48 protein-coding genes (1 of these 48 running past the window's edge) are annotated in these 57671 nt (G+C 62.0%); 33 read left to right on the forward strand and 15 right to left on the reverse strand.

The window, feature by feature from the left end:
* Positions 1 to 381: 381 nt before the first annotated feature.
* Positions 382 to 1281 (reverse strand): AraC family transcriptional regulator, encoded by a 900-nt coding sequence (locus LKX83_RS23580; RefSeq protein ID WP_227885287.1) that lies wholly within the window; start codon positions 1279 to 1281, stop codon positions 382 to 384.
* A 184-nt stretch (positions 1282 to 1465) separates the two neighbouring features.
* On the opposite strand from LKX83_RS23580, the gene LKX83_RS23585 reads away from it, so the two are divergent.
* The 4 genes from LKX83_RS23585 to LKX83_RS23600 all read left to right on the forward strand — a co-directional run bounded on the left by LKX83_RS23585 (position 1466) and on the right by LKX83_RS23600 (position 7481).
* Positions 1466 to 3202 (forward strand): class I mannose-6-phosphate isomerase, encoded by a 1737-nt coding sequence (locus LKX83_RS23585; protein WP_227885288.1) that lies wholly within the window; start codon positions 1466 to 1468, stop codon positions 3200 to 3202.
* A 99-nt stretch (positions 3203 to 3301) separates the two neighbouring features.
* Positions 3302 to 4240 carry an ROK family protein gene (locus LKX83_RS23590; RefSeq protein ID WP_227885289.1) on the forward strand — a complete coding sequence of 313 codons (939 nt, stop codon included), beginning with the start codon at positions 3302 to 3304 and terminating at the stop codon, positions 4238 to 4240.
* Between the two features lie 19 nt (positions 4241 to 4259).
* The gene (locus tag LKX83_RS23595) at positions 4260 to 5672 is read left to right on the forward strand and encodes a sialate O-acetylesterase (protein WP_227885290.1); all 1413 of its coding nucleotides are present in this window, start codon (positions 4260 to 4262) and stop codon (positions 5670 to 5672) included.
* 693 nt (positions 5673 to 6365) lie between these two features.
* The gene (locus LKX83_RS23600) at positions 6366 to 7481 is read left to right on the forward strand and encodes an MBL fold metallo-hydrolase (protein ID WP_227885353.1); all 1116 of its coding nucleotides are present in this window, start codon (positions 6366 to 6368) and stop codon (positions 7479 to 7481) included.
* A gap of 204 nt (positions 7482 to 7685) precedes the next feature.
* Here LKX83_RS23600 and LKX83_RS23605 read toward each other — a convergent pair whose 3' ends face one another.
* From LKX83_RS23605 to LKX83_RS23625, 5 genes are all read right to left on the reverse strand, one after another.
* Positions 7686 to 8591: an RNA polymerase sigma-70 factor gene (locus tag LKX83_RS23605; protein ID WP_227885291.1), complete on the reverse strand. Its 906-nt coding sequence runs from the start codon at positions 8589 to 8591 to the stop codon at positions 7686 to 7688.
* A 10-nt stretch (positions 8592 to 8601) separates the two neighbouring features.
* Complete coding sequence (locus LKX83_RS23610) at positions 8602 to 9927, reverse strand: phytoene desaturase family protein (protein ID WP_227885292.1); 1326 nt, start codon at positions 9925 to 9927, stop codon at positions 8602 to 8604.
* A gap of 110 nt (positions 9928 to 10037) precedes the next feature.
* Positions 10038 to 10616 carry a hypothetical protein gene (locus LKX83_RS23615; RefSeq protein ID WP_227885293.1) on the reverse strand — a complete coding sequence of 193 codons (579 nt, stop codon included), beginning with the start codon at positions 10614 to 10616 and terminating at the stop codon, positions 10038 to 10040.
* An 877-nt stretch (positions 10617 to 11493) separates the two neighbouring features.
* A complete protein-coding gene (locus tag LKX83_RS23620; protein WP_227885294.1) occupies positions 11494 to 12324 on the reverse strand; it encodes a carbohydrate ABC transporter permease in 831 nt (276 codons plus the stop codon).
* Positions 12324 to 13211, reverse strand: coding sequence for a carbohydrate ABC transporter permease (locus tag LKX83_RS23625; RefSeq protein ID WP_227885295.1), 888 nt, complete (start codon positions 13209 to 13211; stop codon positions 12324 to 12326). The genes LKX83_RS23620 and LKX83_RS23625 overlap by 1 nt, the downstream gene beginning before the upstream one ends.
* Positions 13212 to 13385: 174 nt before the next feature.
* Between LKX83_RS23625 and LKX83_RS23630 the strand changes: the two genes are divergently transcribed.
* The 5 genes from LKX83_RS23630 (at position 13386) to LKX83_RS23650 (ending at position 21306) form a co-directional block, all read left to right on the forward strand.
* Complete coding sequence (locus LKX83_RS23630) at positions 13386 to 15221, forward strand: cache domain-containing sensor histidine kinase (RefSeq protein ID WP_227885296.1); 1836 nt, start codon at positions 13386 to 13388, stop codon at positions 15219 to 15221.
* Complete coding sequence (locus LKX83_RS23635; RefSeq protein ID WP_227885297.1) at positions 15214 to 16854, forward strand: response regulator transcription factor; 1641 nt, start codon at positions 15214 to 15216, stop codon at positions 16852 to 16854. The genes LKX83_RS23630 and LKX83_RS23635 overlap by 8 nt, the downstream gene beginning before the upstream one ends.
* A gap of 122 nt (positions 16855 to 16976) precedes the next feature.
* The gene (locus tag LKX83_RS23640) at positions 16977 to 18296 is read left to right on the forward strand and encodes an ABC transporter substrate-binding protein (protein WP_227885298.1); all 1320 of its coding nucleotides are present in this window, start codon (positions 16977 to 16979) and stop codon (positions 18294 to 18296) included.
* A 113-nt stretch (positions 18297 to 18409) separates the two neighbouring features.
* On the forward strand, positions 18410 to 20515 hold the full coding sequence (locus tag LKX83_RS23645; protein ID WP_227885354.1) for a glycoside hydrolase family 36 protein: 2106 nt from the start codon (positions 18410 to 18412) through the stop codon (positions 20513 to 20515).
* Between the two features lie 128 nt (positions 20516 to 20643).
* Positions 20644 to 21306: a hypothetical protein gene (locus tag LKX83_RS23650; RefSeq protein WP_227885299.1), complete on the forward strand. Its 663-nt coding sequence runs from the start codon at positions 20644 to 20646 to the stop codon at positions 21304 to 21306.
* Between the two features lie 113 nt (positions 21307 to 21419).
* Here LKX83_RS23650 and LKX83_RS23655 read toward each other — a convergent pair whose 3' ends face one another.
* Positions 21420 to 22295, reverse strand: coding sequence for an alpha/beta fold hydrolase (locus LKX83_RS23655; RefSeq protein WP_227885300.1), 876 nt, complete (start codon positions 22293 to 22295; stop codon positions 21420 to 21422).
* Positions 22296 to 22504: 209 nt separating this feature from the next.
* Between LKX83_RS23655 and LKX83_RS23660 the strand changes: the two genes are divergently transcribed.
* The gene (locus LKX83_RS23660; RefSeq protein WP_227885301.1) at positions 22505 to 23008 is read left to right on the forward strand and encodes a hypothetical protein; all 504 of its coding nucleotides are present in this window, start codon (positions 22505 to 22507) and stop codon (positions 23006 to 23008) included.
* Between the two features lie 90 nt (positions 23009 to 23098).
* Here the strand turns inward: LKX83_RS23660 and LKX83_RS23665 are convergent, their stop codons facing one another.
* Positions 23099 to 24562 carry a catalase gene (locus tag LKX83_RS23665; protein WP_227885302.1) on the reverse strand — a complete coding sequence of 488 codons (1464 nt, stop codon included), beginning with the start codon at positions 24560 to 24562 and terminating at the stop codon, positions 23099 to 23101.
* A gap of 179 nt (positions 24563 to 24741) precedes the next feature.
* Here LKX83_RS23665 and LKX83_RS23670 point away from each other — a divergent pair, with 179 nt between their 5' ends.
* The 12 genes from LKX83_RS23670 (at position 24742) to abc-f (ending at position 36003) form a co-directional block, all read left to right on the forward strand.
* Positions 24742 to 25185 carry a MarR family winged helix-turn-helix transcriptional regulator gene (locus LKX83_RS23670; RefSeq protein ID WP_227885303.1) on the forward strand — a complete coding sequence of 148 codons (444 nt, stop codon included), beginning with the start codon at positions 24742 to 24744 and terminating at the stop codon, positions 25183 to 25185.
* Positions 25186 to 25278: 93 nt separating this feature from the next.
* Complete coding sequence (locus tag LKX83_RS23675) at positions 25279 to 25680, forward strand: DoxX family protein (RefSeq protein ID WP_227885304.1); 402 nt, start codon at positions 25279 to 25281, stop codon at positions 25678 to 25680.
* 70 nt (positions 25681 to 25750) lie between these two features.
* Entirely contained in the window at positions 25751 to 26701 is a 951-nt protein-coding gene (locus LKX83_RS23680; RefSeq protein WP_227885305.1) for a ring-cleaving dioxygenase, read from the forward strand.
* A complete protein-coding gene (locus LKX83_RS23685) occupies positions 26698 to 27315 on the forward strand; it encodes an alpha/beta hydrolase (protein ID WP_227885306.1) in 618 nt (205 codons plus the stop codon). Before LKX83_RS23680 ends, LKX83_RS23685 begins: the two co-directional genes overlap by 4 nt.
* A 147-nt stretch (positions 27316 to 27462) precedes the next feature.
* Positions 27463 to 28770, forward strand: coding sequence for a hypothetical protein (locus LKX83_RS23690; RefSeq protein WP_227885307.1), 1308 nt, complete (start codon positions 27463 to 27465; stop codon positions 28768 to 28770).
* Positions 28771 to 28848: 78 nt separating this feature from the next.
* Positions 28849 to 29325: a DinB family protein gene (locus tag LKX83_RS23695; protein ID WP_227885308.1), complete on the forward strand. Its 477-nt coding sequence runs from the start codon at positions 28849 to 28851 to the stop codon at positions 29323 to 29325.
* A gap of 481 nt (positions 29326 to 29806) precedes the next feature.
* Positions 29807 to 30619 carry an alpha/beta fold hydrolase gene (locus LKX83_RS23700; protein ID WP_227885309.1) on the forward strand — a complete coding sequence of 271 codons (813 nt, stop codon included), beginning with the start codon at positions 29807 to 29809 and terminating at the stop codon, positions 30617 to 30619.
* 342 nt (positions 30620 to 30961) lie between these two features.
* Positions 30962 to 31435 carry a MarR family winged helix-turn-helix transcriptional regulator gene (locus LKX83_RS23705; RefSeq protein WP_227885310.1) on the forward strand — a complete coding sequence of 158 codons (474 nt, stop codon included), beginning with the start codon at positions 30962 to 30964 and terminating at the stop codon, positions 31433 to 31435.
* Entirely contained in the window at positions 31416 to 32168 is a 753-nt protein-coding gene (locus LKX83_RS23710) for an SDR family NAD(P)-dependent oxidoreductase (protein ID WP_227885311.1), read from the forward strand. Before LKX83_RS23705 ends, LKX83_RS23710 begins: the two co-directional genes overlap by 20 nt.
* Before the next feature lie 225 nt (positions 32169 to 32393).
* Positions 32394 to 33686, forward strand: coding sequence for a TolB-like translocation protein (locus tag LKX83_RS23715; protein WP_227885312.1), 1293 nt, complete (start codon positions 32394 to 32396; stop codon positions 33684 to 33686).
* A gap of 57 nt (positions 33687 to 33743) precedes the next feature.
* Complete coding sequence (locus tag LKX83_RS34015) at positions 33744 to 33875, forward strand: hypothetical protein (protein WP_255654830.1); 132 nt, start codon at positions 33744 to 33746, stop codon at positions 33873 to 33875.
* 121 nt (positions 33876 to 33996) lie between these two features.
* Positions 33997 to 36003 carry a ribosomal protection-like ABC-F family protein gene (gene abc-f / locus LKX83_RS23720; RefSeq protein WP_227885313.1) on the forward strand — a complete coding sequence of 669 codons (2007 nt, stop codon included), beginning with the start codon at positions 33997 to 33999 and terminating at the stop codon, positions 36001 to 36003.
* A gap of 133 nt (positions 36004 to 36136) precedes the next feature.
* Here abc-f and LKX83_RS23725 read toward each other — a convergent pair whose 3' ends face one another.
* From LKX83_RS23725 to LKX83_RS23735, 3 genes are all read right to left on the reverse strand, one after another.
* Positions 36137 to 37480 (reverse strand): FtsW/RodA/SpoVE family cell cycle protein, encoded by a 1344-nt coding sequence (locus LKX83_RS23725; protein WP_227885314.1) that lies wholly within the window; start codon positions 37478 to 37480, stop codon positions 36137 to 36139.
* The gene (locus LKX83_RS23730) at positions 37477 to 37809 is read right to left on the reverse strand and encodes a PadR family transcriptional regulator (RefSeq protein ID WP_227885315.1); all 333 of its coding nucleotides are present in this window, start codon (positions 37807 to 37809) and stop codon (positions 37477 to 37479) included. Before LKX83_RS23730 ends, LKX83_RS23725 begins: the two co-directional genes overlap by 4 nt.
* 207 nt (positions 37810 to 38016) lie before the next feature.
* Positions 38017 to 39219, reverse strand: a complete 1203-nt coding sequence (locus LKX83_RS23735) for a phosphotransferase (RefSeq protein ID WP_227885316.1) — start codon at positions 39217 to 39219, stop codon at positions 38017 to 38019.
* Positions 39220 to 39464: 245 nt separating this feature from the next.
* Between LKX83_RS23735 and LKX83_RS23740 the strand changes: the two genes are divergently transcribed.
* The 4 genes from LKX83_RS23740 to LKX83_RS23755 all read left to right on the forward strand — a co-directional run bounded on the left by LKX83_RS23740 (position 39465) and on the right by LKX83_RS23755 (position 45437).
* A complete protein-coding gene (locus LKX83_RS23740; protein WP_227885317.1) occupies positions 39465 to 39827 on the forward strand; it encodes an MGMT family protein in 363 nt (120 codons plus the stop codon).
* Between the two features lie 16 nt (positions 39828 to 39843).
* Positions 39844 to 41796, forward strand: coding sequence for a GTP-binding protein (locus LKX83_RS23745; RefSeq protein ID WP_227885318.1), 1953 nt, complete (start codon positions 39844 to 39846; stop codon positions 41794 to 41796).
* 34 nt (positions 41797 to 41830) lie between these two features.
* A complete protein-coding gene (locus LKX83_RS23750) occupies positions 41831 to 42298 on the forward strand; it encodes a 2-thiouracil desulfurase family protein (RefSeq protein WP_227885319.1) in 468 nt (155 codons plus the stop codon).
* 223 nt (positions 42299 to 42521) lie between these two features.
* Complete coding sequence (locus LKX83_RS23755; RefSeq protein ID WP_227885320.1) at positions 42522 to 45437, forward strand: 5'-nucleotidase C-terminal domain-containing protein; 2916 nt, start codon at positions 42522 to 42524, stop codon at positions 45435 to 45437.
* 221 nt (positions 45438 to 45658) lie between these two features.
* Here the strand turns inward: LKX83_RS23755 and LKX83_RS23760 are convergent, their stop codons facing one another.
* Complete coding sequence (locus LKX83_RS23760) at positions 45659 to 46600, reverse strand: amidoligase family protein (protein ID WP_227885321.1); 942 nt, start codon at positions 46598 to 46600, stop codon at positions 45659 to 45661.
* Positions 46601 to 46966: 366 nt separating this feature from the next.
* A complete protein-coding gene (locus LKX83_RS23765) occupies positions 46967 to 47647 on the reverse strand; it encodes a class I SAM-dependent methyltransferase (RefSeq protein ID WP_227885322.1) in 681 nt (226 codons plus the stop codon).
* A gap of 321 nt (positions 47648 to 47968) precedes the next feature.
* Here LKX83_RS23765 and LKX83_RS23770 point away from each other — a divergent pair, with 321 nt between their 5' ends.
* Complete coding sequence (locus LKX83_RS23770) at positions 47969 to 49009, forward strand: phosphotransferase family protein (protein WP_227885323.1); 1041 nt, start codon at positions 47969 to 47971, stop codon at positions 49007 to 49009.
* 70 nt (positions 49010 to 49079) lie between these two features.
* Entirely contained in the window at positions 49080 to 49610 is a 531-nt protein-coding gene (locus LKX83_RS23775; RefSeq protein ID WP_227885324.1) for a YfiT family bacillithiol transferase, read from the forward strand.
* 554 nt (positions 49611 to 50164) lie between these two features.
* Here LKX83_RS23775 and LKX83_RS23780 read toward each other — a convergent pair.
* Both LKX83_RS23780 and pepT read right to left on the reverse strand, forming a co-directional pair.
* Complete coding sequence (locus LKX83_RS23780; RefSeq protein WP_227885325.1) at positions 50165 to 51019, reverse strand: lipoyl protein ligase domain-containing protein; 855 nt, start codon at positions 51017 to 51019, stop codon at positions 50165 to 50167.
* 31 nt (positions 51020 to 51050) lie between these two features.
* Positions 51051 to 52301 carry a peptidase T gene (gene pepT / locus LKX83_RS23785; protein ID WP_227885326.1) on the reverse strand — a complete coding sequence of 417 codons (1251 nt, stop codon included), beginning with the start codon at positions 52299 to 52301 and terminating at the stop codon, positions 51051 to 51053.
* 780 nt (positions 52302 to 53081) lie between these two features.
* On the opposite strand from pepT, the gene LKX83_RS23790 reads away from it, so the two are divergent.
* The 5 genes from LKX83_RS23790 to LKX83_RS23810 all read left to right on the forward strand — a co-directional run.
* Complete coding sequence (locus LKX83_RS23790) at positions 53082 to 54794, forward strand: methyl-accepting chemotaxis protein (protein ID WP_227885327.1); 1713 nt, start codon at positions 53082 to 53084, stop codon at positions 54792 to 54794.
* Positions 54795 to 54975: 181 nt separating this feature from the next.
* Positions 54976 to 55347 (forward strand): GntR family transcriptional regulator, encoded by a 372-nt coding sequence (locus LKX83_RS23795; RefSeq protein WP_227885328.1) that lies wholly within the window; start codon positions 54976 to 54978, stop codon positions 55345 to 55347.
* Positions 55344 to 56240: an ABC transporter ATP-binding protein gene (locus tag LKX83_RS23800; protein ID WP_227885329.1), complete on the forward strand. Its 897-nt coding sequence runs from the start codon at positions 55344 to 55346 to the stop codon at positions 56238 to 56240. The genes LKX83_RS23795 and LKX83_RS23800 overlap by 4 nt, the downstream gene beginning before the upstream one ends.
* Positions 56237 to 56926 (forward strand): hypothetical protein, encoded by a 690-nt coding sequence (locus LKX83_RS23805; protein WP_227885330.1) that lies wholly within the window; start codon positions 56237 to 56239, stop codon positions 56924 to 56926. The genes LKX83_RS23800 and LKX83_RS23805 overlap by 4 nt, the downstream gene beginning before the upstream one ends.
* A gap of 337 nt (positions 56927 to 57263) precedes the next feature.
* On the forward strand, positions 57264 to 57671 hold the 5' portion of the coding sequence (locus LKX83_RS23810) for a hypothetical protein (RefSeq protein WP_227885331.1). It continues 138 nt past the right edge of the window; the window shows 408 of its 546 coding nt (coding positions 1–408); its start codon is at positions 57264 to 57266; the stop codon falls past the right edge of the window.

The raw sequence follows: 57671 nt of genomic DNA on the forward strand, positions 1-57671 counted from the left end.
GCTCGTGGAAGCGGGGCTCGGTTAGGCATGAGTGGTACGATCTGCCGCACATGTGAGAAGATGCGAGGCTTTCGGCGCCGTGAGTGGTGTTTCTTACCACATTTGCCCGTGGAAGCGGGGCTCAGGTAGGTATGAGTAGTAAAATGTACCGTACAACATCAGAGGTGTGAGCCTATGTGCAAAAGAGCGGCATTTTTTCCGTACTTAAGCGTACCCGCGAACTTTGTCCAAGTTTCCGCCTCCGCCTCCGTCTTCATCCAGCCGCTCTCCGATCGCCTTTCGCCCCGCCGCGCTCCGTACTACGCCAAGAACCTCCAGCCCCGCTTGGACCCAAGCGGGGCTGGAGGTTCTCTTCATGCGGCGCCGCGCGACACCCGGACGCTAGAACATGTCGGTATGCTCGCGCAGCTTTTTGAGGAATTGGCCGGGCGGCTCGCCCATCTCGGATTTGAATACGGTCGTGAAGTAGTGGACCGTATCGAATCCGGTCTCCTCGGCGATCTGCTTGATCGACCACTCCGTCGTCGTCAGCAGGGAGACGGCTTGGCGGATGCGCTCCCGGCGCACGTAGGTCGTGTAGGACTGACCGAGCTCCTCCCCGAACAAGCGGGACAGGTGGCGAGGCGAGACGTGCAGGTAATCGGCTACGGAAGACAGCTTAAGCTCCTGGGACAGATTGTCCCGGATGTACAGCTTGGCCCGGTGCACCAGCGTCGATGCGGAGGGCTGAACGGCCGTCGCGCGGGCCGGTCCGCGCTGGTCGGCGAACGCGGTCTCGAACGAGGCGAGCAGCGCGCAAGCGAGCCCCAGGATGCTGTCGTCGAAAAAACGCGGCGAAGCCGACGTTTGCCTCAGCAGCGCCAGCCACATGAGAACGGCGGGAAGCGTTTCCGCATTCGGGAGGTGGAAGGCTCGGGACTTTTCCAAACTTTGAAACCGGCGCACCCCTTCCTCGGACGATTCCGTGGGGATGAGCTCGAAGGCGACGAACACGATGTACAGCCCGTCTTCGCTGATGATCTGGTGCTTTAGGTGAGGACGCGACATGAACAGCGTGCCCGGCCCGATCGGCAGCCGGTGCGGGCCTTCCTCGTAGCGGCCTTCCCCGCCGATGACGTAACAAATTTCGAAAAAGGAGTGCTTGTGCACGTGGTTTGTGTACAGCTTCCGCTCTCCGCCCCAATAGTGGACGTAGAAGGAGAGGTCGGAGCCGGTCAGGCTGGCCGCGTAGTCGTTCAGTATGGCGTTGTTGCGGTTCAGTTCCTGCTGCGTAAATTCCATGGGCGAACACCATCCGTACTACACATCTTACCGATTCGCTCCTCCGAATTCAACGCCTTGGCGGCGACGCGGCCGGTTTCTGTCCACTTTTTATAAATCGTCGTCTTTAACCTGAAAAGAATTCGCAAGGACGTTCCTCTATCATGAAGATCAGGTTGGATATCAAAAGAGGGGGTTGGTTGGTTTGGCATTCTACGAACAAAAACCGGTCATCGCAATCGAAGGCTGGCGACAGGAAGCATGGGCAGGATACGGCGCGATCGCCGATCGGCTGGCCTCGCATGCCGGGCAGCGGACGAAGACGATCGTCGTCGTCGAATGTTACCCGGCCGTCCGAATCGAAGAGATCGTGAGCGGGCTTTCCGGGCTTCGGCCCGCGCTGGTGGTGCGCGCCGAGGAGGCCGCCTTGGACGCGGACCGGCTGCAGAAGCTGCTCGGCCGTTATTTGACGGAAGACCGCGTTTTCGGATTCAAGGCACCTTTTACGATAGATGAATTCTACGACGCGGAGCGTCTCGCGGCCGCCAGAAGGCAAGTCGAGGAGGTCCCGGAAGGGGTCGTGCTCGTCGTCGGCTTCGGCGCTTCGCTTGTGGCCGAGGGGGACGTGCTGGTCTATGCCGATCTGGCGCGTTGGGAAATCCAGCAGCGCTACCGCAGCAAAGAATTCGGCAATTGGCGGGCGGACAATGAGGACGAGGATATTTTGCGCAAGTACAAGCGGGGCTTCTTCGTCGAATGGCGCACGGCCGACCGGCTGAAGCGCGCGCTGCTGGAGCGGGCGGACTATTACCTCGACACGAACCGCCAGGACGACCCGCGCATGGTGACGGGCGCCGCGCTGTTCGCGGGCATTCGGGAGACCGTGCGGCGGCCGTTCCGCCTTGTGCCGTATTTCGATCCGGGCGTGTGGGGCGGAACATGGCTGGAGGAGAACATCGGACTCGAGCCGAAAGGCAATCCGTACGCTTGGGGTTTCGACGGCGTCCCGGAGGAAAACAGCTTGATCTATCGGTACGGTGGCGTACAGATCGAAATGCCTTCGTTGAACGTCGTGTTTTTCGAGCCGAAGGCGCTGCTGGGCGAGCGCGTGTACGCACGGTTCGGCGCCGAATTCCCGATCCGCTTCGACTTCCTCGACACGATCGGCGGGCAAAACCTGAGCCTGCAGGTCCATCCGCTGACGGATTACATTCAGCAGCATTTCGGGATGAGCTATACGCAGGATGAGAGCTACTACATCCTGGAGGCAAAGGAAGGCGGAACGGTTTATCTCGGACTCCGGGAAGACGTGGATCCGGAAACGATGATGGCGGATCTGAGGCGCGCGCAGGACGGCGGATTTTCGTTCCCCGCCGACCGGCACGTGAACCTTTTCCCGGCCCGCAAGCACGATCACTTCCTCATTCCGGCGGGTACGGTACACTGCTCGTGTACGGATACGATGGTTCTCGAGATCAGCGCGACGCCGTATATCTTCACGTTCAAGCTCTGGGACTGGGATCGCCTGGGCCTCGACGGCAAGCCGCGGCCGGTTCACCTTGAGCACGGCTTCCGCAACATTCAGTGGGACCGCCGCACCGCGTGGGTGGAGGAGAATCTGATGGATCGCGTGGAACCGGTCGCGGAAGGCGAGGGCTGGTCGGAGGAGCGCACGGGGATGCACGAGCTCCAGTTCATCGAAACCCGCCGCCATTGGTTCACGGATGCGGTTCCGCATCATACAAACGGCGGCGTCCAGATGCTGAACCTGGTCGAAGGGGAAGAGGCGATCGTGGAAAGCCCGACGGGCGCGTTCGAGCCGTTCGTCGTTCGGTACGCGGAGACGTTTATCGTGCCGGCCGCCGTCGGCGCCTACACGATCCGGTCGGCGGACCCTTCGAAGGGCCGGAGCGCGACGATCAAGGCGTATGTCCGGGGCTGATCGCGGCCGGACCGGGATTCGAGGAAACGAAACGGAGTCTCGCGTACGATTCGGAGCGCGCGATTCGAACGGAATGAACTTGGCTTAGGGGGAACCCGCGTGAACGTCACCATCGACTTTGGGGGCACGAACATCAAGATCGGATTGATCCGGGACGGAGAAATGCTGGCGAAGATCAGCATTCCGGCACGGTCCGGGACGGGGTTGCTGTCCCGCCTGCCGGACGTGGAGGAAGGCATCCGGCGTTTGCTAGGCGAAGCCGGTACGTCGCTGGCCGCCTGCGGCGGAATCGGCATCGCGCTGCCCGGCATCATCGACGGAGAAGGAAAAACGCTCCTCTCCATCAAAGACAAATATACGGATGCCCTCGGATTCGATTTCGCGGGTTGGTCGCAGGAACGCTTGGGCTTGCCGCTCGTCGTGGAAAACGACGCCCGCGCGGCGCTGATCGGAGAAACGGCTTACGGCGCCGCCCGAGGAGAGCGGGATGCGGTGCTGGTCATTTTCGGCACCGGGATCGGAACGGCGGCGATGATCGGCGGCCGGGTGCTGCGGGGCAAGCACGGGCAGGCGGGCATTCTCGGCGGACATCTGACCACCGATATTTACGGAGAGCGCTGCAACTGCGGCAATCCGGGCTGCCTCGAAGCGCAGGCAAGCCACTGGGGCATCCCGCTGCGGGCGGCGAAGCTGCCGGGCTACGCGGACAGCGCACTCGCGGCGGAAACGGACTGGGGGTACGCGTCGGTGCTGCGGGCGAGCGAGGAAGGCGACGCTTTCGCCGCGCGCCTTGAAGCCGATTTGCTCCGGCATTGGAGCGCGGGGATCGTTAATCTGATTCACGCGTACGATCCCGAGGTTGTCATCCTGAGCGGGGGCCTCATGAAGTCGGCGGCGCGCATTTTGTCGCCGCTCGCGGAAATGGTGCGGGAGCAGGCTTGGACGCCTTGGGGAGCGCCGCGCTTTCTGGCGGCGGGAGACCCCGAGACGTCCGTGCTGCTCGGCATGTCCTATCTGGCCGATCGGCACGATTCATAGAAAAAAGGAGGAGCAGAGGATGGCGAAAGCGAGCGGGCTGTTCATCGAAGAGGGACCCGCATCCTGGACGATCCTGCAGCAGCGGGAGGGCCGGGCGGAGCTGGCGCTGAGCGGCGGCTGGCACGCGGAGGGCGACTTCGATCCGGCAAAGGCGCAGGGCTATGTCCGCATCATGCGGGAGGAAGACGGAGAGACGGTCGTCCCATGGCAGCGCTGCGAGATGGCGGAAGAGCGGGATTGGTCGATTCGGCTCGATGTACCTGCGGGCGGACTGTACCGCGTCGAGACGTGCCTGCGCATTCGCGAGGACGATCCGGCGATGGAGTGGCCCGTTCGAGGCGATATGATCCATCACCTCGGCGTCGGGGACCTCTGGCTGATCGCCGGGCAGAGCAACGCCGCGGGCTATGGACGGGGTCCGCACGACGACAGCCCCGAGCTGGGCGTTCATCTCCATCGTCTGAACGGGAGATGGGACATGGCGACGCATCCGCTGAACGATCCGACGGATACGCGGTTCCCGCCCAATCGCGAATGGTCCAATCCGGGCCACTCGCCGTTCCTCGCGTTCGCCAAGCGGCTGAAGCGCGAGCTCGGCTATCCGATCGGTCTCGTGCCCACGGCGCTAGGAGGCTCGCACCTGCGCAGCTGGAACGCCGAGGAGAGCGGCGAGCTGTACCGCAACATGCTGGACATCGTAAAGGCGGCAGGCGGCCGTGTCAAAGGGATGGCCTGGTACCAAGGCTGCTCGGACGCGAACGTGCCGGAGAGCGGGGAGTCCGAGACGTACGCGGAGCGCTTCGAGCGGTTCGTCGCGCAGCTGCGGGCGGACCTCGGCGAACCCGTGCTGCCGGTGCTTACCGTCCAGCTCAACCGTCTCATCGGCTGGGAAGTGTCGGACGCGCTGGACCGGTGCTGGGGCCGCGTGCGCGAAGCCCAACGGCAGGCGGCGGCGCGCATTCCGGGCGTGGCGGTCGTTCCCTCGCTCGATTGCGGCGTCTGCGACAACATCCATAACGGGCCGGAGGGCAACGTGAAAATCGGTCTCCGTCTGGCCAAAGCGGCGCTGGCGGACGTCTATGGCCGCGGAGCCGCGTTTCGGGCGCCGCACGCCGCCGGTGCGGTCTACCGTGCGGATGACGAAGCGGGCGAGCCCCGCATCGTCGTGCGGTTCGAGGATGTGGGCGGCCATCTGCTCGCGCATACGACGGAGGACGTGTTCGCGGTGGAGGACGCCAACGGGCGCGTGGCGGTTCGGTCGTGGCGCGTGGAAGGGCCGCGCGAGATCGGTCTGACGCTCGCGCGGCCGCTCGAAGGCGAGGCCGTCGTTCACGGCGCGTTCGAGACGAACCCGGCGTACTACGTGCCGTTCGACGACGCCACGCGCTGGCCGATGCTGGCTTTTTACGGCTTGCGGGTGGAGGCGGAGTAGCATAAGCGCGTCGGAGAGCCAGATGGAGCAAACTGCGCTATCTGCGGCAGAGGAGCGAGCGGGGAGCTCCAGATGGAGCAGAATGCTCCAACCGCGGCGGGGGCGCGATCGGTGCCCAGGCAGAAGGTGCAAAATGCTCCAACTACGGAGGGGGAGCGTTCGGTGCGCGGGCAGATGGAGCAAAATGCTCCAACTGTGGCGGGCGCGCGATCGGTGAGCGGCTAGATGGAGCAAAATGCTCCAACTGCGGCATGGGCGTGATCGGTATGCGGCCAGATGGAGCAAAATGCTCCAATTGTGGCGCGAGCGCGATCGGTGAGCGGCCAGATGGAGCAAAATGCTCCAACTGTGGCGGGCGCGCGATCGGTGTACGGCCAGATGGAGCAAAATGCTCCAACTGCGGCGCGAGCGCGATCGGTGCGCGGGCAGATGGAGCAAAATGCTCCAACTGCGGCGTAGGCGCGATCGGTGAGCGGCCAGATGGAGCAAAATGCTCCAACTGCGGGCGAGTCACGATCGGTGGGCCTTTTGGTACGCGCCGCCCCTGAATGAGCCTTCCCGGCCGGAGCCTGTCCCGTGCACATTTCCTTTCCTCCGATCCCGCGGCAGGCGACCTCTTTGAAATCGCGTGCGTATATTGGTATTCTCAACATAATAGAGAAACTTGGCATTCGGAGAGAAGAGGTGACGACCATGCTGGCTGCTCTGATCGTAATCGGCGCGGTGGCGGCGCTCGCGCTGGCAACGACGCTCGTCCTGCGCTATTATCCGGCGTTCGGCGGGAAACCCGGGGAGGGCGCTCGCTCGCGCATGCTTCGGTCCCCCCACTACGAGAACGGCAAGTTCGTCAATCTCGTGCCGACCTCGGTGAAGATGTCGCTGCGCGAGAATCTCACGGCCTTGGGGGATCTCATCCGCGGCAGACCGGGCGGCAGACCCGACGGCTCACTGGCGACCGAACCGCTCAGCCCTTTGTCGCTGCAGCGAAGCGATGCCGGACGCGCTCAGGCCAAGGTCACCTGGTTCGGCCACTCGGCGTTGCTGCTCGAGCTGGACGGCAAGCGGCTGCTGCTGGATCCGATGCTCGGCCGGTCTCCGTCGCCCTTTCCTAGGATCGGTGGCAAGCGGTATAGCGACAAGCTGCCGATCGAGATCGAAGACCTGCCTCCGATCGATGCGGTGCTCCTTTCCCACGATCACTACGACCATCTGGACTACGGCTCCATCAAGCGGCTGAAGGACAAGGTCGGACGGTTTTTCGTTCCGCTCGGCGTCAGCGCCCATTTGGAGCGGTGGGGCGTCGCGCCGGAGCGAATCGAGGAGTGCGATTGGTGGGATGAGATCGCCTGGGAAGGATTCACGCTGGCTTGCACGCCCGCCCGCCACTTCTCCGGCCGCGGCCTCACGAACCGCAACGGGACGCTGTGGTGCTCCTGGGTGATCGTCGGCGCGGCTGCGCGGATCTATTTCAGCGGAGACAGCGGGTACGGCCCGCACTTTCGCCAGATCGGAGACAAGTACGGCGCGTTCGATCTGACGCTGATGGAGTGCGGGCAGTACGACAAGCGCTGGGCCGCCATCCACATGCTGCCGGAGGAGACGGTGCAGGCGCATCTCGACGTAAGGGGCAAGCTCATGATCCCGATCCATTGGGCCGCCTTCACGCTGGCGCTTCACGATTGGAGAGATCCGGTGGAACGGGCCGCCAAGGCCGCCGGAGAGCGGCGGACGAAGATCGCCACGCCGCGGATCGGGGAGCCCGTCCTGATCGGAGGGGCGACCTATCCGTCCGCCGCATGGTGGCGGTAAGACGACGCATGGCCAGAAAGGCCGGGTGCGGGAAATTCCCGCGCCTGGCCTTTTTTTTGAGCTTTGCCATAGTCCGCCATGCCCCTGCCGCAATCCACAACGCCCATACCGTAGTTCACAACGCCCATGTCGAAGCCCGCATCGCCCCTGCAGTCCTGACGGTATAAAAAATGCCCGCCGGATGGCGGGAGGGGAGGCCGGCGGCTAGCGGACGTTCGCGAGCTTCTCCGGATTGACGACGATATAGATATCCGCAATCCGGTCCTGTTCCGCGCGGAAAGTAAGGACCGTCGAGGGCTGACCGTCCGCGTAGAGGACGATGCCGGGTTCGCCGCCCACGTCGGCGTACCGGTAGGAGGCGTCGGCCGGCTGCTTGGCATAGATGCTGAACAGGAACATCGCCACGCGATCGCTGCCCCGGATCGGCCGCAGCGCGGCGTTCGTCTTGCCGCCGCCGTCCGTATAGGCGGAGGCGTCCACCGCGAGCGTGCGCAGCAGCAAGCCGGTATCGCCCGAGGAAATGGCCTGAACAAACTGGCTGACAAGCCGGGCCAACTGTTCTTTCGACCCTTCACCCGATGCGGGAGGAAGACGTTCCTCTGTTTCCCCTATCGCTCCCCCTTGTTCCTCCAGTCCGCGCCTGGCTCGGCGGAAGATTTGCCGGCAGTTCGCCGAGCTCTTGCCGACCATATCCGCAATCTCCGCATATTCGTATCCCCAAGCCTCTCGCAACAGAAAAACGGCCCGTTCGACGGCGGAAAGCTGCTGAAGCAGGAGGAGGTAAGCGGTCGACAGCGATTCTTGCTGGGCAAGCGACTCGTACGGTCCATCCTTCTCTGTCAGAAGAGGCTCCGGCAGCCAAGGGCCGACATAGACCTCTCTGCGATGCCGGGAGGACTTCAAGAGATCGAGGCAGCGGTTGGTTACGATCCGGCACAGATAAGCTTTGACGTTGCGGATGGCGTCCGGCTCTGCCGTATTCAAGGCCAGGAATGCCTCGTGTACGATGTCCTCCGCGTCCATGACGCTCCCCAACATGCGATATGCCAACGAGAATAGAAGCGGCTTGTAGGCGCCGTAGACTTCGTTCGTGAGCAAATTTTGGTCCAATCCCATCACCTCAGGCCGTTTCGGTGGCCGCCGCGCGCGTATGCGGCCGCAGATCTTCCAACACTTGTCGGGCGGCCCGGTCGGCGCTTGCGGCGGCCGCGTCTACGAGCATTTCGCCATGCGTCGTCCAGTCTCCTGCCACGTAGAAGCCCGGCAGCTCCGGGACGCGCGGTCCGGGCAGCGGTCCCGTCCGGTCCAGATGCATATAGTCGTGGGAGACGGCGATGTTGGGCAAATATAGTCGGGCGACGACCTCATTGCGCCAGCCCGGATGGATCAACGTCATCGTCTCTTCGAGCAGCCGCTCGTCGGCGCGAGGGTCGCTTTCTCCGGCGCCATTATACTTCAGCAAATGCACCACCCGGTGACCTTCGTCGCTCAATCGGGCTACGGAGGTGTGGTGAGAGAAGTACACGGGCTGGTCCAGGCCGATCGCGAAGTGGCGGTCCGGGATCGGCAGCCGTTTGAGCGCCAAGTCCAGACCGGCGGCCATGATGGGTCGTGCCTCGTTCTTCCAGCGCTCCAGCGAGGGCAGCTCGGCGTCCTGCACGAGCCGATGTGTTCCCGCGGGGCTGAGCGTGCTGATCACCGTCCGGGCGGACAGCGTCTCGCCATCATGGAGCCGAACGCCGCTCACTCGGCCGTCCTCGCGGATGATGTTGGCGATCGCCGCCCCCGTGCGTACGGTCGCGCCCGCCCGGACGGCTAGTTCGTGCAGTTGATCCACCAATCGCTGCCATCCTCCGTGCACATACAGAACGCTCCCCTTCATCGAACGCTGGACTTGAAGCAGGGCCGGGCCGGCAAGCTGGCGGCTCACCTCCTTGTTGTACGTCCCCGTCCGGCTCAACGCGTAAAAAAAGTGGCGGACCATCGGATCGCGAATTTCGCGTTCGGCCCACTCCCGCAAGCTCATCTTTGGGATCGCCGCGGGATCGTAGCGGTGCAGGCGCCCCATGAATCGTCCGAGCTCCAGCTTCCCCGACCCGGAGAGCAGCCGCGAGCGCAGCAGCAGCCAAGGGGTGACGGGCAGCGGGGCGAGGCGCCCCTGCCAGATGCCATAGCCGTTGGTCGGAGGAACGCTGCCTTCGATCGAGACGCCAAGCTCGCGCAGCATGGCGTTGGCCTCGCCGTCCCGGTAGAGCGCATGCGCGCCCAGATTGAACAGCGCGCCGTTCTTCTCATGCGTCATTCCGCGTCCGCCCAATTGATTCGATCGCTCCAGCAGGATGACCTTTCGATTCGCGCGAGCCAGCTTCACGGCCGCGATCAACCCGGCGAACCCTCCCCCTACGACGACCGCGTCATACTCCTTCATTGGATATGCCGTTTGCATGTCCTCATCTCCTCTTTTCATCCGGATGCACACGAGACGAGGAGAGGGGCGGATTTGTGACAGACTTGGCGTAAAAGCGTTGAAAAGAAGCTTTCGCGTTGCAGGTCTTTCTATGAGCGGGACGTGATGCCGATCCATTTGCCGGTGCGGGCATCAAAATGAAGCTTTTTCATGCGTTGCCGCTCGTCGTAGCCGACGACCGTAAAGAAGACGGTTTGCCACTCCCTCCGAACGATATAGTGATAGCCTCTGGCGAACGATTGTCCCGGTCGAAGACGCAGCTTGACCGCTTGCTCGTACAAGTAAGGAGAATCGACGACGAGTTCCGATGCCTGGATGAACTCGTCGTCCCGGACGAAGTCGCGGCTTTCTCTCGCGGAGGCGACGCCGCCGTTTTTGATGTTAACGATTAGAATCCGCTGACTGCCCCGATGGCCGAAGACCAGGTTCCACACTTCTCTTTTTCCGTTCGCACCAAGCGTAATCGTATCTCTAGTTTCGACTGCGCGATCGACGCTGGTGAGAAGGATCAATTGGTCCAGACCTGCTTTACGAGCGGGTGCAAGACCGATTCGGTAAGCTTCCTGGGCCGTCAAATCGCGCGGCTGAGCGCGAACGGATTGGCCGGAAGCCGTCAAGCATACCACGCTCAGCAGAAGCAGCAAGCGGATTCGTCGCATTTGTCGCATCGGTTTGCTCCTATTCCATTAATGAATGCACTGTCCCTCCATAACATGTCCCAGTTTGTGGGTGCGTTCATCGAAAAAATCGACTAACGGAGACGGAAACGAGGGTTGTGCGGTCGCGATAGTCGAAAAAATCGACGATCTACCGTTCAAGGTAGTCCTTACGGCGAAAGTTACTCGGAAAATCTGCACAATTCCGGCGCATGGACGGACTTCGACGAAAGTTGCTCGGAAAATCCGCACAATTCCGGCGCATGGACGGACTTCGGCAAAAGTTACTCGGAAAATCCGCATAATTCCGGCGCATGGACGGACTTCAGCAAAAGTTACTCGGAAAATCCGCACAATTCCGGCGCATGGACGGACTTCGGCGAAAGTTACTCAGAAAATCCGCACAACTCCGGCGCATGGACGAACTTCGGCGAAAGTTACTCGGAAAAACCGCACAATTCCGGCGTATGGACGGACTTCGGCGAAAGTTACTCGGAAAATCCGCACAATTCAGGCGAATGGAGAGACTTCAGCAAAAGTTACTCGGAAAATCCGCACAATTCCGGCGTTTGAACAGGCTTCAGGTAAAAGTTACTCGGAAAATCCGCACAATTCCGGCGCATGGACGGACTTCAGAGAAAGCTACTCGGAAAATCCGCACAATTCCGACGCACGGACACGTTTCAGCTTGCGCACAATACGGCTTTCTCGAAAGGAAAAACGGTATTTATTCCAGCCGGATAAAAAATCGGGATTACCCGAAACGTTATTGAACCGAGAGGCGTCAATCTGCTCGTTCGACAATAACGTTTAGTCTGCACCTATAACCCAAAACGGAGCCGTCCGGCTCCGTTTTGGGTTTGTCGGAAGTCCCCCTGCCGCTGGCGCCTTACCCCTTCACCGCTCCGGCGACGACGCCTTTGACGATATATTTCTGGAGGAAGATGAACACCACGATCGAAGGCAGCACGGCCATGACCATCGCGGTCATCGCGTATTGCCAGTCGGACGTGTATTGTCCGACGAACGTGTACGCGGCGAGCGTCAGCGTCTTGGTCGACGGCGAACCGTTGACCATGAGCAGCGGCAGCAGGAAGTCGTTCCAGATCCACATGACGTCGATGATGACGATCGTCGTCGTCACCGACTTGAGCAGCGGGAAGATGACGGAGAAGAACAGGCGGAAACCCGAAGCGCCGTCGATCATCGCGCTCTCGTCCAGCTCCTTGGGGATGCCCTTGACGAAGCCGTGGTAGATGAACACAGCGAGCGGCGCGCCGAAGCCCCAATACAGCAGCCCGAGGCCCCAAGTACTATCGGACAAGTGCAGGTACCGCGCCGTCTTCAGCACCGTGAGCATGATCGACTGGAACGGGATCAGCATCGGCATGATGCAGATAAAGTAGATGATCGCGCTAGACCGGGACTTCGTCCGCGACAGCTTGTAGGCGGCGATGGACGACACCAGGATGATGCCGGCCAGCCCGAGCACGGTAATGACGGTGTTATTCAGAAACAGCCGCGGGTAATTGATGAATTCCCAGACGTACGAGTAGTTCGCAAACGTGAGCTTCTTCGGCAGGGCGATGACGTCGGTCATGACCTCCTGGAAGCTTTTCATCGAGTTGATGACGGCCAGGAACAGCGGATACAGGAACAAGAGCGAGAGGAGGATCATGACGATCTCTCCGAGCAGGCGGCCGGTCTTGCGTGTGGACATTATCCCTCGACCTCCCTGCGTTTGAAAATGGTCAGCTGCACGACCGTGATGACGAGCACCGCCACGAACAAGATGAGCGCCTTGGCCGTGCCGTAGCCGTACAGGTTGTTCTGGAATGTATCCCGGTAGATGTCGTAGGCGATGCTGTACGTCGTCCCGCCGGGACCGCCGCCGGTGAGCGAGAGGATGACGTCGAACACCTTGATCGAGTTCGTCAGCGCCATGAAGACGGCGATCGTGATCGAAGGAGCGAGCAGCGGCAGCGTCACGCTGAAGAAGCGGCGGATCGGTCCGGCGCCGTCCACGACGGCCGCTTCCTTCAGATCGTCGGGCACCGACTGCAGCCCCGCGATGTAGATGACGAGGTAAAAGCCGATCGACTGCCAAATCGAGACGCCGAGAACGGAAATAAAGGCGAGGCCGGGTTCCCCGAGCCAGCTGAGCTTGAAGATGCCCCAGCCGGTGCTGTCCGCGAGCGATTCGAAGCCTTGCATGAAAATGAACTTCCAGATGAACCCGACGATGACCAGGCTCAAAATGTACGGAATGAAGAAAGCTGCCCGCAGCCACGTCTTCGACTTCAGCTTGGCGTCGAGGATCAGGGCGAGCAGGATGGCCAGCACGTTGATCAAGACGATGTAGAGCACTGCGTATTTGATCGTGAACCAGGCGGAATTCGCGAAGTTGGCGTCCCCGGTGAAAATTTGCTTAAAGTTGTCCAAGCCGATGAATTTGGGATGCTTGGATATGCCGTTCCACTTGGTCAGCGAGTAGCGGACCGTCATCGCGAACGGGATGTAAAAGGCGATCGCCACGCAGAGCAGCACCGGCACGGTGAACAGTCCGAATTCGATCTTCGCGCCAAGTTTTCGCTTGAGTTTAGACATCCCCGCACCTCTTTCGTCGTTTCTACACCGCGCGAACCGTCCGTCAAACGCGTTCTGTACATCCGGGACAGTTCGGCTATAATGCAATATTAAACGGCTGCCCGCGGTGAAAAAATGGATTTAAGTAAACAGTTAAGGGTAATAAGGTGAACTGTGCGGGGGCGGGGAGGAACTATGGATACGCTATGGAATCGGGTCCGGAGAAGGGTGCGCCGGGTGGGGGATTTCGCCTCGCGGCGGCTGGTGAACAAGCTGATCCTGCTCTTCACGTCCATCATCATTCTCGTTGTCGCTTCTCTGACTTTCATCTCGTACAAGACGATCGAACGGCAGTCGGTCGACTACAGCATCGCGAGCAACCGGAGCAATCTGAAGCTGGTGAACCAGAACTTCGTCAAGTACATGGCCGAGATCGAGCAGCTATCGCTGCCGCAGATCCGCTACGATCCGCTGATGAGCGCCATCCGCAAAGTGTCGCAGGACTACGTCTCGCGGCTGTATCTGGAGGATTATCTGCGCAGCCTGTACTATTCCCGAAGCGACCTGGTCGGCATCTATCTGTATCTCGTGGACGAGCGCAAATATTTGTACGTGACCCGGGAGCGGTACAACGTAACCGTCCGCGCCATGGAGGACGACGGCATTCCCCGGCAGGTTTGGTACAAGCTCGCCATGAGCAGCCCGAAAAACCGGGCGATCCAGTCGCTTCTTTATCCCGCGTCCACCGGGTACAAGCTGCCGGAAGGCGAAGCCTTCATGGCGTATCACCGGGTGCTTCGCTCGCTGGCCGATCGGGCGCCGAGGGCGGTGCTGTCCTTTTACTTCAATCCCAGCGTGAAGGACGAGATCATGAAGGACATCCCGATGGGCACGGGAGAGCACGTTTTTTTGCTGGACGCGCAGGGCGTGGTCTTTCATGCGGACGAAAAGGCGTTCTTCGACGAGGCGCGGTCCTCGGACTTTCTGGCGCTGATGCGGGAAGCGGGCGACCGGGACCGGTTCGGCTGGTCGAACGGAGACGAGCGGTACATGGTCGTGGAAAACGTCAGCGAGACGGACGGTTGGCGGCTGATCAAGCCGATCCCGTACAGCGAGATCTACCGGACGGCCGTGTCGGCCCGCCGGATCGGCATCTGGATCGGCGTCGGCTTTCTGGCGTTGGCCACGATCCTTGTGACCTTGACCTCCAATGCCATCACGCGCCCGCTGAAGAAGCTCTCCCACCAGATGAGTCGTTTCGCGGCGGGCTCTTTCGACGCGGAGACGGAGGTAAAGGGGCGGGACGAGATCGCCTATCTGTCGCGGCACTTCAACTTGATGGTTCGGCGGACCAACGAGCTGATCAACGAACGGTACAAGATGAAGCTCGCCCGCAAAAACGCGATCCTGAAGGCGCTGGAGGCGGAGATCAATCCGCACTTCCTGTACAACGCACTGCAGGCCATCTCGACCAAAGCGCTCAAGCAGGGGATGGAGGACATCACGGAGATGGTGGACGCGCTGGCGCAGACGCTCCGCTACTGCATAAGCGGCAAAGACGTCGTTCAAGCTAGGGACGAACTAAAGCACATCGAGCGCTATCTCGTGCTGCAAAAAGCTCGGTTCGGCGAGCGGCTCCAGGTGGTCTACGACTTCGACGAGTCGCTGCTCGGCGCGCGCATCCCGAAGCTGTCGATTCAGTCGCTCGTGGAAAACGCGATCCAGCATGCGCTGGAGAAGGTGTCTTCGCCGGTCGCGATCGTGATCGCGATGCGCCTCGCGCCGGAGCATATCGTCATCTCGGTGCGGGACGACGGCCCCGGCATTGCGCCGGACACGCTGGAAAAGATATTGCGGTCATTCGAGACCGAATGGGAGGACCGCGAGGAGGGCAGCATCGGCCTCCGCAATTTGAACGCCCGGCTGAAGCTGATTTTCGGAGGCGAAGCCGGCTTGCAGATCCGGACCGGCGATACGGGGACGGAGATGCGGATGCTGCTGCCGCGGGAAGGGGGAAACACGCATGTATAAAGTGCTGATCATCGACGACGAGGAGCCCTCGCGCGAGGCGATCCGCATACTCGGCGACTGGGACGGACTCGGCGTCGGCGAGGTGCTCGAGGCGGGGGACGGCCGCGTCGGACTGGCCTTGCTGCGGGAGTGCAAGCCCGACCTCGTCCTTGTCGATATGAAGATGCCGGAAATGGACGGCGTCGCCTTCTTGCGGGAGGTCGAACGCGACTTTCCGAATCTGTTCACGATCGTGATCAGCGGCTTCGACGACTTCGAATTCACGCGGCAGGCGATCCGGTCCCGGGTCGCAGACTACCTGCTGAAGCCGGTCAACCGGCAGGATCTGAACCAGGCGCTGCGCAAAGCGATCGACCTAATCGAGGCGCGCAAGAGCAGCGAGAGCGAAGTCATCCATCGCAATATTACGCTGAACATGTCGCTGCCCAAGCTCAAGGAAGACGTGTATCTGTCCATTATCGCCCGAACCTTCAAGTTCCGCGGCAGCGCGGCGCTGCTGCCGCTAATTGGGGCGGACGATCCGGACAAGCGGTTCGGCGCCGCTTCGGTGCGCCTGCTCAATCTGGAGGCGGTCGCCGGGTCGCGATTCGGCGGCGAGCATGGGCTGCTCTTGTACGCCGTCTCGAATATCGTGAACGACATGTCGGAGGAAGGCTTCCAGAGCTTCGGCCTGTCGAATCCGAAGGCCCCGCGCGAGCTGATCGTCATCCACGCGATGGCGGGCGGAACGCCGAAGGATTTTCGCTTCCGTTCCGCGCATTTCATGCACAAAGTCGTCGCCGCCGTCCGCGATCTGTTCGGACTTGCCGCGATCGTCGGTCTCGGCCCGCAGGCGGTGGAGATCGGCTGTCTCGCCGACGCTTACGACGCGGCGGCGGCGGCCGTCGGCGGCATCGACCTCCGCAAGCTGGCGGACGGCGTCGTGACCGCTTCGCCTCCCTCGGCTTCGGGCGAAATTCCGTCCGTATCCGGGCGAATGCCGCTCCTCCGCGCCGCGATCGAATCCGGGCATGCGAGCCAGGCGCGGAGCGTCGTGCTCGACTGGACGCGGAGGCTGCGCGAGCTGGATGGCTTCAGCCTGGATCATGCCTATCGCCTGCTGGGCGAGCTCGTCATTCTGCTGAACGACACGGCGATCGACTTCGGCGTACCGCCCGCGAAGCTCGCGATCGGGGGTGCCGACGCGCTCGCTTCGATCGGCGTCGGAACGGACTTCGCCGGCATGGACGAATACGAGGCGTTGCTGTGCCGGCTGGTCGATCGATACGCGGAGCTGGTCCGGTCGGAGAGTCCCGCGGACCGGCCGTTCGACGTCGGCGAGATCAAAGCTTATATCGACCGGCACTACTTTGAGGAGATCAAGATTTCGATGTTCACCGAACGCTACTATCTCAGCCGCGAATACCTGATGAAGCTGTTCAAGCAGCAGTTCGGCTTCGGCATCCACGAGTACGTCCAGAAAGTCCGAATGGACAAAGCCCGGGAACTGCTGAACGATCCGGCGCTCAAAATCCAGGAAATCTCCGAGATGCTGGGATACAAGGACAAGAATTACTTCAGCAAGGCGTTTCGCAATTACGTGGGGCTGTCGCCGACGGAATACCGGCTGCGGCGGGAGGATGGAGAAATGTGAACCGGCAGAAGGAATACACTTTTTTACCCTCAAGTGATTACTTATCTGCATCGTGCCCGTCCTCCGAACTCGCTAGAATGAACTTCGAAGACACACAACACCTATCGAGTGGGGGCGTAGCTATGCGAAAGAAAATCGCGGGTCTGTCCGTCAGCCTCGTATTGATGGCCGGCGCGCTGGCCGCATGCGGCGGCAATGGCAACGACGGCAACAACGCGGCGGGAGGGTCGTCTCCGTCCGCGTCCGGAGGGAGCTCGGACAAGCCGGTCACGATCAACATGTTCACGGCATCCCCGGAGTACACCGACGCTTTTAACGCTTACATCGCGGAATACAAAAAAGTCAAACCGAACGTCAAGATCAATCTCGAGATCATGCAGTCCGACTACAACACCGTCCTGAAATCTCGCATCGCCTCCGGCAACACGCCGGACGTCTTCCAGACGACGGCGGGCGGCGATATCGACACGTTCGCCGAATACAGCGCGGACCTGACGAACGAGCCGCTGGCAGCCGCGATGACCGACGCCGTGCGCGCCAACATGACGTCTTCGGACGGCAAGGTGCTGGGGCTGCCGGTCAAGGGCAACCTGTTCACCTTGATCTACAACAAAAAGCTGTTAGCCGAAGCAGGCATCACCCAAGTGCCGAAAACGACGGCGGAGCTGGACGACGCGATCGCCAAGCTCGAAGCCAAGGGCATCACGCCGTTCGCCAACGCCTACAAGGAATGGTGGACGTGGAAGCACGTGTTCCAGCATTTCGTAGACGCTGCGGCGATGGATCAGGGCGTGGAAGCCAAAGCGCTCGTCGCCGACTTCATCGCGGGCAAGACGACGTTCAAGGATCACCCGGTGCTGGAAAACAACTTCTTCAGCTTCATCGACGCAACCGTCAAGCACGGCACCGACAAGCCGCTTGAGCGCGACAGCAACGCCGAAGTGAGCGACTTCTCATCCGGCAAAGCCGCGATCATGACCGGCAAGGGTGCCTGGGACGAAGAAGCGATCAAGAAGATCAACCCGGACATCGAGATCGGCATCATGGGCTACCCGGTGAGCGACAAGCCGGAGCAAGCCGTTATCATCACCGGCGCCGACCAGGCGCTGCGTATCAACAAGGACTCTCCGGTAGCCAAGGAGACGATCGAATTCTTCAACTGGCTGTACACGTCCGACTACGGCAAGCAATGGTTCTCCAACATCGCGAAGGTCATCCCGCCGATCAAGGACGCGCCGCTGCCCGACCTGGCCATGCCGAAAGCGATGGACGAAATGCTGAAGACCGAGAAGTCCGGCGACCTGTCCGTCAACTACTCGCTCGATACGTTCCACCAGAAGTTCGGCGAGATCATGCAGGCCTATATCGGCGGTAGCAAAAAGAAGGATCAGGCGATCACGGAAATTCAGCAAGCGTGGATCCAACTGGGCTCCGCCGAGTAAGGCAGAGCGCGGGGACGGATCGGAAAAACGCGCGCAATAACCTAGCTTAACCCAGCGCTCCCGGGTGCTGGGTTAAGTTTTTATTCGAGTAGAAAGGCGGTGCCGCACGGATGATGGCTGGCCAAACGATCGAACACGCGGAAAACGGCATTTATCTGACGGTGAAAGTGACGGAGGAAGGTGACGTCCGGCTGCTGCATTTCGGCCCGGCGCCGTACGACGGCACGGACGTGCGGGAGGAGCAGGCCCAAGGCTATCGCCTGCTGGAGCTGCAGCTCACGGGAGAGGACCGGGCGGAATACCACGGCCGGACGCATCGCGCGTCCTACCCTGGGCTGCGGATGCGGTACGCGGATCATCGCGATACCCGCAACGCGACGGGCCGCAAGCTGGAGATCGTGCAAAAGGACCCGGTCACCGGACTAACGGCGACGTCACACTTTCAGTTTTTTAACGGCATCTCCGTCACCCGTTGCTGGACCGAGCTCCATCACGAGGGAGCGGAGCCGGTCGGCGTCGAGTACGTGTCTTCATTTGCATTGACCGGACTGGACCGGGGCGGGGCGGCGGACCGGGACGAGAAGATGCGACTGTCCATCCCGCACACCGGCTGGCAGAGCGAGCTGCAGTGGCGGACGTACGCGCTGCCGGAGTTGGGGCTGTCCCACGTAACAGACCGCGGCTCCAAGCGGATCTCTTGCAGCAATACGGGCTCGTGGTCGGCTGCCGAGCACCTCCCGATGGCGCTTCTGGACAATCGCGAGACGGACACACAGCTCTATTGGCAAATCGAGCACAACGGCTCGTGGCATTGGGAAATCTTCGAGCAGTTCGACCGGCTGACGCTGCTCGCGAGCGGTCCGACCGAGCACGATAACCACTGGTGGATCGAGCTGGCGCCCGGCGAGACGTTCGCGTCGGTGCCGTGCGCGGTAGGGACGTCGACCGGCGGATTCGACGCGGCGATCGGCGAGCTGACCCGCTACCGGCGGGCGATCCGGCGTCCGAACGACGACAACCGGCTGCTGCGGGTCATTTTCAACGACTACATGAATTGCCTGTGGGGCAAGCCCACGACGGCTAAGCTGCTACCGCTCGTCGACGCCGCGGCCGAGGCGGGCTGCGAGTACTTCTGCATCGACGCGGGCTGGTACGCGCCCGGCGACTGGTGGGACGGCGTCGGCGAGTGGCTTCCGTCGGACGAGCGGTTCCCGGAGGGAATCAAGTACGTGCTGGACTACATTCGCGGCAAAGGTATGATTCCCGGCCTCTGGCTCGAACTCGAGGTCATGGGCATCCACAGTCCGAAGCTGCGCGACGCGGACGATAGCTGGTTCTTCATGCGGCACGGCAAGCGGGTGAAGGACCGGAGCCGGTATCAGCTCGACTACCGCAACCCGGCGGTCATCGCGCATGCGAACGAAGTCGTGCGGCGGCTCGTTGAGGACTACGGCGTCGGCTACATCAAGATGGACTATAACATCAATGCCGGCATCGGCACCGAGACCGACGCGGACAGCTTCGGCGACGGCCTGCTGCAGCACAACCGCGCTTATCTTGCCTGGCTGGACGGGATTTTCGCCAAGTACCCGGACCTTGTCATCGAGAATTGCTCGAGCGGCGGCATGCGCATGGACTACGCGATGCTGAGCCGGCACAGCATCCAGTCGACGAGCGACCAGGAAGACTGCGTAAACTACGCGGCGATCGCCGCCGCATCGCCGTCGGCGCTGACGCCGGAGCAGTCTGCGATCTGGTCGTACCCGCTGCGCGAAGGGGACGACGAGGAGGTCGTGTTCAACATGGTTAACGCGATGCTCCTGCGCGTGCATCAGAGCGGCCACCTGGCCGAGTTGAGCCCGCGCCGCCGGGCGCTCGTAAAGGAGGCGCTCGATTATTACAGGGCGATGCGCGGCGACATCGCGGCGGGGCTGCCGTTTTGGCCGCTCGGCCTGCCGACGCAGCAGGACGACTGGATCTGCCTCGGCCTGCGGCACGGGGATCGGGCGTATCTGGCCGTATGGCGTGTACGTGGCGATTCGCGAGAGACGACGCTGCCCGTACCGGCCTGGGCGGGCGCGGAAGTCGACGTGCGCATCGCCTACCCGGGCGCGCATGCCGGCAGCGAAGCCGTCTGGCTGCGCGAGGCGGGCGCCGTCCGCGTGACTCTGCCCTGCTGCCGGACGGCGCGCCTCCTCGAGCTGCGGCTGCGCAGGTAAGGCGCCGCGCAGGTGCCGCTTGGTGCGTGCCGGTACGATCGTCGAAACAATCGACTAATCGGGGGCGGGTGGGAGTTATACGGGCACGATCGTCGAAACAATCGACGATCTACCGTTCAAGGTAGTTTATGCGTCGGCAAAAGTTACTCGGAAAATCCGCACAATTCCGGCGCAATGAAGGGCTTCGGCGAAAGTTACTCGGAAAATCCGCACAACTCCGGCGCAATGGACGAGCTTCGGTAAAAGTTACTCGGAAAATCCGCACAACTCCGGCGCAATGGACGAGCTTCGGTAAAAGTTACTCGGAAAATCCGCACAATTCCGGCGCATGGACGGACCTCGGCAAAAGTTACTCGGAAAATCCGCACAACTCCGGCGCAATGAAGGGCTTCGGCAAAAGTTACTCGGAAAATCCGCACAATTCCGGCGCATGGTCGCGCTTCGGCAAAAGTTACTCGGAAAATCCGCACAACTCCGGCGCATGGACGGACTTTGGCAAAAGTTACTCTGAAAATCCGCACAACTCCGGCGTAATGAAGGGCTTCGGTAAAAGTCACTCGGAAAATCCGCACAATTCTGGCGCATGGACGGACTTCGGCAAAAGTTACTCGGAAAATCCGCACAACTCCGGCGCAATGAAGGGCTTCGGTAAAAGTTACTCGGAAAATCCGCACAATTCTGGCGCATGGACGGACTTCGGCAAAAGTTACTCTGAAAATCCGCACAACTCCGGCGAAATGAAGGGCTTCGGCAAAAGTTACTCGGAAAATCCGCACAATTCCGGCGCATAGACGGACTTCGGCGTGATACGCGCGGCCGGCAGCCGCTTGCAGCTGCTCGCCCGTCCTTATGAAAAACGGCGAACCGGTTCCCCGAAAGGGACCCGCGGTTCGCCGTCTTAACGTTAGACGCACGAAGTCGCCAAGAGGTAGTCCAGCGCGTCCGGAACGACGGCCGGGGACGTCATGAGGTGCGTCAAGCCCTGCAGCCGCGTCAGCGTCGCGCCCGGGATTCGTTCGGCGAGATACTCGGCGTGGGCGATCGGGATGGACGCGTCCGCTTCGCTGTGCCAAAACCGGATCGGGACGCGCAGCTCCTCGAATGCGATCCTCCAAGGCCGGCCGAACGTCCGGTAGTCGTCGATCATGCCGTCCGCCGACCGGGTGCTCTCCGCGACCATCTGCGCGAAGAACTCGCGCGCCTGCGCCGTCAGCAGGCTTTGCTCGGCCGCCGGCAGGCGAGCGCGATACTGCTCGACAAACGACGCCGGGTCGGCCTGCGCCCGCGCCGCGAAGGCGGCGATCGCGTCCGGCGTCGCGATGGCGGCGAGCAGCAGCGCCTGCTCCTGCTGCGACGTCGCCTCCAGCACCTCCGGCGCGTAAACCGGGCCGAGGCCGGCCGCGATCGCGACGCGCGAGACGCGCTCCGGCGCTTCGGCCGCCAAAGCCAACGCGAACGGCGCGCCGCCCGAGCTGGCGAACGCGGCGAACCGTTCCGCGCCGAGCGCATCGGCCACGCGCAGCAGATCCGCCGTCACGTGGCCCAGCGTCCGCCCCGGCAGCGGATCGGACAGCCCGTAGCCGGGCCGCTCAACCGCGACGATCCGGCAAGCGGCATGACCGGGTGCGCTCGCCAGCTTGTCCATCGCCGCGAAGGCCGCTCCGATCCGCGCCCCGGGCGTCCCGTGCATGGCCAGAATCGTTTCCCCGCCTTCGTTTCCGTATACCGCATACCCGATTTTCCGCCCGCTGGGGAGCGTTAGGATCTCATCCTTCTTCAACGCGAGACCGCTCCTTTCTCCACGTAAGAGTCTACTAGTAACCCTATTCCACTAAGGCGAATAAGATGACTTGTCCCGGATTTTGCGCGTCATTCATTCATAAAGGGCACCGCCGCTCGAATAAACATCCTGTAAGCGCAAACAAAAATCGGAACCTGCCGCCCATTCCCCCGTACGTCCCACTCATTCCATGGAAGGAGCGATGTGCCATGGGCACCCGCTTATTGTCCGAAGCCCTCGTCCGCGAGCGGTTTCCCCACCTCCGATATATTCGCATCCACACGAGCAACCGCCACTTGGCGACGATCTACGCTTGGAACGATCAACTGCAGCTCTCTGACGCCGATCAGGCGGATCTGAGGAGGTTCGCGGCTGACTATCTGGCCCCGTACGTCTGCTTCCGAGTCAAAGCCTACTCGATGATCCAGGAAGAAAGCGTACCGCCGGCGGGCGAGCTGCCGGAATGCGTGGAGCGGGCGGCGATGAACCGGGGACTCGATCTGCCTGGCATCTTGGGCGTGCTGAACGGCATGTTCGAGGAGGGAGAAGTCGTCTTCGACCGGTACGACGCCGCCAGAGGCATCGTCTACCTAAGCGTGCATACGCAGGTAGGACTAACGGAAATCGAGAGGGAGCTGCTCCACCGATACTTGTACGAACTGATGCCGCTCGGCTCTAGCTTCGAGGTGGCTTTCGACGTCGCGTTGAAGTAAATAAGGGGGAGAGAAAAGACAACGCCAAGCGGTCGGCATCGCTGCCGACCGCTTTTGTCGTGGAGGTGGAGGTGGAGGGGGATCGGACGGTCAACCCTTCGGGGCGAGGTGGCCGAGGTACGGCGCGAGGTCGACCTGCAGCCGATCCGCCAGCCGCTGACCGAGGACGGCGTCCGCACGGTAAAAGTTGCACAGCGCCCGCAACTGCGTTTCCGGCGACACTTGAACCAGATCCGCCGTTAGATTGTTCACGAGCGCGGCCTGCTCCGACTCGGTATAGCGATTCCAGACTTCTCCGGCCTGGCCGAAGTCGTTCGTCTTCCCGATCTTCTGCCGCCCGGCGCTACCCTGAAGCGGCGTCGGCGCCTCTTGGAAAGAAAAGTCCTCCTTCGGGGTATCCTGATGCCGATTGGGCTCGAAATTGATGGAGGCATTCTGTTGTTTGACCGGCATCGCGCCGTCCCGCTGGTTGTTGCGGACGGGGGCGTAAGGACAGTTGATCGGCAGCTGCAAATAGTTGGTGCCGATCCGGTACCGCTGCGTATCCGAGTAAGAGAAAAGCCGGCCCTGCAGCAATTTGTCTTCGGACGGCTCGATGCCGGGGACGACGACGCCGGGGTTGAAGCCGACCGACTCCGTCTCGGCGAAGACGTTGTCCGGGTTGCGGTTCAGCGTCATCGTCCCGACGGCACGGTACGGGATGACGTCCTCGAACCAATCCTTGGTCGGATCGAGCGGATCGAAGTCTAGCGCGTCGATGTCGGCCGGATCGAGAATTTGCGCCACCAAATCCCACTCCGGATAATCGCCCCGCTCGATCGCTTCGTACAGATCGCGGCTCGCGTGGTTGAAATCGACGGCCTGAATGGCGGACGCTTCCTGAGCGGAAAGGTTGCGCACCCCGAGCTTCGGCACCCAGCGCAGCTTTACGTAGACGGAGTTGCCATGCGCATTGATCCATTTGAACGCATGCACGCTCGAGCCCCGCATCTCCCGGTAGTTCGCCGGAATTCCTTCGTCCGAAAAGAGGTGAATGAGCATGTTCGTCGACTCGGGCGTGAGCGACATGAAGTCCCAGTAGCGGTCGGGATGCTGGATGTTGGTGCGGGGATCGGGCTTTAAGGAATGCACCATATCCGGGAATTTCATGGCGTCGCGGATAAAAAAGACCGGGAGATTGTTGCCGACGAAGTCGTAGTTGCCTTCGGTCGTGTAAAACTTCACCGCGAATCCGCGCGGATCGCGCAGCGTCTCGGGCGAGTGCTGGCCGTGGACGACGGTCGAGAAGCGGACGAACACTGGCGTCTCCGCGCCTTCCTCCTGCAGGAAAGCCGCCTTCGTATAGCGCTTCATGCTGTGGGTCACGCGGAAGACGCCGTGCGCCCCCGCTCCCCGGGCGTGCACGACGCGCTCCGGCACCCGTTCGCGGTCGAAGTGCGCCAGCTTTTCCAGCAGCTGATAGTCCTCGAGCAGCGTCGGGCCCCGCTGTCCGGCCGTCTTCGAATTTTGGTTGTCCCCGATCGGCACGCCCTGGTTGGTCGTTAAACGATCCATTCGTTTCGTCTCTCCCCTCGCGTTTCGTATCATGAACCTGATATATGCATATGAGGCGACGGGATAGGCTATGAAAAAACCGCTTGACACTCTTCTCTAAATAGAGTATCTTAAAATCGAGATATCGCAAAACGAAACGTTCCGCATCGCGGCGTGTTCGATCGAAGGAGGTGGAGGGGATGGCGAACGATCAAGCGGGATCGCTCGATCTATACATCGCGCTGTCGCGGGCGAGTCAGTGGGTAAACGCGCATGCCGACCGGGATATCAAGGGTAACGGACTGAACCGGACGGAGTTCGGGGTACTGGAGCTGCTGTACCACAAGGGAGCTCAGCCGATTCAGCAGATCGGCGGCAAGGTGCTGATGAGCAGCGGCAACATTACCTACGTCGTCGACAAGCTCGAGGACAAACGGCTTGTGAAGCGCAGGGCCTCCACCGAGGACCGCAGGCTCATCTTCGCGGAGATTACGGACGAAGGCCGGGCATTCATCGAAGAAGTGTTCCCGAAGCACGCGGACGTCATCCGCAAAGCGGTCGCCGGATTGACGGCGGAGGAGCAGCGGGAGGCGAGCCGGTTGCTGAAAAAGTTGGGGAAGTATGCGCAGGAGGGCTTCAAGTAGCGGCAATCGGAATTGCCCTTCTTGCCGGCCATGTATCTTAAATTAAAGATTCTCTACTTTGAATGAAAAATCAAACCATTGGAGGAGTTTACAATGAGTATCGCATGGGGACTGTTAATCGTAAGGTTGGTTGTCGGGTTGTTGTTCGTGGGACACGGTGCGCAGAAGCTGTTCGGCTGGTTCGGCGGACACGGCCCGAAAGGAACCGGCGGCTGGATGGAGTCGGTCGGCATCCGTCCGGGGGTGCCGATGGCGATCGCGGCGGGGCTGATGGAGCTGGTCGGCGGCGCGCTCTTCGCGGCCGGGCTGTTCACGCCGGTAGCTGCTGCGCTGCTCGTCCTGACGATGTTGGGCGCGTTTAAGGTTCATGGCCGCAATGGCCTCTGGGCCGCGTCGAACGGGTACGAGTACCCGCTGACGCTGATCGCGGTCGCGGTAGGCGTCGCGCTGATCGGGGCCGGCGATTTTTCGCTCGACGCAGCTCTCGCAAATTAATGCAGTTAAGTTTAACGCGTGGCAGGACACGGAAATCCAGGTTTTCTAATCAGGAGAGGAGAGATTGAATATGGCACTTCAAACGGCAGGTATTCATCATATTACGGCGTTCGTCAGAAACGCGCAGGTGACGGTTGATTTTTACTCGGGCATTCTGGGGCTTCGGTTGGTGAAAAAGACGATCAATTTCGACGCGCCGGAGGTGTATCACCTGTACTTCGGCGACCAAATCGGCAGCCCCGGCACGATCATCACGTTTTTCCCATGGCGGGATTCCCGCCAAGGACGCATCGGCGCCGGGCAGGTCGGAACGACGACGTACGTCGTACCCGAGGGCACGCTGGACTTCTGGCAGGAGCGTCTGGACCGGTTCGACATTCCGTTCGCGGAGACCGAGCGGTTCGGCGAGTCGTACCTGCAGCTGGAAGATCCGGACGGCCTGAGAATCGAGCTCGTGGCCCGCGCAGAAGGCGCGAACAGCGCCTGGTCGTTTGGCGGCGTTCCCGCCGAAAAGGCGATCAAAGGCTTTGGCGGCGCGATTCTGCTGAGCGCCGCGCCGGAACGGACGGCGGCCCTGCTCGAGCAGGTGATGGGCCTCGCCAAAGTCGGGGAGGAAGGCGGCTACGCCCGCTACCGCTCCACCGCCGACATCGGCAACCTGATCGATGTCAACGTAGAGCCGGTTGCCCATGGTTCGGGAGGCGCCGGAACGGTGCACCATATCGCTTGGCGCGCCAAGGACGACGAGGAGCATGCGCGGTGGAGAGCCCTGGTCGAAGGCTCGGGCTACCACCCGACGCCGATCGTCGACCGCCAATACTTCAACGCCGTCTACTTCCGCGAGGAAGGCGGCATCCTGTTCGAGATTGCGACGGACCCGCCCGGCTTTGCCCGGGACGAGGCGCCCGACGCGCTGGGCGAGCATCTGATGCTGCCCGACTGGTACGAACCGCACCGTGCGGTTATCGAAGCGAATTTGTCGCCGATTCAGGTACGGGTATTGGAGGGTGACGCTCAATGAAGCATCTCTACCAGCAAGGGACGGATCCCTCCGCGCCGGTGCTGCTGCTCCTGCACGGCACCGGCGGTACGGAGCGGGACCTGCTGCCGCTCGCGCAGCTCGTCTCGCCCTCCTCCCCGGTGCTCAGTGTCCGGGGCAACGTATCCGAAAACGGCATGCCGAGATTTTTCCGGCGGCTCGCGGAGGGCGTCTTCGACGAGGAAGACCTCGTCCTCCGCACGAAGGAGCTGAACGAATTCCTGGACGAAGCGGCTGCCAAGTACGGATTCGACCGCTCCAACGTGATCGCCGTCGGCTACTCCAACGGCGCGAATATTGCGGGCAGCCTTCTGTTTCACTTCGCCGACGCGCTGCGAGGGGCGATTCTCCATCATCCGATGGTTCCGCTGCGCGGACTTAAGCTTCCGGATCTGTCGGCAGTGCCGGTCTTCATCGGCGCCGGGCGCAACGATCCGATCTGCTCGCCGGCCGAGACGGAGGAGCTGGCGTCGCTGCTGCAGGGCGCCGGGGCTTCGGTCGCGGTCCACTGGGAGCAGGCCGGCCATCGGCTCACGCAGTCGGAAGTGGACGCGGCTGCCGAATGGTTCGCGCGGCAGGTCGGCCGCGGCGAGTGACCGTTCGAATGCGCGCGATGAAGGATCAAAGGGCCGTGACGCCGGGAAAAGGCGTCACGGCCTTTGTCGCGGATACGGGCGCGCGGCAGATGCCGCGTTGGGCCGCCGCGGCGCAAGGGATAGCGGCATGGGCGGCCACCCCCTATAATGGAAGGAAAAGCCGATGGCCGCGGAACGGACTTCGGCGTCTTCGAAAGGGGCTCTCCGCTGCAGATGAACTTGATTTTCTCCTTTGGTTACGGCTTGTCGATCTGGCTCGGTCTTTATCTCCTCCAGCGCGATGTCTCTAATCCTCGCCTGCGCTCCGTCGGCCTCGGGCTGCTCGGATACGGACTGGGATGGGGCGCGGCGATCCTCTCGGCGTACGTTTCCTGGGCGGAGGGAATCGCCGGTCTCCTCTTCTTCTCGCCTTGGCTCTCCTGGCTCGCCGTGCCGCTTCTGTCGCGGCGTCGTTCCGAAGCCGCCGAGCCGGGGGCCAAGCCGCCAGCCCGCCTGCCCGTCCGTCCGGCCTTCGCGGTGCCGGCGCTTCTCGCCGCCGGCGCCGCCGTATGGGCGCTCGCGGATGCCGACGGGTGGACGCAGCCGGGGCCTTGGCTGCTCGCCGCGGCGGGCTGGCTGCCGCTCGCGGTCGGGCTGCTCGTCCGGGAGGTTCGCGCGCTGGGCGAGGCTTGGCTGCCGGACTTGGTGCGCTCGTTCGATTATACGGTCCTTTTCACGATACTTTTCGCCGGGCAGGTCGCGCTCGCGATCGGCCTGGGCTCCGGCTTTACCGGCCGGACGGCGCTCGCGCTGCTCGCGAGCATCGCCGTCTCCGTGGCCTTTCAAATCTTTTGGAGCCCGGTCCGGGCGCTGCTCGACCGCATCGCGTTCGCGACCTTTCCCAAGCTGCGCGAGGACCGGTCCCGGCTGCGCGTCGCCGAGACGGTGCAGACCCGGGTCGACGCGGCGGCCGAGCCGGAGGAGATGGACGAGGAAGAGCTGTACCGCTGCACCCGGCGCGCGCTGAGCCACTTCGGCGATCTGCAGCGCCTCGCGACCAACCCGCTTACGCAGCTGAAGATCGTCGAGCGCCGGCTGCGGGAGCGAGGAGGCTCGGACGAAGTACTGGAGCGCGCCATCGAGCTGAAAGCGCTGCTCGCCGAGGCCATCGCGCGGCTGAAGCCGCAGCTGGAGGAGGAATTCGGCGCGACCGAGGAGTGGCGCTATTACAATGCGCTGTACTATCCGTACGTGATAGGGATCAAGCCTTACAGCGTAAGGTATGCAGCCGATCATTTGGACGGGGCGTCGCGGGAAGCGCTGGATTGGTTTCGCTCCCAGGTGCCGGAGCGGACCTGCTACAACTGGCAGAACGCGGGCGCGAGAATCATCGCGCAGTCGCTTCAGGAGAAAAATACGGCTGCTTTCGGCGAAAAAATCCGGCTGGACCGTCAAATCGGCACCGTTTGGCAGTGAAAAGGGTGGTTGCGGCAGTGCGGAGCGGGCTACGATGGGGGCGTGAATCACCCATTCCCCCATTAGGAGGCGTCAACTATGTCCCACATCGTCCTGCAATCCGCATCGTCCGTCCGCCAGCTTGTCATCGGTCAGCTCCAAGCCGTTCCGGAAGAACAATACGATATCCGACCGGCGGGTTGGAACAATACGGTCCGCTGGCATGCCGGCCATCTCGTGCATTGGATGGATACGGCCTTTTCCCTCGCCTTCGGCCGTACGCCGATCGCGCCGGATTCGTATACCGCCTTTTTCGCCACCGGGACGAAGCCGGCGGAATGGAAGGGCGAGCCTCCAACGAAGGAGGAGCTGATCGAACGGTTGTCCGCGCAGCTGCAGCGCATAGAGGAAATCCAAGATAAGGAGCTGGATGCCGCTCTCGGCGAGCCGGTCGAAATGGGGCCGCTCCGGTTCGAGACGGCGGGCACGCTGTACAACTTCATGCTGATGCACGAAGCGATGCACTTGGGCAAGATAACGAGCCTGCTGGCCGCCGTCGAATCCGCTCAAAAATAGTCGCGCCTGGTCATACTTTGTAATACCGTTGGTTCCTGATTGCCCAAAACCGCATGGGAACGCCCAGACAAGCAAGGACCTCCTCCGCGGTCTCGTGGAGGAGGTTTTTTTCGCGTGGATTGAAGTTGCAGTCGAGTAAGGTCCATGAGCGGAATCTGCTCCCTTTCATTAGACGATGGCTCAGGCTGGAGTGCCCATGTGCAGAAAAAAGTTCCGCACATCGGCTGTTTGAAGCGCTTGTGTGGCTGTGAGTGGTAAAAGGTTCGGTACATTGCCGATTGAAGGTTCTCGCATGGCCGTGTGCAGTAGCATTTTCCGCTCTTGCAACAAGTGATCCGTCCCAAACGAAAATTTTATTTTAAAAATCGCCGGTCGCCCCGTCGATTTCGCCGCTTGCCATTCGTCGTGTATATAAAGGACCGGAAAGCCGATATACCGCTTATCCGGAAAATATTCGACGAAGGCAAAGGAGATCTGCCCTATGCATACCATAACTTCTGCTGACGGAACGAAAATCGCCTACGACAAAACGGGCCGCGGCCCGGCCCTCATTCTGGTGGCGGGCGCTTTCAGCTATCGCCGCTTTCCGGCGCAGGTGGAGCTGGCTCGGCTGCTCTCGGAGCATTTCACCGTGTACAATTACGATCGGCGCGGCCGCGGGGACAGCGGCGATGCACAGCCGTACGCAGTCTCGCGCGAAATCGAGGATCTCGAGGCGCTGATCGCCGAAGCGGGCGGCTCCGCATACGTCTGGGGACTTTCGTCCGGCGCGGTGCTGGCTCTGCAAGCGGCCGTCCACGGGGCGAACATCGCGAAGCTGGCGTTGCACGAACCCCCATTCGTCGTCGATCCCGCCGATCGCAGGTCGCCGCCCGACTTCGTGTCGGCCGTCCGGGAGCTCATCGCGGCAAACCGCCGTGCCGAAGCGATCAAGTATTTTATGGTGAAGGGGATGGGTGCGCCCTCGTTCGTCGTGGGGATGATGCGGATGATGCCCGGGGTGTGGCGGAATCTGATGGCGGTCGCGCACACGCTGCCGTACGATGCCGCCCTGTTGGAAGGTTATTCGGATGGCAAGCCGCTGCCGGCAGCTTCCTGGCGCGGCGTTTCGATGCCTGCGCTCGTCCTCGAAGGACCCGAGAGCCCGGCGGGGCTGCGCCGAAGCGCCCAGGCGCTCGCCGCTGCGCTCCCCCATGCAAATCTTCGCAGCCGCAAAGGACTGGGCCACACTAAAAAGCTGAATGCCCCCTTGATCGCAGAAGAGCTGAAGGCGTTTTTTGCCACCCCGAGCTAACATGGGACGAGCGCTCCTTCCGCTGCATAGCTTGCTACTCGTCCACAGGCTTTCCGTCCCCGAAAGGGCGGAAAGCCTGTTTGACTATGCGGCGAGCGGCGATGATGCCGTAGGCGACCCGGTGACGGTTTTACCAAGATGGGTTTGCGATGTAGAAATAACGATACGTAAATGGAAATGCGGCAAAATCGCGCAAGAGTTACCAAGGAAAGTCCAGTCCCCTTCGCTTGCTTCCTCGGATAAAAGTGTTACAATTAAATTATTCAAAGCATTTAACTTTATGGATCATGGCATGTGCATCCGAATCTTCGCCGATACGTCGAAAGAAGGGAAGGAGTTGGGATGCTGAATCGGGAAGAACGGCTGGCCGAACTGATGTCCGCTTACATGAATCGGATCGTCGCCGGCTACGCCAAGATGCTGGAAAAGGATTTAACGGCACCTCAATTTTTGATCATGCAGATTCTCGCGTCGAGAGGCGTCTGCAATTGCTCCGAGATCGCCGCCGCGCTCGATATTACGCTGCCAGCCGTTACGAATCTGGCGAACAAGCTGGTGCGCAAAGGCTACATCGAGCGGCTGACGTCCGAGAGCGACCGGCGCGCCGTCTTTCTGCGTCTCACCGATGACGGCCGCCAGGTGGAGCAGCGCCTGCAGGACCGATACAAGGAGCTCACGTCCGGGATGTGGCAGGACTTGTCGGACAACGAAATGGATGCGCTGATCGGCGGATTCGAGAAGATGATGACCCGGTTTCCGGGCATGAACCCATTCGAAAGCCAAGGAGGCCAAAAACATGGGAAGACTGACGAATAAAGTAGCGATCATCACGGGAGCTGCTGGCGGCATGGGCAAAGCGGACGCGATTCTGTTCGCCCGGGAAGGCGCCAAAGTCGCCATTACCGACATTCAGGAAGACAAGATCCAGAGCGTTGTCGCTGAGATTCGCGAGAACGGCGGCGAAGCGATCGGCTTCGCGCACAACGTCGCCTCCGAAGAGGACTGGGCGCGCGTCGTCTCCGAGACGCTCGCGAAGTTCGGCAAGATCGACATTCTCGTCAACAACGCGGGCATCTCCAGCACGGTACCTTTCATGGACACGACCGTCGATCTATGGAACAAGATCATGTCCGTCAATTTGACGAGTATCTTCCTCGGCCAAAAAGCGGTCATCCCGCACATGATCGAAAACGGCGGCGGCTCGATCGTCAACATCTCCTCGATCGCGGGCCTTACGGGCGGCAGCGGCGCGGGCGCCTACACGGCCAGCAAAGGCGCGGTCCGCATGCTGACCAAGGCGACGGCGATCGACTACGCGAAGCACAATATCCGGGCGAATTCCATCCACCCGGGCTATATCGAGACGCCGATGACCGTGGATCTGATGGCGAACGACCAGATGCGCCAATGGTTCCTGTCGCAGACGCCGTTGCCGCGGCTCGGCAAGCCCGAGGACATCGCCAAGGGCGTGCTATTCCTCGCGTCGGACGATTCCTCGTATATTACGGGCGTCGAGTTGCCGATCGACGGCGGCTACTACGCGCAATGACGTTCCGAACGATACGATAGCTTGGCTTCCGATCCCCTGCCGGCATGCCCTGGCGGGGGATTTTTTGGTCATACAGAATGCATAAGTTTTACCCTATCCATTTCAGTATGACCTCCGATAAAAACGTGTCGCCGTCCGGGAAGACGGAAAAGCCGTTTTTACTTGGCATGCGGCATGGTTCGCCGCTTGTTGGGCCACATTAAGGCCGAATAAGGAGGGATCTGTATGCCAGGCTGGACCAGGGGCAGGCGCGCGTGGATCGCCGCCATGCTCATAGCGGCCGTCTGCGCCGGCCTTGCGCCCGCCGAAGCGGCGCCCGCACCGGAAAGCGCCCCGCTAGCGACGAAGACGCCGCCTGCGGCCTTCGTGCGGGAAGGGGATTTGTGGATCAAGGCGGACGGGCACGAACGAGCCGTGACGAGCGGGGAGTACGTCCGCCATCCGAAGTGGTCGCGGGACGGGAAATGGATCGCCTTTACCCGGGGAAAGCAGGAAGAGGAACTATGGGTGATGAACGTCGCGACGGGGGAGAGCCGGCTGATCTCGGATCATAGCGGACCCGCGGATTTTCGCTGGTCGCCGACCGGCAGCCGCCTGGCCTATTTGAGCCAAGCGCAGCTCTATCTATGCGACATGCAGCCCGAAGCCCGACCGCTGCTCGTGGCCGCGGACATCTCCAACTTCGCCTGGCTGCCGGATGGCGCGGGCTTCCTGGCTTCGTCCGCCGCGCATCTGTTGGCCGGCACGTGGACGCCGGTCCGCATCGGCAAGATCCGTCTGCCGTCGGGCGGCAAGCCGGGCAGCATCGAGACGTTTTACGTGCTGCCGGCGATGGGCAGCGACTTTTTTGCGGTCGGCACGAGCACGTTCAAGTGGTCCGCGGACGGCCGTTGGATCGCCTTCGTCGCCAAGCCCACCGCTTCCCTGTCGGTCGACGCCGACTATTTGTGCGTGTTGTCCGCGGACGGGCGGACCTTTAAGACGATCGGCCGGATGCTGGCCTACGAAGAATGGTTCTCCTGGGCGCCGCAGGGAGCGAACTTGGCCTATATTGGTGGCATCGGACGCGAGACGACGCAAGACAAAAAGCTGACCGTCGCGTCCGTTCCGAACGGCAAGCCAGCCGTCTACACGCCGACGGGCTACGTGGATCAGAGTCTCGCCTGGCGGGGAGAACGCCGTATCGCCGTTTCCCGGGCGCCCGAGTCGACGTGGAGCGCCAATCCTGCCGCGCGGCCGCTTCCGTATTTGGCGGAGGCGAACCTGGATAGCGGGAGCCAAGCGAAGCTGACGTCGCCCGGCGCCGACCAGGGCGACTACGGGCCGATTTCGCTGCCGGGACAACGGCTGGCCTGGGTGCGCTCCGATCGCGCAACCGGTCAAGCGGACGTTCTGATATCGGGAGCGAACCCCGCGCAAGCTGCGGTCTGGATCCGGCATCTCGATCAGGGAACGGATTACTACGAACATCTGGATTGGTCGCCCGTCCTGGGGATTCTAGGGCAGCCGGCGCCTTGATCTGCGTCGGCGGCTGTGGTATGGTGAGGGTAACTTGACGAAGGGAGGTGAGGTAGGATGAATCGCGAGTCCGTGAATAACCGTTTAAGCCAGTTGCCTATTCAGATGGCTGGCATTATTAACGCTCGGATGGCAGACGGGATCAGTCTGTCCATTTTCGAGCATACGGTTATTCCAATCGCGAAGTGACTCCTACCTCGCCTCGGACGGATATCGGCCGAAGGGACGCGGGACATTTCCCGCGTCCCTTTTTGTTTTTTTCGCAAACAGGCGGCGCAGGTCAGGGGTCCATCCCAAGGAGGATTTCCCCATGTTGATCATCAGCGCGCAACAACTGCAAAAATACCACGGCGCCCAGCTCGTTCTCTCGAGCCTCAGCTTCGAGCTGCGGACGGGCGACCGGATCGGATTGATCGGCCGCAACGGCAGCGGCAAATCCACGCTTCTCCGCCTGCTGGCGGGGCTCGACGTCCCGGACGAGGGGCAGCTGGCCGTCCGCAAAGAGACGCGGATCGGCTATCTGGCCCAGATTCCCGAGCTGACGGACGAGACGACCGTCTATGACGTGCTGGCGCGCGGATACCGGCTGGCGCTCGCCGTCCGCGCCCGGATGACGGAGCTCGAAGCGGCGATGGCTACGCCGGAAGCGGCAGCGGACGAGCGGCAGCTGTCGAAGCTGCTCAGCGAGTATGCCGACGCCCAAGAGCGCTTCGAGCGCGAAGGCGGCTACGAGATGGAGAAGCGCATCGAGCAGGTCGCGAGCGGTCTCGGCATCGCGGCAGAGCAGCTGGCTCGACCGTTCGCGAGCCTGTCCGGCGGAGAAAAGACCAAGGCCGCGCTGGCCTCGCTCCTCATCGAGCGGCCGGATTTGCTCCTGCTCGACGAGCCGACCAACCATATCGATCTGGACGGCGTCGAATGGCTGGAGCAGTATTTGCGCGGCTATGACGGGACGTGCGTGATCGTCTCGCACGACCGCTACTTTCTGGACAACGTCGTGACCCAAGTGTACGAGCTGGAGGACGGGGAATTGACGACGTACGCCACGAACTACACCGATTATGTGAAGGAGAAGGAAGAACGCCTGCTGCGGGAGTTCGCGGCCTATCAGGACCAGCAGAAGAAAATCGCCAAGATGGAGGAGTCCATCAAGCGGCTGCTCACGTGGGGGCGACAGGGCGACAATGAGAAATTCATCAAACGGGCGGCCTCGATGCAGAAGGCGCTCGACCGGATCGAGCGGTTGAAGAAGCCCGTGCTGGATCCGAAGGCGGCGGCGTTCGAGCTGGCGGCCGCGGATCGCTCGGGCCGGGACGCGGTCCGGTTCGAGTCGCTTCGCAAATCGTATGGGGCGCGGGTCATCCTGGACGGCTTAGACGGCCTGCTCCGGTATGGGGAGAAAACCGCGCTCATCGGCGGCAACGGAGCCGGCAAAAGCACGTTGTTCCGCCTGATGCTGGGCGAGATCGAGCCGGACGGCGGAACGGTGGCGCTCGGGGCGCGCGTGGAAGTCGGCTATCTGGGCCAGGAAGAAGCGCCGGAGGAAGGCAAGAAAAGCGTTCTGCAGCACTTCCGGGAGGCGGCGGAGGTCGAGGAAGGCGCGGCGCGGGGGCTGCTCGCGCGGTTCCTCTTCTACGGAGCGGACGTGTTCAAGCCGATCGCGAAGCTGTCCGGCGGCGAGTGGACGCGCCTGCGCCTCGCCATGCTGATGCAGCGCAAACCGAACTTGCTGCTGCTCGACGAGCCGACCAACCATTTGGACATCGCTTCGCGGGAGGCGCTCGAGGAGGCGATCGAGGCGTTTCCCGGCACGGTGCTCGCCATCTCGCACGACCGCTACTTCATCAACCGGATCGCGGCATCCGTCTGGACGCTTGGGGACGGCAGGCTCGCGACTTACATCGGCAACTATGACGCGTACCGGGAGCAGCGCGGACGCGAGTTGTCGGCGCAAGCGGATGCGCAGGCGGGCGCGTCGGGGCCGAAGGCCGGCGGAACGTTCGGGGCTGACGCTTCGCCGGCCGAGCGCGAGCGGCGGCAGCCGGCAGGCGGGAAGCCGGAGGCACGAGCCCGCGACGCGCGGCAGCCGGCATCGAGCGCCGGCGACGCGGCGGATTCCGCGCGGCTGGAGCGGGAGATCGAGGCTGCCGAGGCACGGCTGGCCGCGCTCGACGCAAGCCTGGCGGCGGCCGACTATGCCGCGGACGCGGCGTCGTACGGGCGGCTGTGGACCGAGCGCGAGACGGAGCGGCAGGAGCTGGAGCGCCTGTACGAGGCGTGGATGGCGCGCGAGCAGGCGGCGGAGCCCGGGAAATGAGGGCCGAGGCGGTTGTCGGCCGCGAAAGAAGCCGAAAGGACGGCGCAGAGGATGGCGGGGCCGGGGTCGTCGGCAGCGATACAATTCGAAATGGACGGAGCAGGGGATACCTGCGCCGTCCTTTTTTTTGCGATTAGTTCGCCGTCCATGCGGCTTCGCTGTCCGCCTTGTTCATATCTTTGCGCCGGTAAGCGCCAAGCATGAGCCCGACGGCGGCGAGCTCGACGACCGTATTGGCGTTCCAGTTCATGACGGGCAGCGACATGCTGAGGGAAGGGAGCAGTCCCACGCACATGAGCAGATTCCATGCCAGCTGGACGCCGAGCACGGCAGCCAGGCCGACGACGAGCCCTTTGCCGTAGCGATCCTTCAGCCGAACGCCCATCCGCACCGTTCGCACGATGAACAGCAGCGCGACGGCCGCCACGGCGATGCCGAACACCCAGCCCAGGCTGTACACCAGATAGGGATAAATAAAATCGCTGAAGAAATAAGGGAGTTTTGGCGAAGAGATGCCGAAGCCTTGTCCCCACATCCCGCCTGAACGCACGGCGTCCAGGGAGCGAAGCGTCATATATCCGCTATCGTTCGCATGGGCCCACGGGTTCACAAAGCCCTCCAAACGCTCCCAGAAATACACCGAGTGAGGCCGGTAGAACAAAAAGTAGGAGAGCAGCAAGGCGAATCCGAGCCCGCCGGAAAGGAGCATCCGCTTCCTTCCCAATACGAACAAGAGAACCGCCAAGCCGGCTCCATACACCGTGAGGTAACCAAACGCGGGCGACATGGTGTAAAAATAAGCGGGCAAAAGAATCAGGAAGAAGATTTCCTTCGCCACGGCGAGCGCTTTTTCTTTTGCGGTGCGGCTAGCCGGCTTTTTTTGCAGCAGGATTCCTGCCGCTCCGATGATCAGCAAATAGGGCGAGACGGCATAGACGTTTACTTTTAGCGGGCCCACATTCAGCCATTGCTTGGCGCCGTTCATGACGTAATCCTGGTGAAACACAATAAACAGGAGCAGCACGGTCAAGATGTACAAAGGCCAGGAGTATCGGAGCAGCTTGCGGTAATCGGCAAAGTACAGCCCGACCATCGCCGCCACGCCCGCGAACCCGAACGTCAGCTTGCGCCCGAGATCGAACTGGCCGTCGAACGATTGCCGCACCGCGAACAGGGAGACCAGCCCGATAACGATCATGCCCGCCACCAGCGCGATGACGCTCCATTCCGGCTTAGGTTGATGTACGGTGTGCAGCTGTTTGCCGACTTGAACGGGATCGCCCATTTGCAGCAGCGCTTCGGCCAGCGCCTCTTCCTCGGACTTGTCGCCTCTCGCCGCGCGCTCTTCCGTCAGCTCCTCCAGGTGGCTCAGCATTTCGCGTCGAATCTCGGGATGCAGCTCCTTGGCGCGCACCTGTGCGCATACCCGATCGAGAAAGGCGATTACGTCAGGGTGACGCTCGATCGGCATGCTCATGGGTGCACCTCCCCGATGACCCGGTCGACCGTCGTTCGGAACAGCGCCCATTCCCGCTGCTTCTCGTGAAGCTGCTTGCGGCCTTCGTCCGTGAGCTGGTAATACTTGCGCTTGCGGCCGCCTTCCTCGCTCCAGTAAGCCTGGACGAGCCGCTCCACCTCCAGCGCGTGCAGGATCGGATACAGCGTCCCTTCCTTCAGCGTAAAGACGCCTTCCGACTTCAGCTCCAGCTCCTTCGTCATTTCGTAGCCGTACATGTCCTTGCGGCCGAGCAGCGTCAGAATGAGGATGACGGTGCTGCCCTTCATCAGTTCTTTGTTGATTTTCATGGGATGGCTCCTTGGGGGACAAGATGAACTGATTATACATCGAATATCGATGTATTGGAATAGGAGGTATGAAAAAAGCTATAACCCGAAGAATTCGGGTTACAGCTCGGGACGAAGGAGTGCGGGTTACAGCCCGCACCGGTCTTCGGCGTGCTTGCGGGAGGCGCAACAAGTCCTCGGCTTTAGTGCCCCCAGACTACCGGCACCCTAGCCTTCCATCTCCCTCAGCCCTCCAGGTCTCCCACCCTTCCTACCTCCCCCTTGCACCTCTATGCTCCGCAGCGCGCACGCGGCGTGGTGATCCGCCAATCCGCGGGCAAAGGCTTGGTCCGGGAAGCCGCGGTGCAGCAGTTTCAGGCCGCCGGCGATCAGCGACAGGTGATGGCGGAACCGGTAGAATGCCATCCGGTCGGCATCCAGACCTTCGCGCCGCAAATAACGATAGTCCTCGCCGAATCGGAATTCCAAAAAGCTATGCTCGTGCTCGATATCCATGAACTCGGCGCCCTCGATATCGATGAGATAGGGCTCGTGGCGGTCGTTCACGAGGACGTGATCCGGCCCGAGCTCCCCGTGGATGAGTCCGTAGCGTCCGCGGGGCGCGATTCGCGCAGCCAGCGACTCCAGATGTTCGAGCAGCCGCGCATGAAACTCGCCGATCCGCGCCATGTGCGCAGCCGCATACGCAAGCTGCGGCTTGACGTTCGCCAGCATCCGCATGTGGCAGGCTTCCGCCGAAGCGCGGCCTTTCGAGTTCGCACCCGCGTCCGCCCCCACAACCGCCATCACGTTCGCGTCCGAGTCCGCACTCACACTCGCGTCCGCACTCGCATCCGTACCCGCCCCCGCGACCGCACCCGTACCCGCGCTCGCACCCGCGTTCGCGTCCGCACCTGCGCCCGGTATCAGGTCCGGACAATCCGGCTTGCCGCACCAAGCGCGTTCGGTGCCGTGCATCCGGGCGAGCATGTCGCCGAGCGCGCCGAACACCCGCTCGCGCGTCGCAGCGTCTGGATGCCCGAGATAATGCTCGGCTTTCGGACCCGCCACATATTCCACGAGCGCATAGTCGAAGGGATAGCGCTTCGAACGTTCCCGGTTCAGATCATATAGAGCCGGGGTACGGATCCCCAGCGCCGAGAGGCAGCGGTTCGCCCGCTCGAACGAGTCGCCGCCGAAAGCGCGCTCGTCCGGCCCGTCGAGGAGAATTTCTTCTTGAAAATAGTTTTTCTCCAAGTCCCATACGTACAGCACGCAAGCGGAGCCGTCCGCGCAGTCGATCCGATAGACGACCTTTTGCGCGCCCCCGTGCATGCGGTACACCTGCCGTATCGCTTTTGCGTTCCCCAGGACCCGGCTTACATAAGCCTGCAGGTCGAGGAAGTCGAAATGGGCTTCCAACGTTGTCATAGGAGAGATCTTCACGCCTTTCCTTTGCTGGGATGGCCGGCCGGCAACCCTCACTCTACCGGGATTGGAGCACAAAGTATAGACTGTTTTCGGGCGATTTGTTATGATGTCGAATAAGGTCTCGAAAAAAATAGCCCTCTTCAAAACGCCTTTGGACCTTCCGTTCAAAGGCTTTTTTATATCGGCCGGATCCGACGCGTTTCCGCGCCCGGTTCGGGCCGGGCGACGCACAGGATGGTGAAGGTATGCAGCCCTATACGAGGCGCGTCATTGAAGTGATTCGGGCCATTCCCGAAGGCTGCGTCATGACCTACGGGCAAGTGGCGGCAGCGGCCGGGAGTCCCCGGGGCGCGAGGCAGGTTGTGCGCATCCTGCACGCGATGAGCGAGAAGCACGGGCTGCCCTGGCACCGGGTTCTCAACGCTCAGGGGGAAATCGCCCTCCCGGAAGGGGAGGGGCGCTATATGCAGCGGCTCTACCTGGAGGAGGAAGGCGTCGAGTTCGACCTCCGCGGGCGCGTGCCGCTAGAGCGGTTTCGCTACGAGCCGCCGGCGCATGAAGCCGGGCCGGACGAGTCGCGGGAATGCGAACCCGAGGAGCGGCCGTAGCCAAGGAGCGATCACCATGTACAAGACGATCGGGCTGTTCGCGCATGTGGACGCGGGCAAGACGACGTTCGCCGAGCAATGGCTCTACCATACGAAGAGCATCCGCCAGCGCGGGCGCGTCGATCACAAGGACGCGTTTCTCGACAACCACGACATCGAGCGCGAGCGCGGGATTACCGTTTTCGCCGATCAGGCGTTTTTCGTCTACGGCGGACATACGTACCACCTCATCGACACGCCGGGCCACGTCGACTTTTCGCCGGAGATGGAACGGGCGATCCAGGCGATGGACTACGCCGTCGTCATCGTCAGCGCGGTCGAAGGGGTGCAGGGACATACGGAGACGGTCTGGCAGCTGCTTCGCAACCACGGCGTTCCGACGTTCTTTTTCATCAACAAAATCGACCGGACCGGCGCCGATGCGGCGCGGGTGGCGGAGGAAATCCGCAGCACCCTGACCCCCGAGCTGTGCGACCTGACGGGCGGATGGAGCGAGCGGGGCTGGTCCGACGAGCTGATCGCGAGCGTCGCGGAGCGCGACGAGCGTCTGCTGGAGCTGTACATGGAGGATGCCTACGATCCCGCGCTATGGCTTGCCGCGCTGAAGATCATGATCCGCGACGGGCGGCTGTTTCCGTATGCGAGCGGCTCGGCGCTGCAGGACATCGGGGTGACGGAATTTCTGGCGCAGGTGGATGCGCTGACGGATACGGCGTACGACGCGACGGGACCGTTCGCCGGGCGGGTGTACAAAATTCGCCACGACGAGAGCGGCACGCGCGTCGCGTATATCAAGGCGCTGCAAGGATCGCTCGCCGTGCGGGCGGAGGTCGCCTACGGCCCGGAAGGGCCGGATCGGCCTCGCGAGAAAGTGACGCAGCTGCGGCTCGTGAACGGCGCCAAGTCGACGATCGTGGACCGGGTCGAGGCGGGGCAGCTGTTCGCCGCGGTCGGCTTGTCCGCCGCGTCCGCGGGGGACGGCGTCGGCGCTCTCGCCGAGGCGGCCGTCTACGAGGTCGCGCCGACGCTCGTCTCGAGCGTGCAGTACCCGGCCTCCATCCATCCGAAGGACATGCTCCGCTGCTTCAAGATGCTGGACGCGGAGGATCCGTCGCTTAGCGTGACCTGGGAAGAGGTGCTGGAGGAGATCCATCTTCGCGTCATGGGGACGATCCAGCTCGAGGTGCTGGAGCGGGTCGTGCGCGAGCGGTTCGGTTATGAAGTAAGCTTCGGAGCGCCGGACATTCTATACAAGGAGACGGTCGCAAATACGGTAACGGGCTGCGGACATTTCGAGCCGCTCGGGCACTATGCGGAAGTCCATCTCCGGATCGAGCCGGGGGCGCCGAACAGCGGTCTCGTCTTCGCGAACGAATGCCATCCGGACATGCTCCCCGTTCCGTTTCAACACCTGGTCCGGCAGCATCTGTTCGAGCGGCCGCATCACGGGCTGCTCACGGGATCGCCGCTAACCGACGTCATCGTCACGTTGACGAAAGGGCGGGCGCACAATAAGCACACGAGCGGCGGAGACTTTCGCGAGGCGACGTTCCGCGCGCTGCGGCAAGGGCTGGAGCAGGCCGACAACGTGCTGCTCGAGCCTTGGTACGCCTTTAAAGTCAAGGTCGAGCTTGATCATATGGGGCGCGTGCTCTCGGATATTCAGCAGGCGCACGGCCGATTCGATCCGCCGGACATCGCGGACGGCCGCGCGGTCGTGACGGGACGCGCGCCGGTGGCGACCTTTCTGAATTACGCCGCGGAGCTCGCCGCCTTCACCCAGGGCCGGGGGAGCGTCAGCCTCGCTTTCGGCGGCTATGAACGCTGCCACGATCCGGAGGCGGTCACCGCCAAGCGCGGTTACGACAAAAACGCGGACCCCGCCTATACGTCGATCTCGATCTTCTGCGCGAAGGGGCAGGGCTACGGGGTGCCGTGGGACGAGGCGGCTGCGCATATGCATGTGTAGCCTAGCAAAAGCAGCCAAGCGGAGGGAGGGCACGATGGAGAAGCCCAAAATACTGGTGAGCGCTTGCCTGCTCGGCGAGAAGGTGCGGTACGACAGCCGGGGCGCGTTCTGCGGGGACGCGCGGTTCCTCCGGTGGCAGGAGGAAGGGCTGTTCGTCCCGGTTTGTCCCGAGGTGGCGGGAGGACTCCCCACGCCGAGGCCGCCGGCCGAGATCCGGGAGGGACGCGTGCGGACGGAGGCGGGCGAGGACGTCACCGAGGCGTTCGAAGCGGGGGCGCAGATCGCGCTGAAGCTCGCCCGGGAGCACGGCGCGGCGTTCGCGATTTTAAAGCAGAACAGCCCGTCGTGCGGCAGCTTGTTCGTCTACGACGGCTCCTTCACGGGGGCGAAAGTGGCCGGAGAAGGCCGGACGGCGGCGCTGCTGCGGCGGCACGGCTTCCGGGTGTTCGGCGAAGATCAGCTGGACGAGGTCGAGCGGGAGCTTGCCGGACTCGGCATCTAGCCGATAGGTCTTCGCAACTAGTTGGTCGTCCTTTTGGCGCATCGGTTCGACAACAGTCTCTCCTACCGGAGAGGCTTTTTTTGCATTCCGTGACGATCAAAGAAGGAAATCGAGGGTTACGTCAGAATTTACAGAGGGTTTACAATTGTCGTTAATAGATTGGGAGATAAGTTGCTATGATTGCTTTGAAAATCGTTCTGCTAGAGGAGGAATCGTGTTAGGTATGAGAGGGAGATTGCTAGGAAGGAAAGTCGCTTCTTCCGTCATCGCAGCGGCGGTGCTGTCGGTTCAGGTGCTCGGCGGGATCGGATGGTTCGGTGCGGGCAGGGCGGACGCGGCGGATGTAGTGGTGAACGCACCGGCAGACGCAACAGTGAACGCATCAGTCAACGCAGAGGTGTACGCGCCGGTCGAAGTCCATCTCCTCGGGATCAACGACCTGCACGGCCAGTTGGATACAACTTCGTTCGTGAGTAATAAGCCGGTCGGCACCGCGCCGATTCTGGCCTCGTACTTAAAGGAAGCTCGCGCCAAATACGAGAATACCCTGCTCGTCCACAACGGGGATTCCGTGGGCGCGAGCGCGCCGGTCTCCTCGCTCGAACGCGATGAGCCGACGATGGAATGGATGAATCTCATGAAGTTCGACGTCGGCACGCTCGGCAATCATGAGTTCGACCAGGGCGTCGCTTCGTTGAAGTCGCAGCTCGAAGGCGGCGTCGATCCGGTGGGCGGCGTCGAGCACAAGGGCGCGAACTTCGACTACGTCAACGCAAACGTCGTAGACGAGAAGACGGGCGAGCCGATCATCCGGCCTTATGTCGTCAAGGAGATCGGCGGCGTCAAGATCGGCTTCATCGGCGTCGTGACGATGGCGACGGTGACGAAGGTGTCGCCGGAAGGGCTGCGCGGCGTGAAGCTGGTGGATCAAGCGCCGGTCGTCAACGAAGCGGTCGCAGAGCTGAAGCAGCAAGGCGTGAAGACGATCGTCGTTCTGGCACACGATCCGGCCACGACGAAGGACGGCGTGACGACCGGCGAAGCGGCCGATCTGGCCAAGGCCATCGACCCCGAAGTCGACGTCGTCATGGCCGGCGACAATCATGCGCTCGCCAATGGCCTGGTGGACGGCAAGCTTGTCGTGCAGGCTTACTCCTACGGAACGGCTTTCGAGGACGTCAAGCTGCTGATCGATCCGCAGACGGGCGACGTCGTATCCAAATCCGCTACCGTCACCACCACTTTCCAAGACGGGGTGACGCCGGATGCGGAATCGCAAGCGCTCGTAGACAAGTATCTGGACAAGCATCCGGAATTGAAGCTCCCAGTCGGCACCACGGACGGCACCGTCGTGCGCACGGACGCTTACAACAACGAGGCGCCGCTCGGCAATCTGATCGCGGACGCGATGCGCAGCGCCTTCCCGGGCACGGACTTCGCATTCATGAACCCGGGCGGCATCCGCGCAGACCTGCCGACGGGCGAAGTGAAGTTCGGCGACCTGGCGAAGGTTCAGCCGTTCGGCAATACGCTGGTCAAGCTCACGCTGACGGGCAAGCAGATCAAGACGCTGCTCCAGCAGCAGTGGGGCAAAAAGGCGGACGGCACGCCGGATACGAAGACGCTTCAGATTTCTGGGCTGAAATACACGGCCTATATGGGTCTCGACGTCGACAAACGCGTGACGAGCCTGACGAAATCGGACGGCACGCCGATCGAAGACAACAAGACGTATACGGCCGTCGTCAACAACTTCATGGCGGCGGGCGGCGACAACTACAAGGTGCTGACCGAAGCGACCGACGCCCAGGTCGGACCGACCGATCTCGACGTCTTCTACCAGTACATCGTCGATACGTTCAAAGGCGGGGCGATTACCGCCAAGGTGGAAGGCCGCATCACGAACAAGGAAGGCGTGCCGGAAGCGACGCCTAGCCCGAACCCAGGCGGGCCGAGCGGGCCGACGCCTTCGCCAAGTCCAACCCCGACGCCTACGCCTACACCGGTGCCGGGCGCGGCGAAGATCGCCATCGAGGCGAAGGACGTACCGAAGCCGGTGAACGGCGTCGTGACGATCCCCGTCTCGCTCCCGACGGGCTCGATGTCGGCAAATGTCTCGCTCCCGCTGAACTTGGCGGATCTCGCAGGCAGCGGCGGCACCGTGCAATTGACGTTGAACGGCGTGGCACTGTCCATCCCGGCATCGGTGCTTGCAGATGCCGCGAAACTGGCGCCGGCCGGAGCCGAAGGAGCGACGCTGGCGCTGAGCTACGAACGGCTGGAGGCTTCCGCCGTGACGACGCAGCTCGCAGGCGCGCAGACGGCGACGACGAGCGTGACGGCGGCCGGCGCCGTCGTGAAGCTCGGTCTGTCCGCCGCTTCGAAAGACGGCCAGACGCTCGGCAGCTTGTCCGCGTTCGCGTCGCCGGTCGGCCTGACCGTCCCGGTCGAAGCCGGGGCGGACGCCAAGCGGACGCATCTGTTCCGGATCGAGGATGGCAGAGTAACCTACATTCCGGCCAAACTTCAAAACGGCGCGCTGACCGCCGTCGTAAACGGGCCGGGCATTTACGGCGCCCTGACCTATCAACGCAGCTTTGCGGACGTTGTCTCCGCGTATTGGGCGTACGACGTCATCGCCGAGCTCGCCTCCATGCAGATGATCGACGGTACGGACGCCGCGAGTTTCTCGCCGCAGAAGTCCGTCACGCGAGCCGAGTTCGCCAAGCTGCTCGTCACCGAGTTCCATCTCAAGGCGAAGACCGATACGACCGGTTTCCCGGATGTTTCGGCCGGCGTTTGGTACGCGGACTACGTGGCCATCGCCGCCTCCAACGGGCTGATCACGGGCTATGAGGACGGCCGGTTCAATCCGAACGCGCCGATCACCCGCGAGCAGATGGCCGTGATGCTGGCCCGCATCCCCTCGTTGAAGGGGACGGCCGGCCAGCCGTCATTCCGCGACGGTGGGCAGATCAGCGTCTGGGCGCGCGACGCGGTCGGTACTGTCGTCGGCGCGGGCCTCATTCAGGGGCGCGGCAACGACACGTTCGCCCCGCAAGGGCTGACGACCCGCGCCGAAGCGGCGAAGGTCGTACACAGCCTGCTCGGCACCGCCGATTCCGGCGGCGGCTTCTAAGCCGATCTGGCTTTGCGCGGTGAATTCGATGATCCGAGCTTCCCTGATCGGGGAGCTCGGATCATCGAAAAAATCGACTCTCGCACCACCGGGACCGGCGAAATGCCGGCAGATCGTCGAAAAAATCGACTCTCGCACCATCGGACCCGTGAAATGCCGGGAGATCGCTAAAAATCGACAACAACAAAAAGCTTCCCGCGAGGGAAGCTTTTTTGTTGCATTTAGGGATCGAATCGCCCGACCTCCGGCGCGGCGCCGGAGAGCGGCCGTTCGACGACCCAGCCTGCGGCCGTCAGGCGGAAAAGGTAGCCGTAATGCCGCCCGTCCGTCACGTCTTCGATGCGCACCAAGAGTCCGTCCGGGCGGGGCCGAACGTCCAGAATCTCGCTGCCGGGGATCAAGCGGCGGGCATGGGGCAGGAGGGTGGGGATCAGCGCGTCCTCCAGCCAGACCCGTTCGTGATGCCAGCGCGGAGCGGGGAGAGGCGGGGGATAGCCGCTCGTCGGCGCGCCTATCGCCAGCGCGAGCAATCGGGGATCGGCCGGCAGCTCGCGCCCTTCGCCGATTGCCGCCACGAAGCGAAGCGCGAACGCCACGGTCGCCATCACTTCCTCGTACCGCAAAGAGCCGTTTGCATAGCGGATCTCGATCGTGCCATTGCCGTGCCACGCGGCCAAATTGAGACCGCACCGGTGAGATTGCGGGCGACCCGAGCGAAGAAGCGAGGCTTCCGAAGGATCGGAACGGTAGCGATCCCGCATCTCGGGGTCGACGGGTGGACAGTAGACGAGCCGGTCCTCCGCCGTCTGCAGCAGCGCTTGCACCGACTCCTGATAGCGCAAGGCAGCGTCGATCAGTCGGGGAATCCCCTCCGGCGCCCACGGCTCGAGACCGACATGGACATGAAGGCCGCAGCTCCAGTTCGCCTCGGCTCCGGTCGCGAGGAGACGCGCCAGCATTGCCCGGACCTGTTCCCGGTCGGCCCATCGGAGCGGAGGCGGCTTCAGCTCGCTCCCGCTTTCCTCCCCGGCATCGTCCGTCTGCAGCTCGTCGAGCGACATCACCCAGCCGGGGAGCAGCTCGACATCCTCCGGCCGTCCTCCGACAAATTCGATTTCCACGCCGAACGTCAGTTGTTTCCAATCGACTTGCTCCGTTCTCATATGCCTTCCTCCCAGGTTTAGAATAAGGGGCTGGAAAAAGGGAGGAGGCGGGGCGCGGGCTTAGCGGGGCACCTTTTGTTTGGGCATGGAAAGCTACCTCCATTTGGTATTTTTCTTATTATACAAATCCGGTACGCTTCGCGGCAAGAACGCGTCGGAGGCGATCCGGGCGATGTCGTGTCGATGGACTGTCATGCTATAAATGGGGGAACGTAACCGGTCGAAGGAGAGAAGGGCTTCATGAACGATTGAGTCAATCGAAAAATGGTCGCAGCCGACTATGGCCGGATGATCGCGCCCTGGCGCGAAATCGTCGGCCTCGCCCTTAGCGAGGCCGACTCCGAGGAACGCATCGCGGGCGATTAGCTACTCTTTTCGCCCATAGAAGACGCCGAAGTCCAAATATTTGTACATGCAGTCCGCATCCGCGAATCCGGCCTGCTCCATCCACGCGACTTGATCGCCGAGCTTCGCGTTGATGTCGACGCTCCGGCGTTCGATCGAGGCGTCGATGGCCGATTGGGACAAGCCGCTGCTGCCGATCGCCTCGAGCCACCGCCGGCGGTAGTAAGCGTCCGCGGCCGGCGTATTGCCCGCTACCTGGTCGGCGTTCACGAAGGCGCCGCCCGGCGCGAGCGCCCGGTGAACCGCGGCGAACAGCTCCCGTTTGGCCGGATGGGGCAGATGATGGATCGAAAGCGACGAGACGATGAAGTCGTACGACTCGGCCCCGGTCAGGAAATGCATATAGTCGGCGACCACATAACGAACGTTCGGATTGCCGCCGAACCGCTCCCGTGCGCCTTCCAGCATCTTTTCGCTCAGGTCGACCAAGGTGAGACGGGCATCCGGGTGTTTTTGCAGCACCATCCCGGAGAACAGCCCCGTACCCGCGCCGAGGTCCAAAATGAGGGGCGAGCGGGCCTTTGTTTCAACCAACGCCAGCGCCATGCCGTAAAAGTCATCGAAGCAGGGGATGAGCTGTCTCCGCTGCCGGTCGTAATCCCTCGCCACGGCGTCGAACAGCGTTTTGACGTCCTTTTGCATCGCGTTTCCTCCTGGGAGATCGTTTAGCTCAGTATAAGCCCTAAAGAGTTTTCGCAGAAATATATAGAATCGATTAAATTAATAGATTCAAACTATAGACAAGGGGGTGAAGAAGCGCCCTCTGGGCGCAATGGAGCGGGGGTTGCGTCATTTCGGTTGAACCGACAAGCGAGCTGCACGAAGATTTCGCCTGGCGGATCTTGAAACGTCGTGCTGGCGCCTCCCTATTGACGACTTTCGGCGGCGGCATTATTCTCGGTTCATATCGAAAACATGCTGTCGGCCGTGGGCGAGCAAACGGAGAGGGGGACGATCGCAACGATGGATCGGAGCAAGGGATGCGACTGGGCTGGGGCGGGTGAGTTGCTCGGGCCGGACGGACGGCTGGACGAGCGGCGCATCGTTCGGCGCGAGACGCTTTATCGCGGCATGAACGGCTGCGAGGTAGAGCGACTTTACGGGGCTTCCGGCGAATGCGTCATTCGAAAGCCGCCGACGAACGACAGTCATGCCGGGGCGGAGGCGTGGGTATACGAAAATGTCTTGCCGGCGCTCCCGCCGATCTATCCGCGCCTGCTCGCATGCTCGCCGTCAGGAGAGCCGGGTTCGAGCTGGACGTTGTTTGAGGATCTCGGGTCTCTCGATCATGCCTTCGGCGAGGAGGCCGTGCTTGCGCTCGTGCCGCATATCGCCCGCTGGCATTCGCTGCCGACCGGGGCGCTGCGGGGAGCGCCGCTGCGGGGACCGAAGCCCGGGATCGAGCGGATGGCGGCGGACCTCCGTGCCCGCTTGGAGGCCGGGGAGGACCATGCAGAAGAGGGGGCGCCGCTGCTCGCGAACGTGTCCCCGGCGCTCGTTCGCCGGACGGTCGAGATGACCGGGCAGCCGGCGTGGGCCGAGGAAATGGCGCGGGATGCGGTTTTCTCGCACGGGGATCTGCATCTGGGCAACTATGCCATGACTGCGGCCGGGATCAAGGCGATTGATTGGGAGCACGCCCACTTGAATTCGCGCTACTGGGATTTGTACCATGTGCTCGACATGTCCCACCCGCTGTTTCCCAAGCCGGTGGACGCCGGGATCCGCCGTCGCGTGCTAGAACGCTACGTTGCAGAGGCTGCGGCATATGGCGGTCCGCTCCAGCTCCCCGCGTTCGCGCGGGGGTATGCGCGGTTCGCTGCCGTCTTTTCTCTTTGGATGCTGCTGCTGATCGAAGGCGATCTGGCCGCAGGGGGCGGCCCGTGGCCACTCGAGCGGCTGCGGCTGCAGCGGGAGGAGGCTCGCCTCAGCTTCGAGCAGAACGCTGCGGCTTGTGCGGACGAAGGGATGACGCGGGGACAGATCCGGGAAATAGACGGGTGATGGGGCTCGGAAGTAGATGCAGGAAGGTGAAAAGGACGAAAGCGGCAGGGTGAAGAAAGGAGGAGAGAGAATGCTCGATAACCGCTCGTTTCCGATCGGCCTCTTCGCGCCGGAGGAGCGGCCGACGGATGCCCATCGGGCGGCCTGGATCGCGGAGATCGCGGCGCTGCCGGCGCGGTTGCGCGAGGCGGTCGCGCATCTGGATGCGGAGCGGCTTGGGACGCCGTATCGGCCGGGCGGGTGGACCGTGCGACAGGTCGTGCACCACCTCGCTGACAACGACATGAACGCGTGCATTCGCTTGAAACGGGCGCTCACCGAGGAGTCGCCGCTGGCCGGCACCTACCGCGAAGACCGGTGGGCGGAGCTCGTCGATTATCGGGAGACGCCCGTCGAGACGTCGCTGGTCTTGTTGGGGGCGCTGCGCGAACGTCTCGTCGCGTTGCTGCGAGCGCTCGCGCCGTCCGACTGGCGCCGCGTCTTCACTAGCCCGACGCACGGCGAGATGACGGTCGAGCTGGCCGTACAGCGGTTCGACTGGCACGGGCGGCATCATCTTGCCCAGATCGTCTCTCTCGCGGAACGGATGGGATGGCGCTAGAGAAACCTGCCGTCGAACTGTCCGGGTCTTCGCCCGGACGAGCCGGCGGACGGACTCGTCCAGCGCAACGAACGATACGACTTCTGACTTTCCGAGCACCGCTCCTTCGTTGGTTGCCGAGCAGGTCGTCGAATGATCTGTTGGCACCTCCATTCTGGTGGCTCGAAGGAAGGTTAGTTGCATATGTACCACTAATTTCGGTCAAAAGGGGGCTTAGAGTGGGTTTAGTTGCTTTTGTGCAATTAAAAACATGAGTTTGAGCCGGTTTGTCCGCTTAGGCGATAAAGAAGTGTATTTTTGCAACTATATTTCTCTTTGACGGGGTTTGAGGCGAAATTAATTATACGATTGCCGTTATTTGATCAATCGGCAGTCGAGCCGCGAGCCGCAGAGCGTGCAACGAAAGATTCTTTCGTTGCGGCGGCGGATCCGAGGCTTGCGGGGCGTGTATCGAAAGTTCCTTTCGCTGTGGCGGCAGATTCGCGGCTTGCGGAGCGTGCGACGAAAGTTTCTTGCGCTTCGGCGGCAGATTCGCGGTTCGCGTTACCGCGCAACTATCCGTTCAATGTGCCACCGTAGCGGGCCCTCAGCGCGTCGACAGCCTCGAGTATCGCATCGTCTGTCGGCCTATCCGCTTCCGGCAAGGCGGCGGATAGCCCCGCGGCGACGCGATGCTCGCGGATCGTCGTCTTGACCGCCTCCGCGAAAGCCGACGCTCCGCTTCCGGGCGCAAGTCCCGCGAGCTCCTCCAGGCTGGCCGTCCGGTCGGGCACGATCGCAGGGTACGCGCCGGGCTCCGCTCCTTCGCCCGCCAGCCGGTAAAACGCCGCCACTTCCTCCGCGCGCGCCTCTCCCGAGCCCTCGGCGACGACGAACGCCTGCACGATGTAGGAGCGGACCTGGCGGCGCTGCGCGATGCCGCAGAACTTGCGGCCGCCGATGCTGAGATCGTAGTCGCCCGGACAGTAGGAGCCGGCGATCTCGCCCTTGTCGGCGCGGCAGCCGAGCTTGGTCAGCGCGAGATTTACCAGGGCGTACATCCGCTCGAAGTCGCCGTGGAACCGCAGGTCTGCGGCCTCCGCTTTCGGCAGGATGAGCGAGACGTTGACGACGCCGGCATCGAGCGGCACCGCCGCTCCGCCTGAATGGCGGACGACCGCCTCGTAGCCGGCCTCGGCGAGCATGTCCGCCGCCTTGGCGGCCCCCGGTAGCCGGCTGTCCTTGAGCCCCAGGACGAACGCGCGCGGATGGCGCCAGAGGTGGCAGACGGGCGGGCCGCCCGTGCCCGCGCGCTTGCAGAGCAGCTCGTCCAGGGCAAACGCGTACATCGCGTCCCGGCCCGCGAGCTCCGACGTCCGGTCCAGCACCGCTAACGACGCGAGCCAGCCGCTATGCTCAGCATGATCCATGGGGCACCCTCCTTCCCGGCGAAATGCCGTTTCAGGCTTGGGCGCCCGGCTCTGCCTGCCGCGCGAAGCTCTGCACGATCTCGACGATAACCTGGGTCGCCTTGACCATCGTATCGACCGAAACGTACTCGTATTTGCCGTGATAGTTTTCCCCGCCGGTAAAGATGTTCGGCGTAGGCAGCCCCATATAGGACAGCTGGGAACCGTCCGTGCCGCCGCGGATGGGCTTGACGATCGGCTCGATGCCGAGGCTCGTCATCGCGTCGTGCGCGATGTCGACGATATACTTGACGGGCTCGATGCGCTCCCGCATGTTGTAGTACTGGTCCTTCATTTCGAGCACGATGCTGTCCGCGCCGTATTTCGCCTTGAACTCGTCCACGATGAGCGTCATCAGCTCCTTGCGCCCGTTGAACTTGGCGCGGTCGTGGTCGCGGATGATGTAGTTGAGCTTCGTCTGCTCGACGCCGCCTTCGATTTGGTTGAGGTGGAAGAAGCCCTCGTAGCCTTCGGTCTTCTCCGGCACTTCGTCTTCCGGCAGCCGGGCATGCAGCGCCATGGCGATCTTCATGGAGTTGACCATTTTGCCTTTGGCGGAGCCGGGGTGCACGCTGTTGCCTTTGACCGTAACGACGGCCGCGGCGGCGTTGAAGCTCTCGTACTCCAGCTCGCCGAGCGGTCCGCCGTCCATCGTGTACGCGTACTTGGCGTCGAACGCAGCCACGTCGAACTTGTGCGGGCCCCGTCCGATCTCCTCGTCCGGCGTGAACGCGACGCGCACGCGCCCGTGCTTGATCTCCGGATGCCGGATCAGGTACGACATCGCCGTCATGATTTCGGTAATGCCGGCCTTGTCGTCCGCGCCGAGCAGCGTCGTGCCGTCGGTCGTGATCAGCGTCTGCCCGACGTAGCCGGCCAGCTCCGGGTACTCCTTCGGCGAGAGCACGATCTTCTGCTGCGCGTTCAGAACGATGTCTCCGCCCGCGTAGTTCACGACGACTTGCGGCTTAACGTTTTTGCCGGTCAGATCGGTCGCCGTATCCAGGTGAGACAAAAAGCCGATCGTGTCGACGGGGTGGTCGACGTTCGAAGGCAGCGTGGCCATGACGTAGCAGTTTTCGTCAAGGGTCACGTCCTGCATGCCGATCGTCTTCAGCTCCTCGACCAGCATCCGCGCCAGGTCCCATTGGCCAGGCGACGACGGGCACTCGGGGTTGCTGTCGTTGGACTGGGTGTCCACTTTGGCGTAGGTTACGAATCGTTCGATCAATTCATTTTTCATGGTTCATGGCCTCCAATTGTTCGTCTTCCGGGTATTCGGCAAAGCCGCTGCTTCCTGATATGATACCATCATAACGCAATTCGCTCCGTAATCCTACGTCGGGGAAAAAGGAGGCGCCAAGCCATGTACGAGTCGTGGCGTTTGCCAAATGGGCCACGTTTGTGCGATTGGTTCGATTGGCACGATTGGTCCGATTTATTTTAACGGTTGCCGCTGCGCTTATCGCTGGAAATCATCGCTTTTATACTTTTTAACGGATCTGAGTGTCGTTATTTCAGGCAAATTAGAGCGTTCTAGACGAAAATGCGACAAATAAGCTCGTCAGCAACCGTTAGAAATAGAATCGGAGCAATTAGAGCTGAATAAGCGCTACTGCAACCGTTAGCTGCATGAGGACTAGAAAGGGGAAACACCGTTGTAGCGGCCTATTGCAATAAACGCAACAAAAAGGCCGGGGTGTGTCATGGGCGATATCCGTCAACATTTTCACGAAGAATGTTAACGTCAAACCGTAAAGCGTGCAGGAAAGCGGAAAAACACCATCAGAAGGTTCCAAGAAGCTTGATGACTCCCGCCCGGCGCTGCATCAGGCGACAGCTGGGCTTTTGTGGCATATCCGCTGTCGACTGACCCTCATTCTTGCCGTGCTACCGAGCGTTTTATCGTTACGGTTGTTACAAAGTATACCGATGCTGTTAATAAAATTGACATCAACCATTAAAAAAGTCCTATTTGCAGCCGATAATATCTCTATCTTAAGTCGGGGTGGAGTGTTGCCGGATGCTTCAACAATTAAAGATCAAAACCAAGCTGTTCATCGGCTTCGCCTGCGTCATCGTCCTGTTTTGCGTCGCGATTGCCTTTACCGTGTATGCGGTCGCGGGCATTCGGATGACGTCGAACGAGCAGTCCTTGCGCGTGACCCGCCAGACCCAGGCGCTCGATCTGAAGCAGCGGGTCGGCAGTCTGAGCAGCCATCAGTCCGATGTGATCATCAACCAGGATACGGACGCCGTCGAGCAATTCAAGCAGGAAGGCGCGGCTTTCCTGCAGCTCATCGAAACGGTCGCGGACGCGGCCGACTCCGAGGACCAGCGGCAGTGGGCGAATTCGCTGCGCGAGGCGGCGAAAGGTTACATCGACAACTTTAGCAGCGTGCTCCAGGTGTACAGCTTGCGCAATACGCTCACTTCGCTCGAGCTCACGCGGCAGTACAAGGAGGCGGCGGACCGGTCTGCGGCTTTCAAAAAAACGATCAACGCGTCACTAGATCAAATCGAGCAGGCTTACCGGCAGGAGTACGGGCAGGCGGACGATCGTCTCCACGCCAAAATCTCAAGCGCAGTCTTGATCTCCGTCGCGGCAAGCCTGGTCGCGGTGGCCGTGGCTGTCGCACTCGCGATTCTCATCGGCAATCTCGTGGGTCGGCCGCTCGTGCGGCTCGCGGACGCCGCGAGGCGAATCGCGGGAGGCGACTTGACCGGAACGGTCGTCGCCGTCCGGTCGAAGGACGAGATCGGCATGCTGTCCGGCAGCTTCGTCGACATGGTCGACAACCTGAAGGCGCTGCTGCGCGAAGTGGGCCGCAGCGCCGAGCAGGTGGCCGCCTCCTCGCAAGCGCTGACCTCGGGAGCGGAGCAGTCCGCGCAGAGCAGCCAGCTGGTCGCCGCGGCGATCGGGCAGGTCGCGGTCGGCGCCGAGTCGCAGCAGCGCGCTTCCGAGGAGACGGCGCGGGCGATGGAGGAGATGGCCGCCGGCGTCCAGCGGATCGCCGAGTCCTCGTCCCTGGTCGCGGACGTGTCCGCGGATGCGGCCGACAAAGCGAAAGAGGGCAACGATTCGGTGCAGCGGGTGATCCGTCAGATGGAGGAGATCGAATCCTCCGTCGACCGGCAGATGGAGTCCGTGAGCCGTCTTGAATCGTATTCGCAGGAAATCGGGCAGATCATCGGCGCGATCCTGAACATCGCCAAGCAGACGAACCTGCTGGCGCTGAACGCCTCCATCGAAGCGGCCCGCGCGGGCGAGCACGGCAAAGGGTTCGCCGTCGTCGCCGGCGAAGTTCGCAAGCTCGCGGAGCAAGCGGGCGAATCCGCCGGGCAGATCGGCGAGCTCGTCTCCTCGATCCGGGAGGAGATCGCGCATACCGCCGCCGCGATGAAGTCGGGGAGCGCGGAAGTACGCCTCGGAATGACGCGCGCCTCCGAGTCCGGGGAGACGTTCCGCACGATTCTCGCGTCGATCGACCAGATGGTCGAACAGATCCAGGGGATGTCCTCGATCGCCCAGCAGATGTCCGCCAGCTCCGAGGAAGTGACGGCTTCGGTTCTGGATTTGTCGGGCGTCGCCCGGGAAACGGCGTCCACGACGCAGAGCGTATCGGCCAGCACGCAGCAGCAGCGGGCCATCATGCAGGGCGTGGCCGCGTCGTCGGCGCAGCTCAGTGCGCTGTCGCAGACGCTCCAGCGCGCGATCGGGAAGTTCAAGACGTAAGCGGCCATTCGCTAACGCATGCCATAGCCGGCGATATGCGGTCCTTTCCGCTTCGCCTCCTTGAAGAACCGTGCTTCGGCGCGGTTCTTTTCATTTTTTCGGAAACGGCCTATTGACGTTCTGGTTCTGTTGTTATATGGTTAGTTACACGAGTGATTAACCAATGTGGTGGTGAACGGAAATGAGCAGTTTGATCGACGACAGCCGTCCGATCTTCATGCAAATCGCGGAACGGATCGAGAATGACATCATCGAAGGACGGTTGGCAGAAGAGTCGCAAGTGCCCTCGACCAATCAATTCGCAGCCTTTTACCAGATCAATCCGGCTACGGCGGCCAAGGGCGTCAATCAGCTGGTGGACCAAGGGATCTTATACAAGAAGAGAGGGATCGGTATGTTCGTGGCGGAAGGATCGCGGGCGCGCCTGCTGGAAAATCGCAAGGAGCAGTTTTACGAGCAATACGTCGTAACGATGATACGCGAGGCGGAAAAGCTGGGCATCACGGCAGAGCAATTGACGGATATGATCCGCAGAGGGGAGAGATCGCAATGAGTACGATTGTGAAAATAGACCGGCTCACCAAGTCCTACAAGGACATCGACGCCGTGAAGGACGTCAGCTTCACCCTGGAGGAGAACAAGATCTACGGCATGCTGGGGCGCAACGGCGCGGGGAAGACGACGATCATGCACCTGCTAACCGCCCAGAGCTTTCCGACAAGCGGTGAGATCGAGGTGTTCGGCGAAAATCCGTACGAGAACGACCGGGTGCTTCGGCGCATCTGCTTTGTCAAGGAAAGCCAGAAGTATCCGAACACCTTCAAGGTACGGGACGTTCTGGATGTGGCCGGCGCTTTGTTCCCGAATTGGGATCGGTCGTTCGCCCTCTCGCTCGTCGAAGACTTCCGCTTGCCGCTCAAGCGCAAGGTCGTGAAGCTGTCCCGCGGCATGCTGTCGGCGGTCGGCATCATCGTCGGCCTCGCCAGCCGCGCGCCACTCACGATCTTCGACGAGCCCTATCTCGGTCTCGACGCAGTGGCCCGTAGCCTGTTCTACGACCGGCTGTTGGAGGACTATGCGGAGCACCCGCGCACGATCGTCCTGTCGACGCACCTCATCGACGAAGTCAGCCGGATGCTCGAACATGTCATCCTGATCGACCGCGGCAGGCTGCTGCTCGACGAAGAGAGCGAACATCTCCAGGGCCGCGCCTACACCGTCGTCGGCTCGTCCGACAAGATCGAAGCGTTCGGGGCGGGCAAGCGGGTGCTGTCCCGGGAAGCGATGGGCGGACTGACGACGATCACGATCTTGAGCGATTCCGCGTTAGAGGACCGCAAACAAGCCCAGTCGCTCGGCCTCGAGCTGGCGCAGGTCACGCTGCAGCAGCTGATCGTCCACTTGACTGGCAACAAAAACGATCGCAAGGAGGCGAACGTGCAATGACGAACAACCGCCTGGCAGGCGTCATTCGCCTGCATTCGAAGGATAAATTGTCGTGGCTGCTTATCCCGTGGATCGTAGTCATGGCCAGCTTCGTCGTCAATTTGGTCATCAGCCAATTCCTCGAGGAGGACTTGTACACGGGCGGCGTCGCGTCTCTCTACGCCTACATGCTCGCCATCGGCGTCATTTCGCTGACGAATACGTACCCCTTTGCCATTGGCATGGGTGTCCGGCGCCACGACTACTTCTGGGGAACCGCGGCGGCGGCGGCATTTGCGAGCCTTTACTCGGCCGTCGTTCTGACCGTTCTCTCGTACGTGGAGTACGACCTGACGGACGGTTGGGGCTCGGGGCTGCATTTCTTCCACGTGCCCTACTTGAGCGACGGTTCGCCTCTCGTTCAAGTGGCCGTCTACTTCCTGCTTATCGTCAACCTCTTTTTCATGGGCTTCATGACGACCTGCGTCTTCAAGCGCTTCGGCATCCTCGGCCTGCTCGGCTTCGCCGTCGTGATGCTGATCTTGGGCACCGTAGCCAGCTTCATCATGACGAAGATGGAATGGTGGGCCGACTTGTTCGACTGGTTCAATGCGCACAAGATGCTCGAAATCGCGCTCTTGTCGGTGCCGGTGACCCTTGTGTTCATGCTCGTGTCCTACGCGCTGCTGCGGAGGTCGAAGGCTTAAATGTCGTTCTTGAGACTTCGTCGGGCAACGGCATATGGGAAGTCGGACAGCGATGCCACACCGGACGGCGGCATAAGGGGAGTCGAACTGCGATGCCCTACCGGACGGAGGCATAAGAGGAGTCGGACTGCGATGCCCCACCGGACGGCGGCATAAGAGGAGTTTGGACTGCGATGCCCCACCGAACGGAGTTGGGAGCGGAACTGTAAAGGATCAACGATTCGGATGGTAGTTTAGAGTTGCATGCGAATATGATCAGGGCGTGAAGCACATGCCGCTTGTTTCCTTCGGGAGACGGGCGGCTTTTTTCATGTCCGCACGAGGAGGAGGACGGGGTATGAAATCGTTGGAGCAGCAGGTGGACGATTTTCTGGAAGCGCAGAAGGAGGTGGCAATGGGGCAGCGGCTGGAGATGATGCAGGGGGACTTGAGCGGAACTCGGAAGCTTCTCCCTGCCGTGTTGCTGCCGGTATCGGGTACGTTCCGAGGACTGACGCTGGTGTACGAGATGGTCAGTCTATCCGGCGCACGCATCTCCATCGATGCGTTTTATGAGCCGCTGGGGATTGCGTTTGAAGCGGAAGGCTACGTCGCGCATCATGAGCGAATCACGCGAGACCGCTTCAGCTTCGAGAAGATGCGGATCCGTACTTTCGGAAACTGCGACTATGCGTTCTATCCGTTCAGCTGGGACGAGATGGACAAGCGCCCGGAGGTTTGTCGGAGGGCGGTTTGTGAGCTGTTG

This window comes from Cohnella baijiui, from assembly GCF_020731285.1.
Taxonomy (GTDB): Bacteria; Bacillota; Bacilli; order Paenibacillales; family Paenibacillaceae; genus Cohnella.

Excerpts from the sequence above, each read along its gene's own strand:
- LKX83_RS23580 (WP_227885287.1), bottom strand. The coding sequence starts at position 1,281 with ATGGAATTTACGCAGCAGGAACTGAACCGCAACAACGCCATACTGAAC.
- LKX83_RS23595 (WP_227885290.1), top strand. The coding sequence starts at position 4,260 with ATGGCGAAAGCGAGCGGGCTGTTCATCGAAGAGGGACCCGCATCCTGG.
- LKX83_RS23600 (WP_227885353.1), top strand. The coding sequence starts at position 6,366 with ATGCTGGCTGCTCTGATCGTAATCGGCGCGGTGGCGGCGCTCGCGCTG.
- LKX83_RS23610 (WP_227885292.1), bottom strand. The coding sequence starts at position 9,927 with ATGCAAACGGCATATCCAATGAAGGAGTATGACGCGGTCGTCGTAGGG.
- LKX83_RS23615 (WP_227885293.1), bottom strand. The coding sequence starts at position 10,616 with ATGCGACAAATGCGACGAATCCGCTTGCTGCTTCTGCTGAGCGTGGTA.
- LKX83_RS23620 (WP_227885294.1), bottom strand. The coding sequence starts at position 12,324 with ATGTCCACACGCAAGACCGGCCGCCTGCTCGGAGAGATCGTCATGATC.
- LKX83_RS23625 (WP_227885295.1), bottom strand. The coding sequence starts at position 13,211 with ATGTCTAAACTCAAGCGAAAACTTGGCGCGAAGATCGAATTCGGACTG.
- LKX83_RS23630 (WP_227885296.1), top strand. The coding sequence starts at position 13,386 with ATGGATACGCTATGGAATCGGGTCCGGAGAAGGGTGCGCCGGGTGGGG.
- LKX83_RS23635 (WP_227885297.1), top strand. The coding sequence starts at position 15,214 with ATGTATAAAGTGCTGATCATCGACGACGAGGAGCCCTCGCGCGAGGCG.
- LKX83_RS23640 (WP_227885298.1), top strand. The coding sequence starts at position 16,977 with ATGCGAAAGAAAATCGCGGGTCTGTCCGTCAGCCTCGTATTGATGGCC.
- LKX83_RS23645 (WP_227885354.1), top strand. The coding sequence starts at position 18,410 with ATGGCTGGCCAAACGATCGAACACGCGGAAAACGGCATTTATCTGACG.
- LKX83_RS23650 (WP_227885299.1), top strand. The coding sequence starts at position 20,644 with ATGCGTCGGCAAAAGTTACTCGGAAAATCCGCACAATTCCGGCGCAAT.
- LKX83_RS23660 (WP_227885301.1), top strand. The coding sequence starts at position 22,505 with ATGGGCACCCGCTTATTGTCCGAAGCCCTCGTCCGCGAGCGGTTTCCC.
- LKX83_RS23665 (WP_227885302.1), bottom strand. The coding sequence starts at position 24,562 with ATGGATCGTTTAACGACCAACCAGGGCGTGCCGATCGGGGACAACCAA.
- LKX83_RS23670 (WP_227885303.1), top strand. The coding sequence starts at position 24,742 with ATGGCGAACGATCAAGCGGGATCGCTCGATCTATACATCGCGCTGTCG.
- LKX83_RS23675 (WP_227885304.1), top strand. The coding sequence starts at position 25,279 with ATGAGTATCGCATGGGGACTGTTAATCGTAAGGTTGGTTGTCGGGTTG.
- LKX83_RS23680 (WP_227885305.1), top strand. The coding sequence starts at position 25,751 with ATGGCACTTCAAACGGCAGGTATTCATCATATTACGGCGTTCGTCAGA.
- LKX83_RS23685 (WP_227885306.1), top strand. The coding sequence starts at position 26,698 with ATGAAGCATCTCTACCAGCAAGGGACGGATCCCTCCGCGCCGGTGCTG.
- LKX83_RS23690 (WP_227885307.1), top strand. The coding sequence starts at position 27,463 with ATGGAAGGAAAAGCCGATGGCCGCGGAACGGACTTCGGCGTCTTCGAA.
- LKX83_RS23695 (WP_227885308.1), top strand. The coding sequence starts at position 28,849 with ATGTCCCACATCGTCCTGCAATCCGCATCGTCCGTCCGCCAGCTTGTC.
- LKX83_RS23700 (WP_227885309.1), top strand. The coding sequence starts at position 29,807 with ATGCATACCATAACTTCTGCTGACGGAACGAAAATCGCCTACGACAAA.
- LKX83_RS23705 (WP_227885310.1), top strand. The coding sequence starts at position 30,962 with ATGCTGAATCGGGAAGAACGGCTGGCCGAACTGATGTCCGCTTACATG.
- LKX83_RS23710 (WP_227885311.1), top strand. The coding sequence starts at position 31,416 with ATGGGAAGACTGACGAATAAAGTAGCGATCATCACGGGAGCTGCTGGC.
- LKX83_RS23715 (WP_227885312.1), top strand. The coding sequence starts at position 32,394 with ATGCCAGGCTGGACCAGGGGCAGGCGCGCGTGGATCGCCGCCATGCTC.
- LKX83_RS34015 (WP_255654830.1), top strand. The coding sequence starts at position 33,744 with ATGAATCGCGAGTCCGTGAATAACCGTTTAAGCCAGTTGCCTATTCAG.
- abc-f (WP_227885313.1), top strand. The coding sequence starts at position 33,997 with ATGTTGATCATCAGCGCGCAACAACTGCAAAAATACCACGGCGCCCAG.
- LKX83_RS23725 (WP_227885314.1), bottom strand. The coding sequence starts at position 37,480 with ATGAGCATGCCGATCGAGCGTCACCCTGACGTAATCGCCTTTCTCGAT.
- LKX83_RS23730 (WP_227885315.1), bottom strand. The coding sequence starts at position 37,809 with ATGAAAATCAACAAAGAACTGATGAAGGGCAGCACCGTCATCCTCATT.
- LKX83_RS23735 (WP_227885316.1), bottom strand. The coding sequence starts at position 39,219 with ATGACAACGTTGGAAGCCCATTTCGACTTCCTCGACCTGCAGGCTTAT.
- LKX83_RS23740 (WP_227885317.1), top strand. The coding sequence starts at position 39,465 with ATGCAGCCCTATACGAGGCGCGTCATTGAAGTGATTCGGGCCATTCCC.
- LKX83_RS23745 (WP_227885318.1), top strand. The coding sequence starts at position 39,844 with ATGTACAAGACGATCGGGCTGTTCGCGCATGTGGACGCGGGCAAGACG.
- LKX83_RS23750 (WP_227885319.1), top strand. The coding sequence starts at position 41,831 with ATGGAGAAGCCCAAAATACTGGTGAGCGCTTGCCTGCTCGGCGAGAAG.
- LKX83_RS23755 (WP_227885320.1), top strand. The coding sequence starts at position 42,522 with ATGAGAGGGAGATTGCTAGGAAGGAAAGTCGCTTCTTCCGTCATCGCA.
- LKX83_RS23760 (WP_227885321.1), bottom strand. The coding sequence starts at position 46,600 with ATGAGAACGGAGCAAGTCGATTGGAAACAACTGACGTTCGGCGTGGAA.
- LKX83_RS23765 (WP_227885322.1), bottom strand. The coding sequence starts at position 47,647 with ATGCAAAAGGACGTCAAAACGCTGTTCGACGCCGTGGCGAGGGATTAC.
- LKX83_RS23770 (WP_227885323.1), top strand. The coding sequence starts at position 47,969 with ATGGATCGGAGCAAGGGATGCGACTGGGCTGGGGCGGGTGAGTTGCTC.
- LKX83_RS23775 (WP_227885324.1), top strand. The coding sequence starts at position 49,080 with ATGCTCGATAACCGCTCGTTTCCGATCGGCCTCTTCGCGCCGGAGGAG.
- LKX83_RS23780 (WP_227885325.1), bottom strand. The coding sequence starts at position 51,019 with ATGGATCATGCTGAGCATAGCGGCTGGCTCGCGTCGTTAGCGGTGCTG.
- pepT (WP_227885326.1), bottom strand. The coding sequence starts at position 52,301 with ATGAAAAATGAATTGATCGAACGATTCGTAACCTACGCCAAAGTGGAC.
- LKX83_RS23790 (WP_227885327.1), top strand. The coding sequence starts at position 53,082 with ATGCTTCAACAATTAAAGATCAAAACCAAGCTGTTCATCGGCTTCGCC.
- LKX83_RS23795 (WP_227885328.1), top strand. The coding sequence starts at position 54,976 with ATGAGCAGTTTGATCGACGACAGCCGTCCGATCTTCATGCAAATCGCG.
- LKX83_RS23800 (WP_227885329.1), top strand. The coding sequence starts at position 55,344 with ATGAGTACGATTGTGAAAATAGACCGGCTCACCAAGTCCTACAAGGAC.
- LKX83_RS23805 (WP_227885330.1), top strand. The coding sequence starts at position 56,237 with ATGACGAACAACCGCCTGGCAGGCGTCATTCGCCTGCATTCGAAGGAT.